The organism is Rufibacter sp. JT20002 (assembly GCF_056491185.1).
Genome location: NZ_JBSZJY010000005.1, coordinates 288,357 through 346,027, shown reverse-complemented (window position 1 = coordinate 346,027; position 57,671 = coordinate 288,357). Strand labels below are relative to the sequence as shown.

The following is a 57,671-nucleotide window of genomic DNA, read 5'->3' as shown; positions in this document are numbered from 1 at the left end:
ACGGTAAGATATTCGCCGTCTTTGGCTTCTGCAAAGCGGTTGCCGCGGTCCATGAGCAGATGCGCGTCATCGGGGTGGTAGAGGGTGTCCAGCAGCTCACGAGGGTGTCCTTTGATGTCTGCCGGGGTGTAGCCCAGAAACGCCAGGAAGTCACGGTTGTTGTAGATGTTTCGGCCCAGGATAAGATCCTCCACGTACAGGAAGTCGGGCATGGCCTCGGCGGTTTTCTTGATGAGCAGTTGGCTTTCCTGCAGCTTTTCATTGGCTATACGCTGCTGCGTCACATTCTCAAAGGTGAGCACGAAACCATCGTTTAGTTTTACGGCCACGCAGTTCAACCAGTGTTCTTGCTTTCTTTCTTTAAAATGGGCAGTAAACGTAGCCGTCTGGCCAGTTTCTACCACGTTTAGAAAAGTAAAGAAGTGCCCGTCTGTTAACATGTTGGGCATAATCTCCGTGAGGCGGCGGTTGCGCAGTTGCTCCAGGGTATAATCCAGGAACAGCTCGGCGGTTCTGTTCATGAGCAGCCACTCAAAATCTAACAGGTTACCTTTACTGTCACGTACGGCTTTGAATACCTGAATGCCATTGAGGGAGGAGTTGATGATAGCCGAGAGCAGCGCCTCTTTGTTGGATAATTCAACGTGGGCTGTCTTACGCTCCGTCACGTCTACAAACGCAATGCGGCACTGGTCAGTGTCATTTTCGCGGCGCAGCAGCATGCCTTCTAGTTGAGCATAGAAAACAGTACCCGTGTTAGAGACTACCTGCAGTTCTGCGGTTTGGGTAGTGCCACCAGAGAGCAGTACTTTTTGGAAGAACCCGTAGTAGGCATCAAGGCTGTTTGAATGCACAAACTGGCTGAACCGCCGGGCCACCAGGTGGTTCAGGGAAGAAGCCAGTAGTTCTATTCCCTTGGCGTTGGCTTCCTCTATGACCCCGTGTTCGTCTAGGGTCACGTACCCAAACGGCGAGTGCTGGTACAGGTCATGGTACTTGGCCCGCGCCGCCTCCAGTTCCTGTGTGGCCAACTGCATCTGGTGGTTCTGCATCTCCAATTCTACCTGATGGATCTGCAGCTCCTGTATGAGCAGGCGCACCTCATGCGGTGACATGTTTTGCACGTCTGCCACACTCACAGGTTTCTGCAGTTTCTCTGCCCGCTGCCGTAGCAGGGAGAAATCATGGGCCATGCCAATAGGCTCTTTCTTCTCGTCACTCATAAGTGAAGTCTCTACAATTTAAGGCAGGTACGTTACTCCTAACTTCTGTTATTTCTCAAATACCTCCATGGCCAGCAAGATCTTGAACGGCTTGTTTTCCGTTTGCTCTACCCTCCGGGTGTTCAGAATCATTCTGCGGTACCCCAATACCGGAAACTCGTGTTCCAGTACCTCATTTCTAATTTCAATGCCCTCTTTCAGTACTTTGTTCATCAGGTTTCTAAGCTGCGGAATGTCCCACTGGCCGTTGCCTAAATGGTAGAGCCATTGGCCCTTCAACTGCTCTGGAATTAACTGAAACGTTTGGGCGAAAGCGTTGCTGGTGCTCTCTACCCGCAGTTGCCCGTCCAGCACCACCAGCGGTTGCTGAATAATGTCAATGATATTGGCAGCGTACAGGCTGGTGGCCGCTACGCTGGCTTCCAGGTTTTTGAAACTGGTGATGTTGGTGAACGTGACTACCGCACCATCAATAAAATTGTCTGCCGTGCGGTAGGGGAGCACCCGCATAGAATACCAGTGCTGCTCATCTTTGGTTTGCAGGTGTACTTCTTTGCTGCGCAGCCGGTCCAGCACTTCCTTAACATCGTCTTGAATGTTCTGGTACTTGAGGTTGGAGGCAATGTGCGTGATGGAACGCCCAATGTCTGCCCTGATGAGGTTGAAGATTTGGGTGGCCTGCGGCGTGAAATTTCTGACGTTTAAGTTGTTGTCCAGGAAGATGGTGGCCACCTCAGTGCTGTCCAACAGGTTTTTCATGTCATTGTTGGAATTGACCAGTTCCTCCGTCTTGGTCTGGTACTGGAGGTTGATGGTCATGAGCTCTTCGTTCAAAGACTGCATCTCCTCTTTGTTGGTCATGGTCTCCTCATTGGTGCTTTGCAGTTCCTCATTGGCGCTCTGCAGCTCTTCATTCGTAGACTTGAGCTCTTCCAGCGAAGAGTTCATTTCTTCAATGGTGGTTTGCAGGCGCTGTTTGGTGTAGAGTAGTTCCTTTTCCAGTTCGGCAATGCGGGCATCTTTCTGCGAGGCTTCCTCTGCTGAGTCTTTGCGCCCTTTGCGGGGCTTGGGCGGCGGCATGTCTTCAAAAGTAAGCATGAGCATACCCCGCACCGGGTCTGGCTCTAGCAAAGGAGTCACCGTCAGTTTTATATACTGGGTGCCGTGGTCGGTCTTTATCTGGATGTTTTCGCCTGCCGTTTGTTCACGGAGCACCGCCGCCCTGTTCACCAGGTTGTTCAGCTCAAAGGTGAGGCCTTCCCGGGCCATGTCAAACACGTTGAGGGTAGCCTGGCCCTGGGCGGGCTCCAGGTACTTGCCGGTGCGGCCGTGTACGTAGAAAATATCTCCCTTGGGGTCTATAATTAACGTGGGTGGGGCAAACTGTTGCAGCATCACACGCTGTACTACCCGGCTCAGGTTGTTTTCCCGCTTCACAGTGGCCTGCGGTTCTGATTGTGGTTTCACGGTTTCAAAGGAGGTATAGGTGAACGGAAATTCTGAGAGGCGCGTCACAGGCACATTGCTTTCATCACGGCGCGAGATTTTCCATTTGGTGTCAAGGGTGGTGAACATATCTGGGTAACCTGACAGCGTTTCTGAGGAGCCCAGAAACAGCAGCCCTTTCGGGTTCAACGCATAATGGAACACCGGGAAAAGTTTCTTCTGCAACTCTGCGGAAAGATAAATGAGCAGGTTACGGCAGGTAAGCAAATCCAGCTTGGTGAAAGGAGCGTCGCGGTTAAGGTTATGCACTGCAAACACCACCTTTTCGCGCAGTTCTTTCTTAACCGTGTACTGGGTTTCTTCTTTGGTGAAAAAGCGTTTCAGGCGCTCCGGCGAAACATCGGCGGTAATGTTTTCCTGGTAGCAGGCGGCGCGGGCCCGTTCTATGGCCACCGGGTCAATGTCAGTGGCGAACACCTGCACTTTCAGGTGCTTGCCCGATTTTTCAATGGCCTCCTGCAACAGAATGGCAATGGAATAGGCTTCTTCACCGGTAGAGCAGCCCGCCACCCACGCGCGTACGTAGTCGCCGTCCTGCTTGTGCTGGAGCAACTGGGGCAGGTATTTTTCTTCCATCAGAGCAAAAGCTTCAGAATCCCTGAAAAACTTGGTCACGCCAATGAGCAGTTCCTTGAAAAGCTGTTCTACTTCCTGCGGGTTTTCTTGCAGGTACTGCACGTACTCAGAAAACTGGGTAATCTGGTGGCTGTTCATGCGCCGCTCAATGCGCCGGAAAATGGTGTTGCGCTTGTACAAAGAGAAGTCATGGCCCGTTTTGTTGCGGATAAGGTCAAAAATCTTCTGCAACATTTGGGTGGACTTGTGCGACTCAATGAGAGTTTTACTCTTAAGAATGGGCATCTGCGCGTAGGCCACCAGTTTGTTAGGCATTTCCTCTACGGGCAGCACATAGTCTACAAACTCGGTTTTGATGGCGTTGCGTGGCATGGCGTCAAAGCGGGCAGTACCGGGGTCCTGCACCATGACCATCCCAAAGTTTTCCATAATCATCTTCACGCCTAAGGTGCCGTCTGCGCCCATGCCCGAAAGGATAGCCCCAATGGCATGTTCACGGCGGTTCACGGCCAGGCTCTGGAAGAAATAGTCAATGGGCATGCGTTGGCCGTTAGGCTGCTCCGGGTCTATCAGCCTGAAGCGGTCTCTTTCCAGGGCAGTTTCTTTGTGGGAGGGCACTACGTACACATGTTCTGGCTCTACTTTAAGCCCGTCTGTGATCTCCAGCACGGGCATGGACGTGTAGCGTTTGATGATTTCGGCCATCATGCCTTTTTGGGAGGGATCCAGGTGGGGGACCACCACGTAGGCCATGCCGGTGCCTGAGGGCAAATGCTGAAAGAACGCTTCAAACCCTTCCAATGAGCCCGCAGAGCCGCCCAACGCCACTATCTGAAAATCGAGGTTGGGTTTGTCGGGCGGAATAATCTCCTTGTGAAACGCCTTTGACGTGATCCGCTGCGTCCCAGAGGGCGTAGGAGCCATTGGGTTCTCTGTTTCTGTTCTCTCCATAAAGTCTTTACGTAAAAGGAAGCACCTGGTCTCCTGCCCGTTAGGGCCTGCACATCATCAACAACGCCTGAGTTGGCTGGCTTAGACCGTTGCTTGGTCTTTCCTTCACTCTACAAGATACGCTAAATAGCCCGTAAACTTTCTAGAATGCGGTTAGCCCGCCAGAGAAACCGCATTAATACGGAACAGCCCTGATAAATACTTTTTATTGTTTTAAAAGAAACTTGCAGGAGGGGGGAGAAAACTAGGTGCTTTCGCCTTTTTGCACGTACAAGCAAGACAAGCTAAACTAAACCCAACCAACATGAATCTTCCGCATCACGATATCATTGTGATTGGTACCTCGGCCGGAGGCATGACCGTTCTCTGTGAGTTGCTGGACCAACTACCCGCCGATTTACCTGCTTCTATTTTTATAGTGCAGCACCTGGCCAGAAACTCCAATTCTGCTGTGCTGGTAGAGCGCCTGAACAAGACTTCTAAACTTACCTGCCAGGTAGCCCAGCATGAGCAAACCATAGAACACGGCAACGTGTACTTTGTGCCGCAAGACCACCACCTGCTGCTGCAGAAAGGGCGCATGCTGGTGACCAAAGGCCCTCGTGAGAACCTGTTCAGACCCGCCATAGACCCCTTGTTCCGGTCGGCGGCGGCCGCGTACGGCCCCCGGGTGATTGGTATTGTACTTACGGGCATGTTGCAGGACGGCACCGTGGGCATGGAAATGATTAAGCGCAGCGGCGGCATCACTATGGTGCAGCGCCCCGAAGAAGCCGAGTACCCCGATATGCCCCAGAGCGTGCTCAATGAGATTGAGGTAGATTACGTAGCCAGTGTGTCTGAGATGGGCCAATTGCTGCAAGAGCTGGTTTTTGTGCCCGCCGCTTCCACTGACCTGGTTCCCGAAGATGTTATTTATGAAGCTTCCATTGCCGAGCGCCTCATGTTGGATTCTGGCGAGATTGAAGACACAGAATTAATGGGCCCTCGTTCTAGTTTTTCATGCCCCAGCTGCGGTGGTGCCCTGTGGGAAGTGAACAAAGGCAACGTGACCCATTTCCGGTGCCACGTGGGACACGCCTTCACCCCAGAAGCGTACCTCAACGCCAACGTAGAATCTATTGAAGAAACCCTCTGGATTGCCTTACGCATGTTGGAAGAACGCCGCACCATGCTCAGCGCCATGGCTGACCAGGACAAGCGCAAAGGCCATAACACCTGGTCAGAAACCCAGGAAGAACGCGCCAACGAACTGAAACAACACATTGCCCGCATTCGGCATCTGCTCATGACCAACGCCAACGCCCGCCACCGCCGTGATGCAGATGAAAAAGAGGTAGGGTGAGGAAGCTGGAAGCTGCTTTGCGCCTCTTTTCCGGAAAAGGTGCTAAAAGCTGCCGTGTCTTCGTCTGTTGGTCCTACTTAAAGAACCCGCAGGAAAGAGTTGCTTGCTATGCGGGGATCGGTACGTCTAATGGATGTAATCAAAAAATATTTTTTTGAGGGTGCATTGATTAACAGATGGTTGCATAAGGGTTGCCTTCCATTGTCACCCTGGCGGAATGATTCAAAGAGCCTGCCATAAATCCTGGGCTACTTTTGTGCGCCTACCTGAAACAATTATGTTAAGTGCTAGGTAAACCTGAAGTACAGGGCAACACAAATAGCTTTCTTTTCCCTTTAAATTTATAATGGAGAATACCTTCGGGATGCCTATCATCCCCGACAATGAAGATGAGCGGCTGGCCAAACTGCGCAGTCTGAATATCCTGGATACCCACCGTGAGGAGGGACCTTTCAAGCACATCGCGAGCATGGCCGCTCGTATGTTCAACGTGCCCATTGCCTTGGTAAACCTGGTGGATGGGGAGTACGTGTACACCAAAAGCAACGCCGGTTTAGATGTGACCCAGCCAGTGCCCCGGGGCACCAGCCTCTGCTCACTGGCGGTGCTCAGGCAAGAAGCCACCGTTTTTGAGAATGCGCTGCAGGAGCCTTGCCTCTTGGCTAACCCCATGGTGACGGGCGGCATGGGCCTGCGGTTCTACGCGGCGGCCCCTCTCACCACCAGCGATGGCTACAACATAGGAGCCCTTTGCCTGGTGGACACCGAACCCCGGGAGTTTACCGAAGCGGATCGCCGGGTACTGGAGAACCTGGCCTCTGTGGTCATGGATAACATAGAGCGGGGCACCACCTAAAAGCAGCCACTAAACCAACGCAGTCATGGACGGAAAACTACTGGCCCAGGAAACCCACATCAGCATCCGGTATGACCTCATCACCGACACCCTCTCCGCCAATTGGAAAGGGGAACAGACCGAGGAAACCGTGCGGGACGGCTGCGAGAACATTCTCCGGTTCATGACCGTGTACCAATGCACCAAACTGCTCAATGACAACACCCACGTGACAGGCATGTGGTCAGATGCGGCTGAGTGGGTAGCCTTGGACTGGGTACCTAGAATGGAAAAGGCAGGATGCCGGTTTCTAGCGCATGTTTACTCCCCAGACATTTACGCCAAGCTTTCCGTAGACAAGGCCATTGATTACGGGATAAAGGGCATCATGGTCACCACCTTCAAGGGAAAAGCCGCTGCTGAGGAATGGCTCTGTGCCATGTAGTTCACTTTCAACTCACCCCTTTACACCAAGGCTAGTCTTCTTTCTTGGCACCGTTTGTGACCAAAGGGGCTTTTAGCCCCTTTTCTTTTATACGCCTTTAACTAGTAAATCCCGCGCTAAACCTGTTTTGGCCCCCTCTTGTTTTGGGAAGAAAACGATTTTAAGGCTGGTTTCCAAAAAATACCGTATTTACTCTATCTAAATGTGCGTATTACTACAACCTGCTAAGGCGGTATTCGTTAACAGGTAGATACATCAGGAAAAGGAGAGAAGGTATGATAGTAGAAGAGAGAATCTTGAAAACCGTATTGAATTTAGTCAAAGGAGACCCGTCGCCGGTTCATTTGCCGGTTTCCCCCGCCAAGATGAGCCAAGCCACCGATTTGCCGTTAGAGCAAGTGGAAGCCTGCTGCAAAGCCCTGGAAAGGCACGGATACCTGACCAGCACCAAGGGAATTACGGAACCGATGTATTACATCACCAAAACCGGCTTACACGAAGCCCAGCACCCTACCCAACCCCTGTATATCTATTCATCCTCCAGTTCACAGGCCCAAAGGAGAGCTTAAGCGTCCTGCAAGGTTTGGAAAAACATTCTGAAACTCCCGTTTGAGGCTTGTTTTAAAGAAAACAGCCCGCAAACAGGAGTTTTGTATTTTCAGGGAAGAAGACCGCACTGAGATTGGTTTGCTTTCTCTAACCTCTTTCCCCGGAAGCTTATTCAATAATCACATGGTCAACATGCACCTGCGGGGCGTTATCTGAGCTTAGGCTGGCCCAAAACATGCCCTGCGTGCTGAAAGTGATGCCAGGATCTCCCTGGGCATCCAACGCGATGACTCCGCCCTGTCCGCCGGCCTTTCCAACTTTGCGGTGAATGACTTCCTCCACTGCCTCTTTCACTGATAACCCCTTGTATTCCATTAACGCAGCAATGTCATGGGCAACGGTGTGCCGCATGAAGAACTCGCCGTGCCCGGTACCCGAAACGGCACAGATGTGGTTGGCAAACGTGCCCGCCCCAATGATGGGTGAATCGCCAACGCGCCCGAACCGTTTGTTCAGCATGCCGCCCGTGGACGTGCCTGCTGCCAGGTTGCCGTTCACATCCAGCGCGACGGCACCTACCGTTCCTAATTTGGTGGAGGAAAGAAGTTGGCCTTGGGTTTCGGCTTCCTTGATTTTACGGATCTGCGCCCGGCGCTCTTCAATCTCAAAGTAGGTTGGGTCTACCCGTTCCAAACCCACGGTAGCCGCGAACGCCTCGGCCCCGGAGCCTACCATCATCACATGCTCCGACTTCTCCATCACCTTGCGTGCCGCCAAGATGGGGTTTTTAATGGTGCGCACGCCTGCCACTGCACCGGCCAGAAACGCCGCGCCGTCCATAATGGAGGCATCCAGTTCAATGGTTTCGTCATTGGAGAACACAGCCCCATGTGCCGCATTGAACAGGGGGGAGTCTTCCAGAATTCTGATACTGGCTTCCACCGCGTCTACTGCGCTGCCATCTGCCTGCAATACCCCATAACCCGCTTGGGCAGCTTCCAGGAGCTTCGCTTCATAAGCAGTCCTTCTTTCCTGGGGCATAGGTTCTGAGTAAACATCGCCGCAACCGCCGTGTACTATAATGGCAGCTTTGTTGGAAGTAGAGGGAGAGGGATGGGTCATTTCTTAGGAGTGGTATGTAGTTTCAGAAGGGCAAGTTACGTCTTTGTAGCAGCTTTTCAGTAGTGAAGCAAGGTAGCAAGGTTCTCCAAGCGTTTCTGCCCTCAAGGTAAAAACCTTCCCACGCATTCCGTCCCCCTTTGAAGGGGGGTAGGGGGATGACAAAGCGGTTGGAAGCTCAAGGCTGCTTCTGCTACCCTGCGGTAGAGGTACGCGGAATGTTAAATCGGGCAACCACAAGGGATTGCCCCTACTATTAATTTGCTGAGTAATCCTTCATTTCCCTAAAAGCAATTTGAGCCTGCTTTTTGAAAAACAGGCTCAAATTGGGGAATGCTTGATGATTTCTCTAAAAGAAGTCTAATCCTCTTTTTCCCATTCGCCATTATCGTCGCGCCAGATGGCCAGGTAGGTAGGGTCGTTGTTTTTCTTGCAGGCCCTGAACATGAGGCTAGTCTCAAAGCTGAATTCCACGTTGCCCTTAGGGTCTATGGCGATGAAGTTGCGGTCGCCCTCAATGCGGTCTTTGTACACCTCCATGGCTTCTTTAGCGGCCTCTTTAAGCGGAAGGCCTTTGTACTTCATAAGGGCGTAAACCTCATGCGCCACGTTGGCCCGCATAATGCCCTCGCCGTCACCGGTGCAGGACACGGCTACCACCTCATTGTTCGCGTAGGTGCCAGACCCGATAATAGGAGAGTCACCCACCCGGCCCGGGTACTGGTTTTCAAGGCCGCCCGTAGAGGTAGCAGCGGCCAGGTTGCCGTGTATGTCCAGGGCCACCGCCCCAACGGTGTCTTTCTGAAGCTCTTCTTTTTCTTTTTTCTTCGCCTTCTTCAGTGACTTGATCTTTTCCTCGGTTTTAAAATAGTCATCCCCTCGCATCTCCAGTTCCAGTTCCCGGGCGAACTTTTCAGCGCCATCACCAGTGAGCAAGACATGGGGAGATTTCTGCATGATGGTTTTGGCTAGGGTAATGGGGTGTTTCACATGCTTCACTCCAGATACTGCCCCGGCCTGCATGGTTTTGCCGTCCATAATGGAGGCATCAAACTCATTGCTTTCGTCTTTGGCAAGGCTTCCGCCCCGTCCGGCGTTGAAAAGTTGGTTGTTTTCCATGCTCCTCACGGCGGCTTCTACGGCGTCAAGGGCACTTCCTCCGGCTTCCAGTACATGCCATCCAGCCATCAGGGCGTTGTCCAACCCCTGTCTGTAAGCCGCCTCTTTCGCCTCGCCTAGCTCTTCCCGGCTTTGGTTTTCAGCGCCGCCATGTATCGCAATCACCCAATTTTTCTCCATAGTAGTGTGTCTTTTCGTCTGTAGTGTCTTTTGGGAACCTCCAGGACTTGGTGCCTGGGCCGCTTAGATGTACGGGCAGGCTATGGTGCGGTTTATTTAATTTATACTGAAAAGAAGGCAGAACTTCTACGGATGCTTTGACGCAGCTCCCTTTTGCGGTACAAGGGCTAAGAGGAAAGAAAAACTCCTATTTCTGCTACGTAGGCCTTCTGAGTTAGATTAAAAGAGGAAGGCTTATACAAAATTCCGTGTTTATGCAATCTAATTGCCGTGTTTTTCCCGGCACTTTTCAGGGGTAAGAAAGCGTATGCTTACTACACACGACTATCTCTTAGGAGCGTGTGCACCGGTTCTGGTGCAGGACGGCCTGGTCCAATCTAGTTAGAAGCCTATGATTTTACATCCCAAGTTCAGAAAAACGTGGTTAAAGCAGAACGGATCTGGCAAAACCTGGACCTGCCGCAAGGATTGGCTTTCCTATTTATTGAACAAAGGAAAAAGGGTAAGTGAGGATTGGGCACTTGGTTCTGTCCCGGGAAAAGGCAAAGCAGTATTCGTTTTTAGGTAAGTTTTATGCAGAATATCATTACAGAGAAAGTAGGCAGTAAAGTTATACTGTTGTTGCAGAAAGATCTGGATGCCTCTGACCAGAGGCTCACGCGCCGGTTGCAGAGCTTACGGCAGCCTGTGCAGGAGCTTAGTGTCTGGGTAGACTGCGCCAGCCTTGAGTGTATCAAAACCTATGGGTTCTGTCATTTTGTAAACCAGTTGCTGGTTCTCAAGAACTATAATGCCACCATTACCCTCATGAACCTGGGTGAGCCGCACCGGCGTTTGTTACAGGTATTGGGGATGGATGCTCTGTTTACGACGGTTCCTTCCCTGGAAGAAGCCTACCATCAAATGCAGGCGTCTTAGCACTACTTGCCCTTTAATGTGAAGGAGGGCCCTCAAACAAACTATTCCTTTAGTCACCCGTGACTTTTACAAACCAAAGCCAGAAGTTGGAGCAAAGAGGCAGCATGAGGCTGGAACAATTTACCGATGTACAAGAGGCGCTGGCCTTTTTAAACCAGCAGGGATTTACCCATTCTTTTACCTGCAGCCCCCAAGGGTGGCAATGTAAGGAAACAAACAACATCTTCTCGCCAGACGCTCTCCGGGTAGAGGCTTGCCAGCGGTTCAGCCAGTGTGGGGGAGTCCAGCAGGTCTCAGTGCTTTACGCGGTCTCTGCGCCAGACGGTACCAAAGGCATCATCCTGGACAACTGCGAAACGTACGGCAACTCCCTCTTTGGCGAGTACCTCGTGCGCATGAAACTCCATACCCTCCAGTCCAATGAAAACCCAACCTAAGGAAGCTGCCGCCTGAGGTGTTCTTTATCTAAACGCTTCCATCTCGGACCAAAGCCGGTTAAACTCCCGGGCGTAGCTGGAAACCACCTGAGGGTCTGACGTAACCAGTACGTTTTCATGGTTGTACAGGGCGGCACTGCGGGTCCAGTTATAGGAGCCGGTGAGCACCTGGCTTTGATCCACAATGGCAAACTTGTGGTGCATGTGGTTAGGCGTTTGGTCTACTTTCACCTTTATGCCCGCCTGCGCTAATTGCCGGATGTCTGAGCCTTTGTCAAACAGTTTCTCGTTATCGGTGAGTAGCTGAATCTTGATCCCTTTTTTATGGGCTGCCAGTATAGCGTTGGTGATGCGGTCATCTGAGATGGTAAACACACAAATCTGCAAGCTGGATCTAGCCGACCCAAGGCTTTGGATGATGGCCTGCAGGCAGGCATCGCCAGGACTGAAATAGGCAGCACTTTTACTTGCTGGGGCACTCTTGAACAAGGATAAAATAGATTTCAACGCTGAAAGGGTGTTAGTGAAAGTGGGGTAAGATACAAACTAACCACATATAGGGATGCAAACCGCTTCCCAAAGCCTAAGTTACACCCGTTTTCACCCTTTTTTCAAAATGTAGCCCTGAAACAGAAAACCCATAGTAATGCTCCCAAAAAGGCAGGCTTACCCTCCTCCATTTTTAAAGCATTGTCTATAGGTATATTTTTCCAAACAAGGACACGCATATCGTCCCCCTTTGAAGGGGGTAGGGGGATGACAACTCATGCTGATTGACTACACATGCTGATCACACGCATTCACGATCTGTGGGGACAATCCCTTGTGGTTGCCCATGCACTTAGCAGAAGTTGGACGGTTCTTCAAGCCAATTGGTCATCCCCCTACCCCCTTCAAAGGGGGACGGAATGCGTGCTACTCTTAGAGTGGAGGTGGGCAACAGCCAAAGACTTATCATTTTCAGAATTCTCTTCCACAATGGACCTTCCAGCAGGTGATTGATTCAAAGAGTTGATTTGAATTATAAGCAGGAGAATCGCTTATTTATTTCTGCAGTGTTGGATTATTTGTATTTAGTCCAAGTGTTAAGGAAAACTTGGAAAAATTATTTTCTACAAAAAGGTTGTATTTGTAGAAAATGCACCCTTACCTTTAGGGCATCTTTATTGGAGATTTATAAAGAAGAGGCGAGAGAGCAGGCTCCAAGACCCTCTAGCAACCTTCGGCCCAGCCGAAAAGGTGCTAACACCTGCCCAATTTTTGGGAACTATAAATGAATGACCATGCAACCACAAATTTTGCAACCTCGCTTGACCCTTAACAGCCATCCTGCCTCCCGGCAGTTCCTGCACATGCAGGCTTGTTGTTGCTGTTAAAGCTGGCGCCACCTCCTTCTTTTCTGGCGTACCCTATTTCACCCTTCGGTGAGGCACGCCTATGTATTCCTGTTTCTTAACACAATTACCCCTATGAACCATTCTTTACCATCTTCTTCCCCGGAAGACCATGCTCCCCTTAGAGCATCCTTTCTGCCTTCTACTGCTGCTCTGGCCCTGAGCACCATGCCCCTCTGCGCCCGAATGTGTTGTTGTTAGACACTGTTTCGTTGCACTAATCCCATAGCAACTTTTCTGTTTTAAAAATCACCGGTGTCGTCCTGATGCCGGATAGGAATTGTCTTGTCTTTATAATTTTATAAAAATGAAAACTCATACAAGTAGTACTCTAAAAAGTCTAGTAAGTCTAGGAGTATTATTGGCAATATTGCTGGCGCATGCCGCGTATGCCCAAGTCCAGACCGTAAGTGGGCAAGTGACCGGCACCAAGGGCAGTGAAGCCCTGGCCGGCGTGAGCGTAGTCCTGAAAGGCACTACCAGCGGCACCTTCACCAACGCCGAGGGGCGTTATTCCATTCCGGCCAGAACCGGCCAGACTCTGGTGTTTTCCAGCATCGGGTACACGTCTGCAGAGGCCGTGGTGAATGGAACCACCGTGAACGTGAGCTTGAAAGAAGACACCAAAAGCCTGGAAGAAATTGTGGTAGTGGGGTACGGAACGCAGTCGCAACGGGCGGTTTCCAGCTCGGTGAGCACCGTGAACGTGGACGACCTCCGCGGATTACCAGTTTCTTCCCCGGACCAACTGATTCAAGGGAAAGCCGCCGGGGTGCAGATTTCCTCAGCCAGCGGTGCGCCGGGTGGCGGTATCAGCGTAAGTGTGCGGGGAGCGACTTCCATTAATGCCAGCAACTCTCCTTTATATGTGATTGATGGCGTGTTCATCAACAACCAATCATTGAGCAACCTGGGGCTGGGCGGACAAACCTTTAACCCGCTCGCTGATTTGAACCCTGCCGATATAGAAAGCATTCAGGTCTTGAAAGATGCCAACGCCACAGCTATTTATGGGTCAAGAGGAGCGAACGGCGTGGTACTCATTACTACTAAGCGTGGTAAGCTGAATGCAGGTTCCAAAATCAGTTTCCAGACCTATTTTGGCTGGGCGAAGGCGCCTAAGCTCTTTGAAACCGTAAATGCCCAGCAGGAAGCCGAACTCATCAACGAGGCGTTCCTGAACGATGGTGGGGCTTTCGCTTCCCGTCCGTTCCGTCCCAAAGTCGAGGGTGGCCGCGGCTTACCCGAGGAACAGACCACGTATTCCCGTATTCCGGATGTGTTCCAGACGGCCAAAACCCAGAGCTATGACTTGTCGGCTTCGGGTGGGTCAGACAAAAGCCGGTACTTCATTGGCGGTAGCTATTTCTCGCAAGAGGGGATTGTGAAACCGGCCCAGTTCGAGCGTTTCAGCGGGCGGTTCAACTTTGACCATAACCTGAGTGAGAAACTGACGGTGGGCATCAGCGCCTCGGGGGCGTACAGCCACCGCAACGTGAGCCGCAACGACAACAGCGCGCAGGGCGTGATCAACTCGTCTTTGTACGTGCAAACGTTTCTGCCCGTGTTCAATGAAGACGGTAGCTATGCCCGCCACAGCATCTTTGACAACCACCTGGCTCTTATTGAGAACCTGAACATCCAAGGGCACAGCAACCGCCTCATTGGGAACCTGTACGCCGAGTACGAGATTCTGCCTGGCTTGTCTTTCAAATCAAGCTGGAGCCTGGACTACAACAGCTACATTGACAAAGTCTACAACAACACCCAAATCAGCGTAGGTCTCCCGGCGGGTAACGGCAGCAACACGCAGTCCAGCCTGGTAACGCTTATCAACGAGCAGGTCTTGACCTACAATAAAGCCTTGGGCGATGACCACCGTTTGAACCTTGTTTTGGGAAATACCCTCCAAAGCACCAAGTACAACTTCCTGACACTTTCGGGCCAGAAGTTCCCGAGCGATAATTTCCAGGAAATCGCCTCTTCTTCCATCCAGACGGGTAGCACTTCTTCGAGCCAGAACGGCTTGGTGTCTTTCTTTGGGAGAGCGAGTTACACGTTCAGAGACAAGTACAGCCTGGATGGTAGCCTGCGCGCCGATGGTTCCTCTAAGTTTGCCGCCGGCAACAAGTGGGGCTACTTCCCATCAGTAGGGGCGGCCTGGATTATCTCTGAGGAGGCCTTCGCGAAAAGCCTGCCGTTTGACCAGATTAAACTGCGCGCCAACATAGGTTTATCCGGAAACCAGAACGGCATCAGTGATTTCCCATCACAGAGCTTGTGGAGAGCGGGTAGAAACTACCAGAACAACCCCGGCATCAGCCCGAGCCAGTTAGGCAATCCAGACCTGACCTGGGAAACCACCCGCCAGTGGAACCTGGGCCTGGACCTGGCTTTCCTGCAGAACCGCATCAAAGTGGAGGCCAACTACTACAGCAAATACACCAAAGACCTGCTCATTCAGGTGCCAGTGCCTTCCAAGTTGGGTTATTCCAGCGTATATGAGAACCTGGGTGAGGTGAGCAACAAAGGCGTGGAACTGAGCATTTCCTCGGTGAACATCCAGAAAGACGATTTCCAGTGGTCCACTGACTTCAACATCGCGAGAAACAAAAACCGCATTGAGAAACTGCCCACGCCTATCACCGCCCACTCCCGCGACTGGGTACGCATGGAACAGGGCAACTCGCTCTTCGCTTTCTGGGTGTATGACCAGCTGTATGTAGACCCGCAGACCGGCGATGCCGTGTACGATGACGTGGACAAAAACGGCACCATCACCACTGCCGACCGCAAAATCATGGGCAACGGCGCGCCGGATTTCTTCGGGAGCTTGAACAACACCGTCCGCTTCAAGCGGTTCGATTTAGGGGCACTTTTGTATTTTCAGTCCGGAAACGACATCATAAACCTGAACCGTTTCTTCCTGGAGCACGGCGGTACCCAGAGCGGCATCACCTTCTTCCCGAACCAGCTGAACAGATGGCAGAAACCCGGCGACATCACCGATGTGCCACGCCTGACCAAAAGAGGCAACAACTACACCCTGCCTAGCAGCCGCTACCTGGAAGACGGTTCCTTCCTGCGCCTGCGCTCCATCACTTTGGGCTACAACGTGCCTACCGAGCTGGTGAACCGCTTCAAAATCTCCAACCTACGCCTGTACGCCCTGGCCACCAACCTCTGGACACTCACTAACTACAGCGGCCTTGACCCCGAGGTGAACGTAGCCGCGAACAACCAGAACGTGCTGGGTATTGACCACGCCGTGGTGCCGCAGCCCAGAAGTTTCCAGATAGGTGCCAATGTTACTTTCTAAAAAACAGCCATGAAAAATATTCTCTCTTCCTATAAAACCTTAGTCTTAGCCGCCGCCGTCCTGTTCTCCAGCTGCGATTTGCTGGAGCCGGACCCAGCTACCGAGGTCTTGTCTTCTACCGCTTTAGTGGATGCCCGTGGCGCGCAGGCCGCCCTGCTGGGCACGTACAGCGAACTGCAAAGCAACAACTACTACGGCCTGGATTATCCGGCTTTGTCTTACCTGTCTTCAGACGAAGCAGAGTCCATCGGGTCCTTTGACTTTTACCGGCAGTTTGACCGTAACGGCATCCAGTCCGAGAACAGCTCTATCCTGAGCACCTGGCGGCAGATTTACCGTGTGATCAACCTGGCTAACAACCTCATCGTCGATGTGCCGGCCATCCAGGACCCCGCCTTAACCGATAACCTTCGGAGAAGCATTCTGGCCGAGGCTCATTTCCTGCGCGGTCTTGCGTACTTTGACATCGCCCGGGCCTGGGGCGGCGCTCAACTGGTTCTCACGCCCACCGAATCGAAACTGGACGGACAAGGCATAGGACGGTCCACCAAAGCCGAAACCTACGCCCAGGTGCTGTCTGATTTAAACCAAGCCGAGCAGCTTTTCACCGAAGTGGAAAAGGGGGCCGTAGGAGCTTCCTACACCACGCCCGCCCGCGCCTCTTTACTGGCCGTTTGGGCCCTGAAAGCCCGCTTCTACCTCTACCAGGAAAACTGGACCGAGGCTGAGAACTACGCCACTAAGGTAATTGACGTGAAAAAAGCCCAGCTGGTGTTCCCGTATGAGCAAACCATCCAGGGCCTGCTCACCCCGGAAAGCATTCTGGAACTGGCCTACACCACCGCCAACGGCAACAGCCACGCCTCTTATTGGTTACCCAGCTCCAGCGGCGGACGCCTGGAATGGATTCCTGGTCAGGCCATCACCAGTGAGTTGCGCAACCCAGTAGTGGGCGGCGCTCGCAGCATCCTCATCGGAACCGCCGGCACTATAGTCTACGGCAAAAAATACTTCCGCAACGGCACCAGCGATGACCCTGCCTTTCTGCTAAGAATCTCCGAGCAGTACCTCATCCGCGCTGAGGCCCGCGTGAAAAAGGCCGCCCCGGATATGGTAGGTGCCCTAGCCGATGTAAACGCTATCCGGGAAAGAGCCCGCATAGAGAAACTGACCTTACTGGATGCTCCCGGGCTGTTGCTGGCTATTGAGCAGGAACGCAAACTGGAACTCGCCTTTGAAGGCCACCGCTGGTTTGACCTCATCCGCACCGGCCGCGCCCAAGCCGTCTTGGGCATCACAGACCCCAACAAGTTCCTGTACCCCATTCCTAATGCAGACATTGTCGCAGACCCTGATTTGGGTACAGAAGACCAGAACCCCGGGTATTGATAGTAATTCTTCCTATGCTTGTGAAAAGGAGTACTGCTCAGCGGTACTCCTTTCTTTTTGTCTGGTGTTTTGGGTCTTGTTTTGAGAAAGAAGGCTTAGAAGGGGATGAGGTTGTTACTTTATTCAATTAGCTGGTATGAGGCTATCGCCTCACTGAAGTTGCAAACTTCAGGTCATTATATGCCCAAGTTGAAAACTTGAACCATGGACAGAGAAATTAAGGTTAGCTCGCATTCCGTCCCCCTTTGAAGGGGGTAGGGGGATGATTTTTCGTGCTTATTATTGCGTTCCTAAACTGTAGGCGCAATCCCTTGTGGTTGTCCTTTGAGTAGGAGAGGACTTTCATCACCACAGTCGCCTCTCTGTAGCTGAAACATAATGGTTCTGCAGACGCCTTGTCATCCCCCTACCCCCTTCAAAGGAGGACGGAATGCGTGTAAAGGAATGCAGATTGCTGTACAATCTTTTGCCATCAAAGCATCAATAAAAAAGCGGCTACCTTTTGGTAGCCGCTTTCATTTTAAATTAGGAACACAAACCAAATTCCTCTTCTGTCATCCTGTAAGGAACTTGTGGGCAAGCTACAAAGGCGTTTAGTAAACGCTATTACCGTTCGCTACCAGGTTTCTTCTAGGATGACAAGGTGAGAGGTTATATGAATCCTAGCCTTGTACTAAGGCTGTCAGAATTTATTCCTCTTCCTCCCCCGCAAGCACGCCACCAACGGTTTTGATGATGTTGCCGAAGAAAAGAGCGTTGAAGAACAGGCGGTTGGTGCCGTACCAGCTACCCCGGAAATTGGGGTTGTCGGCGAAAAGGACTAAGGTGCCTTGGCCTTGGTTCTGCGCCAGCAAGGAAGCAGAATTGGCGATTTTCTTCAGGTTGGCTTTGGACACGTAGCCACTTTGCAGCGGATTAGCGGTGTACTGGGCCACCGTTTCATATGAGTTCTTGCTGGGGGCCAGGAACACGCTGCTATTTCGGTACACGCTCAGTTTGCGGGAGGTATAGCCGAAGGCCAGCGGGTGCGTGATGTCCAGGTCGGTCTCGTAAATAGAGCCGCCTACTGATTTGGCGCCTTCCAGTTCGCGGGCATTGATGTAAGCCTGGCGCGTGGTTTTAGCGGAGGTATCAGCGCTTGAGATAAGGCGAGCATTGGCGATTCCTTGTTTGATGGCCCACTCAGAGGCGGTTTTAAAAGTAATCAAAGTGCCGCCCTCGGTCACCCAGCGCTTCAGTTTGTCCACGGTGTTTTTATCCAGGCTGTTGTAGGAGCCGCTCACCAGCACGATGGTGTTGTAGCGGGCCAAAGACAGGCGCGGGAAAGAACTCAGCTCGGCTTTGGTGATAGGCATCTTCAACTGAGAATCCAGCAGGAACCACACTTCACCAGCCTCCGGACCCATCACGCCATTGCCTACCAGCATCAGCGCCTCAGGTTTGCGGATGGTCTGAATGTTGCTGCTGCCGAGGTCAATGCCTTTGGCGCTGAAGCCGCTGTTCACCGAGGCGATGTTAACCTTGCGGTCTGCGGCCACTTTCTGAATGGCTTTGTACAGCGAGTCAGACGAGATTTTTTGCGAGGCAACGGGGATGGTGATGGCCCCGGGCAGGTAGTCTTTGGCGCCTGCTGTGGTATTGGCTGTGAATGGCTTCAAGGCGGTTTGGGCAGTCACCCCTAGCGATTGCAGTTGGTATAAGGCGCCCGCGGTATTGTAATCGGTCCAGTCCAGGAGGTAGGCGTAGTTGCTTTTAGGGGGTGCAGTAGCGGTGAGAGCGGGGAGGGTGGCTACACGGTTTCCGCGGTTCACAGCTTTGGAAGCGCCCACGTGCGGCAAGCCATAGGCCAGGGCCAGCGTCCAAGTGGAGGCATCGTAGAAAACGCTATCGGGGAGATTAGTGTTCTTTGCGAAGATGGATTCCACCAGGCGGTACTGCGGTTGCTCGGTGGGCACTACATAGGATTTTCCCTTCTCAAAGGCGGTGCCGCCGATGGTCTGGTTGCCAGGCAATTCATACACCTCAATTTTGTGGGCCAGCAGCAGCTCGGTGAAGTTGCGCAGGCGGGTGGCATCGTGCTTCTCGCCATACACGTAGGCTTTCACCGGGTTTTTGCGGCCATCGGCTATGCCGGATTTGTAGAACTCGCGCTGGTGTTTCAGGAAAGTCTCACGGTTCTCTACGGCTCCTTTCACGGTAGCCAGACCCGTGCTCAGGTGGTTCCGGATGCCGAAGGCGAAGGTCAGCACGCCGGTGGAGTTCTCCTGGCGGTTGCCGCGGGAGCTGGCCTGCTCGGTGGTGATGCCCACGCCGCCTTGGAAATCGGGGTAAGTGGAGCCGTAGCCGGGGTAGATGTTGTCGTACTGCTCCTTGGTGAAGTACAGCGACCCGATCTCGTCCAGTGCCGCCGCGTGGTACTTGGCGATGATCACGTTCAGGTTGTCATAGGTGCTGCGGGGTACCAGGTAGTTCTCGGAGCCATAGGGTTTGCTGGGCTCAAAGTAGTAGGTGGAGTTGGTGCCCATCTCGTGGAAGTCAATCACCACGTTAGGCAGCCACTCATGGTAGAACTTCAGGCGGTTTTTGCTTTCTACGTGCGCGATGGGCAGCCAATCGCGGTTCAGGTCAAACCAGTAATGGTTGCCCCGGCCGCCGGGCCACACCTCGTTGTGCTCCCAATCGGCAGGATCGGCTACGGAAGGATCGCTCTGGTGCACGTTGATCCAGTTCGCGTGGCGGTCACGGCCATCAGGGTTGTGGGCGGGGTCCAGCAAAATCACCGCTTCTTTCAAGGCACGCTGCGTCTCGGGGTCCTGGTTAGCGGTGTAGTAATAGGCGGTTAGCAGGGAAGCTTCCAAGCTGGAGGCCTCGTTGCCGTGCACACTGTAGCCCAGGTTCACGAACACCGGCGCGTTGGCTAGGTTGGGAAGCGGCTTGGAGACATCGGCTAGCTGCAGGTGCTCTTTCCGGAGGTCCTCCAAACGGGCGTGGTTCTCAGGAGAGGTGATAATGGCCACCACCTGCGGCCGCAGTTCATAGGTAAACCCGATGGTCTGCACTTTTACTTTGTCAGAGAGCCGGTCCAATTCCTTAAGGTAAGCCACCGATTGCTCGTAACGGCTGTGGCGCTCGCCGATGCCGTAGCCCAGGAACTGCTCGGGCGTAGGTATGGCAGCGTCAAAGTTCTTCGTTTTTGGGAAGTAATAGCTGCTTTGCGCCAGGGCCGGAACGATGGTAAGGACCCAGGCAGTCAGGACCAGAAGGGCCCTGTAAGTCTGTAAGGATGATTTCATGGTGTTTTAAAGGTGATTTTCAAAAAATGGGTTAAAAGCGAAAGGGAGAGAAAAGGCGTTTCCGCAACAGCAAAGGGAAAGGAAGCGATAGAGCGCCGCCAAGGTAGAGGAGAGGCAGGCGTGCAAAGAGTTGTCGCAGGCAAACGCCTGTTTCTTTGCCCTTGCCTGCGCAAGTGCTGTGTACATAAGAAATGAAACAGAAATTGAGTCTTAGAAAATAGAGAAGCGCTGCATTAGCGCAGAAGGATAGAACCCCGGGAGCCCGGAAAATCTAAGGAAGCTAACAGCAACAACAAAAGTGCATACAGGCAGTGAAGTAGCCTGAAGAAGTAGGTGATGAAAGAAGGTTGATGTTGGAAAGATTGCTGCTGCTGATCATGGTCTGAAAACTTATATTTCCCATTTGGCTGGGCAGGAGTTAGCACCTTTTTAACATGGTTAACGGTTGCTAGAGGTTCTCAGAGCCTGCTCTCTCCCCTCTTCGGTATAATTTCAAGGGCTAAGGTAGAAAGCAAGTGGGTATATAGCAAAAGAAATATAGATTATTTAAGGCAGATCACTTGGGCAATGTACACTTTGCGTCTGACAGCTCAGAAAGGAAGTAGCTTCAGGGTTGGCTTTCCTTTGGTATCAAAGCGCCAGAGCTCCGCTCTGGTTAGTATCTCTTCAAACAAATTTTAGGTAATTTCCAGAAAGGAGCTTGTAATCACTCTCGTTCAGTGTGTTTTAAGCCAGGAAATGAAGAAGTGGCGGGTAAATAGATGAATTCTCGATGAAATTAGCCTATTCCTGAAATAAACAGTCAAAATGCGTGAAACGTATAAATCTAAGGAGTAGAACTTCGTTACTTAGCAGAAAGTCTAGTTTTTTGTCTGAATTAGTGGGAGGAAATCACTAATTTTAACCTTACCCGAACATTTTTTGACGCAAATAGTCCCCATATGAAAGCCGTTTTTCTTTCTCTTTTCCTCAGTGTTCTCGTGATGACCTCGGGCATGGCCCAAACTGCTGCTCCTGCAAAAGACCGAACCAGATACAACCTGCAGCAGCAGTTCAGTTCTTTGAAGTTCAGGTCTTCCACCGAGATAAAATACAACCAGCCGCACAAAGTAATAAAGCAGGCCAGTCTGGATGCCTTCTTCCAAAATGTACAGGACACCCTGCGTGCGCGTGAGCAAAGCATTAAGAACGCCGGAAAAGAGACGGCTGTGAAACTGGCGCAAACCCAGAAGGAATTAGCCGATCAAAAACTACAGGTACAGGCCCTGCAAGAGGTAAACGCCCAAAAAGAAAAGCAGATCCAGCAGGGGGCGCATGACGTGGCTAGCCTGTCGGTGCTGGGCATTGACATGGACAAGCAGGTGTACGTGATTATCAGCTTGGTCATTATTTTGGCCTTGGGCGCGGTGGCAGCGGTCTTCGCGTTCATGTACAAAAACAGCAATCGGGTGACCGAAGAGAAAATCAGGGCGTACGATGAACTCACTGAGGAATTCAAAACCCACAAGCAACTGGCCCGCGAAAAAGAAATTAAGCTGAAACGCGAGCAGCAATCAGAAGCCAATAAGGTGGAAGAACTGAAGCAGCAATTGGCTCAGTTCCGGAACTAACCTGCCGGATCCGGGTCGTTTGTTCCTGATCTTCCGGTGAGCGTTTCCGGTGGTATTTTCTGAAAGGCAAGCCCAAACCCATAGCTACCTAAAAAGGCCTCCCTGCTTTCAAAGTAGGGAGGCCTTTTAATTTTGGTTAAGGTGGCGGATCTTGATTTTTAAGCCTCTTTTACGGGAAACGACCTTGAACCAGATTTTCGCCCGTAAGCACTGAATCCCGGCTTTATCTAGTAAATTGTCAGGTCAATTAGGGTTTATAATTTTCTTTACCACCTGATATGGATTTAACCGAACCTAGGGTACCAGAGGCGCCTGCCTCCACGGGGCACCCTAAGCAGCTGTACATGCTATTTTTCACCGAGATGTGGGAACGCTTCTCTTTTTATGGCATGAAGGCCCTCTTGCTGGCCTACATGATCTCTGAACTCAAATTTGATGAACCCAAGGGCTACGCCATTCTGGGATCTTACGCCGCGTTGGTGTACACCATGCCCATGTTTGGCGGCATGATGTCTGACCGCTTTCTGGGCGGGCGAAAGGCGGTGATGTACGGCGGGGTGCTCATGACCATCGGGCATTTAGTTTTGGCCTTGCCGCAGGACTGGAGCTTCTTCTACGGCATGGCCTTCATCATCTGCGGAAACGGTTTCTTTAAACCCAATATCTCCAGCCTGGTGGGCACGTTGTACTCAGACAATGACCCGCGCAAAGACAGTGCTTTTTCCATCTTTTACATGGGCATCAACATTGGCGCGGCCCTGGGCGGACTGCTCTGCGGCTACGTGGGGCAGCAGATAGACTGGCACTATGGTTTCGGGTTGGCCGGTTTGTTTATGATTCTGGGCTTGGTAGTGTTTGCGCTAGGTAAAAAGTCTTTGGGTGACAAAGGGCTTCCGCCTAATCCCGCTCACCTGAAAGCCCCGGTGTTTGCGGGCATCAGCAGAGAGGTGGTAATCTATGGGGCTACGCTGTTGATTATACCAGTGATTGTGGCCCTTTTCCATAACTACGAGGTGATGGACTACATCATGTTCGGGTTAGGCGGACTGGCAGTGGTGTATATTCTGACCTTTGCCTTACGGAACGAGGCCGAAGTCCGCAACAAGTTATTCGCCGCGCTGGTTCTCACTATTTCGTCTTCGTTGTTCTGGGCGTTTTATGAGCAGAATGCCGGGTCGCTCAATCTGTTTGCCATGCGCAACGTGGACATGCACGTGGGTGGGGTAGAACTTCCGGCTTTGGCGGTGAACAATTTCCTTCCACCGGCGTGGGTGATCGCCCTGAGTTTTGTGTTCGCACAGCTTTGGCCTTACTTGAACCGTAAGGGATTAGAGCCTAACACCCCAAGTAAGTTTGGGTTGTCTTTCGTGTTAATGGGCATTGGGTTCTATGTTTTCTACCTGAGCTGCGTTTCCAACGAAGAAACAGGCCTGATTTCTTTGCCGGCTTTCATGGCAGGTTACTTCTTCATCATCTGCGGGGAGCTGTGTATTTCACCTATCGGCCTCTCCATGATTACCAAACTGTCGCCTGCCAAGATTGTGGCCTTGATGATGGGGATCTGGTTTTTCGCCAGCGCCATTGGGGAGTACCTAGCCGGCAAGATTGGGGCCTTGATGAGTGTGCCTGCCGAGGTGGTAGACAACCCAGTGCTTTCGCTTCCTTATTATTCCTCCATCTTAAACCAGATAGGGTTATGGTCAGTTGGAATAGGCGTGGCTTTGCTCTGCCTTGGATTCTTCATCAGAAGATTGATGGGCGAGGTGCGGTAGGCATTTGCCAGCAATAGCCCTATAGAAGAACGGGAGCAGGAGTATTTTCTGCTCCCGTTCTTTTTTCTAACTTACCGAACCTACCACCCAAAACACGAACGAACTATGGAGTTAAACCAAAAACTTTTGCGCCAGTTTGAACAAGAGGCGGCCAACACCCGGAAAATGCTGGAACGCGTGCCCCAGGAGCATTTTGACTGGAAACCACATGCCAAAAGCATGTCGTTGAAACGATTGGCGGGGCATGTGGCCGAGTTGCCGGGGTTGTTCATCGCCACCGTGTTGAAGACTGAGGAGCGCGATTTCAGCAAGGAGAAGTACGCGCCTTTTGACGGAACCACCCACCAGGAGTTAATGGCCCATTTTGAGGAAAACTACCAGAAAGCGGTAAAAGCCCTGAACGATACCAACGTGGTGGAGATAGGCAAAACCTGGACCCTGCGCCACGGCGACCACGTGATCTTCTCCATGCCCAAGCAGGTGGCCATCCGTAACCTGGCCATGAACCACCTCATCCACCACCGCGGGCAATTGAGTGTGTACCTGCGCCTGCTGGATGTTCCGGTGCCCGGCATGTACGGCCCCACCGCCGATGAACAGTTTGCCGGTTGATTTTTAGAATATCAGAAACGAAGGAGTACGGCTGTTTTTGGGGGACTTGCAAGAAAGTAGCCCAAAAACAGCTTTCTGTTTAACCCCATCCGTAACATGAAAAAATTGTTTACCCTGCTGGCACTGGCCTGCGTAACTTCTTCCGGCTTCACCCAAACAAAACCCATGGAAATACCCTTGTACGAAGGCAAAATCCCCAATGAGGTGCCCGGCCCTAACCAGGAGAAAAAGGAAGTGCGTCCCGATAAAGTGGAGATTGTAACTTTGGTGCGGCAGCCTACCTTAACCGTTTTTCTGCCTGCCAAGGAGAAGGCTAACGGAACCGCGGTAATCATTTGCCCGGGCGGCGGTTACGCCAAACTAGCCACCAGCCACGAGGGATCAGACGTGGCCCGCAAGTTTACGGAGCAAGGGGTGGCCGCCTTCGTGGTGAAGTACCGCCTGCCCGACCCCGCCGTCACTTCCCAGCCGGAGATCACCCCGCTGCAGGATGCGCAACAGGCCCTGTATCTGGTGCGCACACGGGCGAAGGAATACAACATTAATCCGCAACGGGTAGGCATTATGGGCTTTTCGGCGGGCGGGCACCTGGCTTCCACGGCCGGCACCCACTTCACCCAATCCCAGATCCTGAACCCCGAGAAACTTTCCCTTCGGCCAGATTTCATGGTGTTGGTTTACCCCGTCATCAGCAGTGATCCTGCCATTTGGCACAAAGGTTCTTTTGAGCTTCTTTTAGGAAAACAGGCCACTAATGAGAAACTGAAGGCCTACTCAAATGACCAGCAGGTGACGGCGCAGACGCCACCTACTTTCCTGGTGCATGCCTCAGATGATGCCGCCGTGCCGCCTCAGAACAGCATAATGTTCTATCAGGCGCTGCTTCAGCATAAAATTCCGGCAGAATTGCACATCTACCAAGCGGGCGGGCATGGATTCGGGCTGAACAACCCCACCGTTAAGGACTATTGGTTTGACCGGTGCATCAATTGGATGGCCAGTAACCAGTTGCTGAAGTTATTAACTAAGTAATTCGGGCCTATTTAAAGGAACGGCAAACTATTTCATTGAACCGGAAAAACTAGGTATATACCGAGGCCGTATACATAAATAGTTTGCTGTTTTTACTTAAGTCTGAATTAATACCTACTAAGAAAGTGTTACCTTTCAAAGATGTTATGGATTTGATTGACGATTTGCGTTGAGATAGCTCTATAGCCTATTTTCAACCTAATTGTCCTTTATGGCCACACCCAAATTCATTGCCCCCTCCACTTCATTTTATGCCGAACTGAAAAGTCGCACCAACGCGTACTTTGAGGAGATAGGAAGTCACCCCACCGGGAACTATAAATTATACATCAAAGCCGCTGTGCTGCTTTCCAGCCTGGTGTTCTTGTACGTTCATCTTGTGTTTTTTACGCCGCCGACCTGGTTGGCCTTAATTGAATGCGTGCTGATTGGTGGCGTAACCGCCGCCATCGGGTTCAACATCATGCACGATGGCGGGCATGGAAGTTTCAGCCGCAAAAAGTGGGTGAACGAGCTCGCCGGGTTAACGCTGAACGTGCTGGGTGCCAATATCCACATGTGGACCACCAAGCACAACATCATCCATCACACCTACACCAACATTGATGGCGTAGACGATGACCTGGATGCCAAACCGTTCCTGCGCCTCTGCGAAAACCAGGAGCACCTGAAAATCCATAAGTACCAGCATTACTACTTCTGGGGCGCCTACGCCATGCTCTACATCTACTGGATTTTCTTCACCGATTACATGAAGTACTTCACCCAGAAAGTGGGAGACATTCCTATCAAAAAAATGTCCCGCAAAGACCACCTTTCTTTCTGGGGATTCAAGGTGATGCACTTTGTTTTGTTTGTGGTGCTGCCTATTTACACCGTTGGGTTCCTGCCTTGGCTGGTGGGGTTCCTGGTGTATGGCATGTTCACCGGTTTGGTGCTGAGCATTGTGTTCCAGTTGGCCCATACTGTAGAGCATGCACATTTCCCCATCCCAACAGAGGCTACCAACCGCATCGAAGACGAGTGGGCCCTGCACCAACTAAAAACCACTGCCAACTTTGCGACCAAAAACAAGATTGTTTCCTGGTTAACGGGCGGCCTGAACTTCCAGATTGAGCACCATTTGTTCCCTAGGATTTCGCACGTACATTACCCGGCCATCAGCAAGATCATCAAAGAGGCCTGTGCCGAGTTTGGCGTGACGTACCATGAGTACCCTAAAACCAGGACCGCGATCCTATCGCATATCTCACATTTGCGGCAATTGGCCCTTCAGCCCGTTTTGGTGGCACGATAAAACATTTCAAAAGCAAAGGTGTTTCTTCTTTAGCTTACTTAATCTCCAGAACCCCGCTTCTATTTTAGGAGGGGGGTTCTCTTTTTAGAGCTAGTTTCTAGAAAATGGGGCTAAAGCAGGGGGCAATTAACCACTCTATAAACTGTGTAATTGAGGCTATCGCCTCACTGAAGTTTCAAACATCAGGTCTTGTTGGGTCCAAGTTGAAAACTTGAATCATAGAAAGTAATCATTAGATAGGAAACTGATTACACATTCCGTCCCCCTTTGAAGGGGGGGTAGGGGGATGACCTACTCGTGCAGAGCAGATTTATAGCCGTTCCTTATCTGCATGCATCAAAAAACGGGCGGTGCCTTAAACCTACAAAATTCAGTTCTGCCGGTATCTCTGCAAAAAAGAATTCCCATAGTTTTGCCTCTCAGAATTCTGCTTTACCTTTCCTCTTTTCCTGAACAGCTATGAACACAAACCTCCGCCGCTTGCTGCAGATCGCAGAAAAAGAAAGAAGAACCATTATCGGGTTGATGTCTGGTACCTCACTGGATGGGCTGGATGTAGCGCTTTGCGAGTTTACCGGGCACGGCACCCAAACCCAGATGGTGCTGCGGGAGTTTGACACCATGCCCTACAGCACCGAGTTCAAGCAGCAGGTAAAGGCTATCTTTTCTAAACGGGAGGTGGATCTGGAGAAGGTTTGCCTGATGAATGCCTACATCGGGAGTTTTCATGCGGAGTTGGTTAATGCCTGTTTGCAAAAATGGGACGTAAAGCCGGAAGAGGTAGATGTGATTGCGAGCCACGGGCAAACTATTTACCATGCCCCAGCCTCACAGCACCAGCTAGAGGGCATGCCCAATGCCACCCTGCAGATTGGCGATGGGGACCACATTGCGGTGAAGACCGGCATTATCACCCTCAGCGATTTCCGGCAGAAGCACATTGCGGCCGGGGGAGAAGGGGCGCCGCTGGCGGTGTACGGCGATTACCTGCTGTTTTCCCAAAAAGGGCAGAACAGGATTATGCTCAACATTGGCGGTATCGCTAATTTCACCTTCCTGCCCGGTGACCTGGATACCTCCCGCATTTTCTCTACGGATGTGGGGCCCGGTAATACCCTCATGGATGCCTATGTGCAACTGAAGTTCCCGGGTAAGTACTACGATGCTGATTCAGAGATTGCCTCCCAAGGGAAGTATGACGCTGCTTTGCTGGCTGCGTTGCTGGACCATCCGTTCTTCGGGCTGGGTTTCCCCAAAACCACTGGGCCCGAGCTGTTTAACCTATCTTATCTGGAAAGTGCCCAGAAAACCTCCAACACGAGCCACTTGTCTCCAGAGGATGTGCTGGCTACATTGAACCGGTTTTCGGCCGCGGTCATTTGCGAGGCTATTACCCGTTCCACAAACGAAGAGACCTTTGAGATTTTCCTGAGCGGCGGGGGCATGCACAATCCATTGCTTCTTCAGAACATCATAGACCAACTCCCTGGGGCGGTCATCCGGAACACCGCTGAGCTTGGGGTGTCACCAGACGCTAAGGAAGCCGTTTTGTTTGCCACCCTAGCCAATGAGTGTTTGGTGGGGGAGAAAATTGATTTCGGGACAGGGAAGCAACGTATACCTTCGGTGCAGATGGGCAAAATTAGCCTGCCTTAATCCGTTAATAATTAACATACTATATAGGGAACAGTATATGATGCTGTTCCATAATTTAGTACCTTGGGTAAGCCCTCGTTCTGGTTGGTTTCCTTGCCCGCAGGCATACCCATGCCTTTCCTTTGTCTCGGGGAAGAATACACAACTTGCTTCCCTGCCATGCAAAGAGCCTGTTTTGCATAGGCTTCTCCTTCCGTAATCTTCTTTTTGTTTCCTTCTAACTCCTTTCTTATGAGCAAACTTTACTCAATGAAACGGGCAAAGACGAAGGCAGCTTACTTGTGCATGCTCCTGCTGGGTGTGCTGGTTCAGTTGCCGGTTGTAGCCCAGAATGCAGGATACACTGTTACGGGCACCGTGACCGATGCCCGCACCAAAGACCCTTTACCCGGAGTGGTGGTGAAGTTCCAGAGCGGCAACAATGCCAACGCCACTGCGACGGATGCCAGCGGCCGGTATAGTTTGGCCACCACCCTGGCGGCGGGTTCTTACCCCTTAACCTTCACGTACATTGGCTACAGTCCGTTGACCCGATCGGTGACTTTAGGAACGGGGGCTACTGTTTCTTTGGATGTTCAGCTAAGCGAAGACATTGTGGGCTTGGACGAGGTAGTGGTAACGGGTACTTCGGTGGCTACCAGCAAAAAACAGCTCGGAAACGCCATCTCCACAGTTTCTGCGGCGGCGCTGGAGAACAGTGTGGCTACCTCCGTGGACCAGGCCTTGGCCGGGAAAGTGGCCGGGGCTCAGATCACCCAGAACTCAGGAAATCCGGCAGGGGGTATTAGCGTGCGCCTGCGCGGAACCAGTACGGTGGTGGGTTCCAGCGACCCGCTGTACATTGTGGACGGGGTGATCATCAACAACAGCTCGCCCGAATTGATTGACTTGGGGGGCTATTCCCAGAACCGGTTGGTAGACATCAACCCCGCTGATATTGACCGTATTGAGATCATCAAAGGGGCGGCGGCGGCAGCCATTTACGGTTCCCGGGCCAGCAACGGGGTCGTGCAGATCTTCACCAAACGCGGGCAGGAAGGCAAATCCAAAGTAGCGGTTTCGTCTCAGTTCAGGGTAAGTGAGTTGCGCAAGAAGCTGGAGTACAATGACTATCCGTTCAGGTTTGTCAATACCACAGCCACTGATTTAACCCAAGAGCCCGTACAGCGCTATGACCTGCAGGACCTCATCTTCCGGACGGCGTATGGCACGGAGAACAACGTGTCGGTTTCGGGAGGATCGGCCAATACGCAGTATTTCCTGAGCGGCAATTACCTCAAAAACCAGGGTATTGTAGACAATACAGAGTTCAATAGGGGCGGCGGTCGTTTACGCATAGACCAGAAGATGACCGATTGGTTGTCGGTTTCGCTGGGGGCCAATTACGTGATCAGTACCAGCCAGGAAATCCCCAACGGCGGTTTGTTGGAAACCTATGGGGCCTTGACCGGCTTTATCTTCAGTAACAACCACATCAATCCGCAGCCGGTGAACGGGGTGTATCCGTCTACGGCTCCCACGGCAGTTCTACGGAGAACCAATCCGCTAGAAGCCATTAACCGCTTTGATTTCCGGCAGCGAACCAACCGCTTTATCGGTGACTTCCAGGTAATGCTGACGCCCATCAATGGCCTGAACATCAACTACACCCTGGGGTATGACAATGCCACTTCCATCGCGACTGGTTTCATTCCGGTAGGGAACACCACGCCTTCCTACAACACCGGATTTTCGCGCCGGGCCGACAGAACCTCGTACCTGGTGAACAATGACCTGAACATTTCCTATAGAACCCGACTAACCGATTGGCTGGAGTCTACCACCGGGGCCGGGGCTACCGCCCAAGTAGAGAAAAACTACACCACCGGCATCTCCGCCACCCAGTTAGGGCCTATTGCGCAAACTATCAACAACGGGGCTACCATTGTCTCCAGTGAGAACCGAAGCGACATCAACATCCTGGGGTTCTTTGCGCAGCAGACCTTTGGCATTGGTGACCGCTTGTTTTTGACTGGGGCGGGACGCTATGACGTTTCTTCTATCTTCGGGAGTGAGAACCGGTGGCAGTTTTACCCCAAGGTGAGCGGTAGTTACCTGATCTCCAACGAACGCTTTTGGCTGCCCCTCAGCAAAATCATTCCAACCCTTAAGTTAAGGGCTTCTTACGGACAGGCGGGTAACCTAACCGCCATTGGGGCCTATGACCGGTACACCAATTACACCCCGGTTTCTTTGCCCGGTTTGCCCGGAGTAATCTCTTCCACCCAGCTAGGCAACGCTGACATCAAACCCGAACGGCAAACCGAGACCGAATACGGCGTGGACATGAGCTTGCTGAACGGGCGTCTGGGTTTTGAGTTCTCTTATTACGAAAAAGATGTAAAAGACCTTTTGCTGTTTGTGGGCCTGGCGCCTTCTACGGGGTTTGTGAACCAGTACGCCAACATAGGTACCTTGAGTAACAAAGGCTTTGAGTTGCTGGTGACGGGAGTTCCCTTCCAGGGGGAGAACTTCAAGTGGACGTCTACCCTCACGTACTCCAGAAACCGGAACGAACTCAACAACATCCCCGGCGGGTTGCTCACCTTTGCCGGTGGTTTTGGCCAGGTAGCCGCGGTGAACGGTTCGCCCATTGGCTCCTTTTACAGCACGTACTTTGCCCGAAACGAGGATGGTTCCCTGCTCTTGACCCCAGCCGGATTACCGCAGCCGGAACGGGTGGGCCGTAACGCGGCGGGCCAGCCTACCGGTGCCACCAGAAGCAAAGTCATTGGAGACCCCAACCCAGACTGGACCGGCTCTTTCATCAACGAAGTAAGCGTGGGCAAAGGCCTTTCGTTCAGGGCACAGCTGGATGCGTCCTACGGCTTTGATGTGTTCAATTTCACCCGTAGGGTAGGGGAGCGCGATTTGTACGGCGGTTTGGCCGGATATGAGGCCGAGTTGCGGGGCGAAGTGCCTAAAGGAACTTCGGCGGCTTTATTCGGGATTTTTGAAAACTACATTGAAGACGGGTCTTTCATCAAGCTAAGGGAGCTGTCCATGTCGTATGACTTTGCCCCGGCTTTTCTGGGGAACCGGAGTGTGCGGCTTACCCTGGCTGGCCGGAACCTGTTCTCTATTGACGACTACAGCGGCTATGACCCTGAGATCAATGCCGCCGGGCAGACGACGGCTGTGCGCGGCTTTGACTTCGTGGAGGTGCCCATCCCCAGAACCTACGCGCTGGGTATCAATGTGTCGTTCTAGTTTTCTCTTTCTCCAAACCTAATTTTCCATGAAAAACATAGCATCATATTTAAAGATAGGGATACTGGCGTGCAGTTTGGTTTTTACCAGCAGCTGTGAACTAGACATCACCAACCCTAATGCCGCCAGTGATGTGGAAGTGCTCAACTCCCGCGATGGCATCATAGCCTATAGCGTTGGCTTGCGGCAGTTTTACTCTACCGCTGGCGTAGAAGCCGCGTACCTGTACCCCGGCGTCACGGGGCGGGAACTGAAGGGTGTGGCTACGTTCACCAACATTCTGGAGTTGGAGGCCGGGGGCTCGGCATTACCTACGTTTAATGGCAATATTCTCAATATCTGGTCCAGAATGCAGCGCACCATGAGCATGAGCGAGCAGATCCTTGAGAATGCGCCCAACATCCCCACCCTGACAGGCGGGACCTTAAGCGGGATACTGGCCCACGCCCATCTCTTCAAAGCCATGGCTTTGGGTACGCTGTACATCTCCTTTGAGCAAGCCAACACCGAGACCAGCAGAACCGAAGGAGTGACTTTCCGGCCCCGGGCCGAAGTGCTGGCCGCCGCTATCTCACACTTAGATGCCGGTATCGCCTTGCTGAACGCCACCCCGGTCTCGCAGGAATTTACCACGTTGGTGTCTGGAACAGCTTTTGACCTGAAGAACACCCTGTATGCCTACAATGCCCGGTTCAACCTGTTTGCCGGTAATTACGCGGCCGCCCTCACCAATGCCAACCTGGTGGACCTGACCAAGCGTTCTGAGTACGTGTACAGCACATTGAGTGTGAACCCAATCTACAATAACCTGTTTATTCTGAACTACTTCAGGCCCCGCGATCGGTTTGGTTTGCCCGCCGAGCTGTTTGAGGCAGGAGATGCCCGCTATGATTTCTACCTGACCACCCCAGATGCCGTGGTGGGCGGAGATCCGGTGAAAACCTTGAAGGGCTTCTTTGCGACCCAGACCTCCAGTATTCCGGTGTATCTTACCGACGAAATCAAGTTAATCAAAGCTGAGGCAATTCTCAGAAGCAACGGAAACCTGACCGAAGCACTGGGCCTGATCAATGAGGTGAGAACCCAAACGGCAGGTGATCCCTTCGGCGTGCATGCCGCGTTGCCTGCCTATAGCGGACCTCTCACCACCGAGGATTTGCTTCTGGAGGTGTACAAGCAACGCTCCGCTGAACTGTACCTGACCGGTCTGAAATGGGAAGACAGCCGTCGGTTTAACCGCCCCGCGCCACCTACTTCTACCACCGAACGCAATCGGAACTTTTACCCCTACCCAGACCAGGAACGGCTGAACAACCCCAACACCCCAGCTGATCCGGCGATCTAAAAACAGAAGAGCGGCCCTAAGGCCGCTCTTCTGTTTTGGGTATGTTTTGAAAAAAATGGTTTGAAAACAGCCTAGAGTTGTTTCTGCTGCAGATACCGCTCAAAGAACTCATAGGTGCGCAGCATCTGGTCTATGCGCTGGCGGTTGTTTCCGGCACGGGTGATCTCGTGGGTAGCACCGGGGTGACGCACGTATTCTACGGGACGGTTCAGGACTTTGAGGCTTTTGTAAAGCATTTCACTTTGGATAACGCCGGTACGGAGGTCGTTCTCGCCGTGGAAAATGATGAGCGGGGTAGTAATGTTCTGTACGTACGTCAGCGGCGACTCGCTTTGGATGAGACCTTTGTGCGCCTCTTCCCAAGGGTAGCCCCCGAAGTAGTTGGGCACCAACCGCCAGGCATTCCCTTCCCCGAAGAAGGTGCTCAGGTCATATACGCCGCGCTGTGAACAGGCTGCTTTGAAGCGTTTGTCATGGCCCAAAATCCAGGAAACCAGGTAGCCGCCGTAAGAACCGCCGGTGATCGCCAGCCTGGAGGTATCAGCCCAACCTTCGGCAACGGTTTTATCCAGGGCGGTAAGCACATCGCTGGCCGGACCCGCGCCCCAGTCTTTGATGTTGGCGCGCATGAATTCTTCGCCGTATCCTCCGGAGCCGCGTGGGTTGGCATACACCACTCCGTATCCTCTGCTAGTGAAGTACTGGTACTCATGCCACATGCTGTTTTCGCCGGTTCCCCACATGGCGGTTGGTCCACCGTGGATTTCCAGCAACAGTGGGTATTTCTGGCCTTCCACGAAGTTGGTGGGCTTCATGACCCAGTACTCAACCGTCTGGCCTTTGCTGTTGGTGAAGGTGTGTTTTTCAGGTTTGCTTAGTTTCTTCTGGCTAACCCATTCGTGGTTCAGGGAAGTGAGCCGGGTTGGCTTTTTGGCATCGGTGGAAGCCGCGTACAGTTCATTTGGGTTGGCTATCTCAGTAACCACGAATGCCAATTGGTTTTTCTTCAGGTCAAAGGCACCCACCCCTTTGGTGATATCGGTGAGCGACTCCACCTTCCTTTTCTTGACATGGGCCCGGTTCAGGAGTACCCCGCCGTTAGAGGGGGAGGTGAAATACACATATTGATCGTTCTCGCTCCAGGTCAGGTTGCTTTTGTTCCGGTCATAGGCAATGGTCACCACCTCAGAGGCCTTGCCGCCTACGGGCAATAACCCCAAGGTCGGGATGCCCACCTGGTTGCTGGGGCTGTACTGGAAAGCAATCCATTTGCCCGAGGGAGAAATGGTGCTGCCCGTATAAGACATGCCTTTTTTACCGATGAGTTGTTTCAAGCCAGTGCCGTCGATGTTCACCAGGTAAATGGCGCTTTCCTGCGACCGGGTGGGGTTCTCGGTTTCATCAGCATCGGCGTCAAAAATGACCTGCTTGCCGTTGGGGGTGAAGTTGGCGTTAGAACTGGAGACAAAGCCTTGGGTCAGGTCTCTAGGGGTGGCGCCAGGTTTGGCATCCATGATGAAAATGTGGGAGAGGTTCAGGTTAGGCGATGTGGTAGACTCCTCCTGGAACCGCAGCTGGTTGATGACCTTGGCTTTGTTGTCTTTCTCGTTTTGGTCCAGGTAGCCCCTGATCTCGGCCAAAGTACCGTCTGGGTTTGGTTTGGCGGTGTTGGTGCGCAGGTTCTCGTTCTGGAAAAAGCCTGGTTTCTCATACGACCATTTAGGCACATCTCTGCTCGGGTTCAGGGTAGAGTCGGTCAGTAACTCATTCAGGGCGATGCCCGAGGTAAAGAGTAGTTGCTGCCCGTTGGGGCTCCAGACCGGGTTGCCGGCGCCGTACTTGAATTTGGTTAACTGCACAGGCTCGCCGCCGGCAAATGAGAGCAGAAATATCTGGGGTTTGCTTTCCACCACGCGTACAAAGGCCAGTTGCTTGCCATCAGGGCTCCAGGCGGGTTGGGTGGCGTTGTTGTTTCCGAAAGTTAACTGGCGGGCGGGTTGGCTTCCGTTGGCAGGCTGCAGGTGCAACTGCGTGTTGTAGCGGAAGTCGTTCTTTTTCTCGGGGTCTGGCTCAATGGTAGTGACGGTGAAGGCCACTTGTTTGCCATCGGGCGAAAGCGCCACTGCGCCTACTTGTTTGATTTTAAGTAAATCGGTGACCTGCACCAGGTCTTTGTTTTGCTGAGCCTGGGAGAGGTAAAAGCAAAGGCAAAAAAGCAAAGAGAGAGAGATCTTTTTCATACGGGCGGTGAGAATGGTATAAGGTGAGAATCATAGGATAACCTGAAACTCCGCACTAAATCTAAGAATTTGGCTTCATGTTTTTAGGGGTGTCTAGGATAACCAACTACTTTAAGCTTCATCTTCAAGAAACCACTTGTTCCAAAAATGCTTTTTAAGGGTGTTTTTTAGAAAACCAGCTTAAATCTGGAAGCAAATTGTTCTGGATATTTCCTTTCTTTTAGAAATACTGCTTGAAGATTCAAGATTTTATCTTTCCTTTGTAACGCAAAGTACTTTATAAGTATTCTAAAATGAATGAGGAGCAACACTCCTCATTCATTTTGACCTTTAACTTTGAAATGCAAAGTGCTATGTAAGTTGTCTAGCTGATCCTGTAAACTTTTTCCATCCCTCAAATAAAACAATCCATGAAAAAAAATGACTGGCTCTTACTTCTTGCTACCGTTGCTTTCAGCTACCTTTTCTATGATCAATATGCAGGCATCAACTATCTGCTGTTTACCCTCTTAATATTGGTTTTATTGATACTCCAGACCAGTCGTGAGATAATGGGGCAGAAAAATTGGAGGCTGGCAGCCCTTGCTAGCGTGGTAACTGCCGTGAACGTGGTGGTGGTGAATTCGGGTCTGTCAGTACTGCTGAATTGCTTTTCCTTACTTCTGCTGGCCGGGTTCAGTCGGGTTCCTCAAGGCTCTATCTTTATAGTAGCCCTTCATTCCTTGTACTCTGTAGCGGTATCCTTCATTAAGACTATGGTGGAAAGAATGGTACCCGAAGGTCAAGCACAGCCTGGAACTGCATCTGCCTTTTCCACTATTGGAAGGCAGCACCTGTACATGTTTGGACTACCATTGTTAGTGTCCTTTGTTTTTCTCCTCATGTACCGCAACGCCAGCGTGGGATTTGATCACTTGGTGAGCTACCTGAACTTCGATTTCATCTCTTGGGGTTGGGTAGGGTTTACCTGCTTGGGAGGCATGCTTTTAGTAGGTTTCCTTAGACCTGTCTTACTCAAGAACCTGGCCCTCCTTGACGAAGCTTCTCCTAACCAGCTACACCGGGTAAGACGAGTAGGGAAAAAGTTGCAACATATTATGGGCCTTAAATATGAATATAAAGCCGCCTTTCTGCTTTTGGTGCTCCTAAACCTTCTGCTGGCCGTGTTTATTCTATCTGATGCGTACTACGTGTTCATCGGAGAACTGCCTGAAGGACAGCAATACTCAGATTTCCTGCACCAGGGAGTATACACGCTCATCTGTACTATCTTAATGGCAATTGGTGTCTTGCTTTACGTTTTCCGGGAGAATCTCAACTTCTATCGCAAAAGTGAATCCTTGAAAAGACTAGCTTACCTCTGGTTGGGGCTCAATCTTCTACTGGTTTTCCTTACCCTCACCAAGAATAGCATTTATATCACAGGCACCGGGCTAACCTACAAAAGGATTGGAGTATTTACCTATCTGCTGCTTACCGGGATTGGGCTTATCATCAGTTATGTTAAGATAAGCCAGGCGAAAACAAGTTGGTACCTGTTCCGGAAGAATGGTTGGGCTGTTTACCTGGTGTTGGTGCTGCTGTCTACGTTTAATTGGGATCGTATGCTCACCAAGTATAACCTGACTTACGCGCAGTCACCCGACTTAGAGTACCTGCTTACCTTATCAAACTCAAACCTTCCCCATCTGTATGCTCAGACGAAGAACCCAACCCATCCCTTCAAACCAAGTCAGGTAAACCGGATTGCCTTCTTTCGGAAGAATTTCCTGGAAGGGATGGAAAACAAAGAATGGCAATCCTGGAACTACAATGATTGGCGGGTGAAAGAGGAACTGCAGGAAACCAGCGCTAAATAGGTTTTAATAGTATAAGATAAAGGGCAGTAAATGGAGGTTTTAACTCACTTTACTGCCCTTTACCTTTTAAGAAAACAACGTTATTCCTGCTCTCTGGCTTGGGAGATGTGCGAAAGCAGGTCTTCGTCTGAGGTGGCTTCGAGCCAATTGCTGGGCAGCTCCAGTCTAACGGTTTGGGCCTGCCCGCTGGGCGTGCACACCACCGTGACGGTGCCCTCATCGCTTTCTGACAGTTCAGCGGCTTTCTCGCCGGCTTTTCCTTGCAGGCCAGCGTAGGCTTGAACGCAGGTCCAGGTCAGGTTATCTTGGTCGGTTACTTCCCGTTGAGTCATGTGAATGTTGTTAAAGGTTGGATGGGATTGTAACGGATTTACGCTGAAAAGGGAGGAACGCGCATATATTTTTGTTTTATCCCTGATTTTCTGAAAGGATGCCCAAAGCTCTTTTTTAGTACAGTTTGGCTTGTTAGCGAAAACTGGCTACTCCTTACACAAAGAATTCTGCAGCACAGTAGTGTCCATATTCTCTGATTTACTTTAACAGGAGTTGAGACTTAAGATAGAACCGCTTTTTTTCTTCTGTCACTTGTTGTAAGTTGAGTCGGCAATTACGTACCTACCCTCAACCCCACATGATACACAGATATTTGCTTTTGATTCTGATGATCGGCTTCGGACTCACCGCTTCTGCCCAACAGCCTCACACGCTTTCCTCGCCGGATGGCAAGATCAAGGTAACCATTAGCTTGCAAGACAAACTCACCTACGGCGTCACCCATGAAAATGACGTGGTGATTGCGCCCTCGGCCATTTCCATGCAGCTAACCAACGGTGAAGTCCTGGGAGGCAAGCCGCAACTTCGGAATGCCAAACAAAACTCCGTAAACCAGACCATCAAAGCGCCGGTGTACAAGCGGGCCGAGATCCAGGACCACTACAATGAACTGGTGCTGAATTTCAAAGGCGATTACGCGGTCATTTTCCGGGCGTACAATGATGGGGTGGCGTATAGGTTTACCACCTCCAAAAAGAAAGACTTCTTTGTCCAGAACGAAGAAGCGGCCTTCAACTTCCCCGCCGACCACACCGCCATTGTGCCGTACGTGAAGCAGGAAAAGAAAACCACCATTGAGGAGCAGTTTTGGAACTCCTTCGAGAATACTTACACGCACGCGCCGCTGTCTAAACTAGACCCTGAAAGACTGGCTTTTCTGCCCCTGGCGGTAGAAGTAACCCCCAAAAAGAAAGTGGTCATTACTGAGGCAGACTTGGAAAGCTACCCGGGCATGTACCTGATCAACCGGAACGGGAAACCTTCTTTAACCGGTTTGTTTGCGCCGTACCCCAAAAAGATTGAGCAAGGCGGACATAACCAACTGCAGCTGCTCGTGCGGGAACGGGAAAACTACATCGCCAAAGCCAAAGGTACCCGTACTTTTCCGTGGCGCGTGATGGTGGTTTCAGCCCAAGATAAGGACCTAGCCGATAGCGATATGGTCTACAAACTAGCCTCGCCCTCTCGGGTAAAGGATGCCTCTTGGGTGAAACCGGGCAAGGTGGCCTGGGACTGGTGGAACGACTGGAACATTGCGGGCGTCGATTTCAAGGCGGGCATTAACAACCCCACCTACAAACATTACATTGATTTCGCGGCGCAGAACAACATTGGTTACGTGATTCTGGACGAAGGCTGGGCCGTGAACCTGAAGGCCGATCTGCTGCAGGTAGTTCCGGAAATCAACCTGAAAGAACTCATTGATTACGCTAAGCAAAAGAACGTAGGCATTATTCTGTGGGCCGGCTATCACGCATTTGACCGCGACATGGAGAACGTGGCCCGTCATTACGCCAATATGGGTGTGAAAGGCTTCAAAGTAGACTTCATGGACCGCGATGACCAACAGGCAGTTGATTTCTACTACCGCGCCGCCCAGGTGGGTGCCAAATACAAACTGCTCATGGACTTCCACGGGGCCTTTAAACCTACCGGATTGCAGCGCACCTACCCTAACGTGGTCAACTTTGAGGGCGTTCATGGTTTGGAGCAGATGAAGTGGTCCGCTCCCGAGGTGGATCAGGTGACCTATGATGTGACCATGCCGTACCTGCGCATGTTGGCTGGACCGATTGACTACACCCAAGGTGCCATGCGCAATGCTACCCGCAGCAACTACCGTCCGGTGAACTCTGAGCCCATGAGCCAGGGAACCCGCGTGCGCCAGTTGGCTATGTACGTGGTGTTTGAAGCCCCCCTGAACATGCTCGCCGATAGCCCTACCAACTACCGGAAAGAAGAAGAAAGCACCAAATTCATCGCCTCGGTACCCGAGGTGTGGGACAACACCGTAGCCTTAGACGGTAAATTGGGCGAGCACATCGCCCTGGCTCGCCGCAAGGGAAATGACTGGTACGTAGGCGCCATGACCAACTGGAACGCCCGTGACCTGGAACTGGATCTTTCTTTCTTGGGTGATGGAAACTACAAAGCCGAGATCTTCCGGGACGGCGTAAACGCTGACCGCAAAGCCTCTGACTACAAACACGAAACCATTGACGTGCCCCAGAACAAAAAGCTGAAGATCTCTATGGCGCCGGGCGGAGGGTACGTTGCTAGAATCTATAAACAGTAAGCGCTTTCCTTCCTCAGATTTTTATATGAAAGGCTACCAGGGCAATCGTCTCGGCAGCCTTTTTTTTGTAGGCGCCCTTCCTTGCAGAGGGTAAGGCACAGATGTAGAACGTTTGCAGTTCCTTTAAAGTAGTTTTTAGGCGATTTCTAAAAAAACGGCTGCAAAACAGAAAACCATGGAATGCTCCAATACCCCTTGTTTGCCCCGGTTTTAGAGCTAATTTTCTGAAAATACCGAGGAAACGGTTTCCTCTTGTTCAGGCATTTCGTTTGAACATTCTTTCACCAGCTGGTTGATTACGCGTTCCATCTGCTGCAGGAACAGGTGAACGTGGTAACCGTCGGCCAGGGCATGGTGCAGGGAAATACTCAAGGGTAGAATCACTTTCTCCGGCTGTACCTCCAGCTGTCCGAAAGCGATTTTGGGGACTCCGGCTTCCTGCGGGTTTACGGAATAGGCGTGCTCTATGCCACTCGATTTAAACCAAGGCAAGGTGGTGAGGTGCAGCAGATCAGGTCCCTGATGCCCAATGAACAGTTGCTTTCCGGCCTGAGCAGCGGTAATCAGTTTTCGGGAGTTGGCGCAGAATTCTTCCAGCGAAGGTTGGTGCGGCAAACTCACAAACGAGATGGAGTGGTCATGGCGCAGAACGGTGGTAGACAGGTCCAGCTCTTCGTAGAGGACCACGCCGTCACCCTCTAACCGCAGCCGGAAGCTTTCAGTAGCTCTGGCGGCTTCCAGGGTGGCGTACAAGTAACCCAAAAACACGGAGAGGTCCTGTTGCTTGCAAAGGCGGTACAACGGGGTAATGTCTACCTGGGTGTGCACGTTGAAAAACGGTTGGGTAAAGGTTCTGAAGAAGCGGAACTGCTCCTCGCGGGCCCAGCCCTCTACCGGGAAGGGACGTTTATTGTATTTCGAAGTCATAGGTTTCAATTCTCTTTTCAATTCTTTGGCGGTCCATCTTCGCGACCAGGGTTCCTTTCATCTGAATAAGGTTTTCTTCCTCTAACTGCCGCAGCAAGCGGTTTAAGTTCCGTTGTGACGTGCCCAACAGTTCAGAAAGCAGCGGTTTGGAGATCTGCAGCTCGTTCAGGCGGGAAAGCTCCCGCAGCACAATCAGCAGGGTATAATACAGCCGGTTGGTGTTCTGGATGGAGGTCTGCAGTGAGGTGTTCAGCATTTTAGAGGCCATGGAACGGTGCATAAGCAGGTTGAACTCCTGTTCCTGGGCCAGCATCAAAAGAAACTGTTCACGGCTGATGTGGAAGAACCGACACGCGGTCAGCGCCTGTACCGTGCAGAAATGCGGCATGTGCATGAGCGCTTCCACATCGCCCTCCACCTCGCCGGGGCCAAACACACCCAGGGTAAACTGTTGCCCGGCAGCCGTAGTTCTGGTCACTTTCACCAATCCGGATGCTAAAATGTAAACTCCCTTGGGCGCGGTGCCTTGCTGCAAAAGAATGTCCTGGGCCCCTAGGCTTACTTCCCTGACCTGGTAACGCTCCAACAGCGCCCCGCTGGTTTGCAGGAATAACGAGATCTTGGTGCGGTACTCGGTATAGAAATGCTCTTCCATGTCACAAACGTACGGCCTTATCAAAAGGCAGCAAAGGACATTTGTCTTGCCGAGTAAATTGATGGATTTTTCTACCTGTTGTCTGCTGAATTTAAGCGTCAGACGTTTGGGTTGTCAATAATTCAGACCAGCGTTTTGAAGCCGTATCTCAATACAAAGCCTTAAAACGGGAGGCCTGTTTTTGAGTTTCTATTCTTTCTCCAGTGTGGCAAGGGTATGGTCTACTTTGTCTAGCAGCGGCTGCAGGTCTTCTCTCAAGGCCTTTTGGTTGTACTTATAAATGAGGTAATTGATGATCGCCACTACTACCAAGTTAATGGACATGTGGGCGAGGTCTCTTCCTAAGCCGTAATAGTACAGTACTTGGCAGAAAGTAAAAGGCAATACATACCAGAACACTACCCGTTGTAACAACTTGACTTGTTCCTGCAAGTAGCGGCGGTACTGGTGCAGGTACTGGTCCAGGGGCATTGAGAAATCGGTGATGCGGTAGCGGGCTCCGCGTCTTAACTGGTAGATAAGCAACAGGCAGCAGGGAATGGTGAGCACCCAGCTAAGTTTTACCAAAGGCTGCGGAAACCAAAAGGCTAAACCCACTGAGATAGGGATAAGGGCGATGGCGCACCAGATCTCGCGCCGATCACGCTTCCGTATTTTCTCCTCTACATACTGTGCTTGCTCGGCTACTTCTTGCATAAGACTTTCTTTCTGGAGGTTTATTTGCGGAGTCGCCTGCGCTTTCTGCCACAAATCCTTGAGATCTTGATCTAGCATAGGGAAGGGCTTAAACAGGTGAACAATCTTTCTCTGATGCGTTTCATTTTCACGGCCACGTGGTTTTCGGTCAAGCCCGTCACGGCGGCAATTTCTTTGTAGGGCAGGTCTTCTAAGTACAGCAGCACAATAGAGCGGTCGCTTTCATTTAATTTCTGAATACAGGCGTGCAAGGCTTGAAGCCGCTCCTCGGTCTCTGGGTTAGCCGGAACCTCGGGCAGATTATAGAATTGAATACTGTCCATGGGGCGGGTATGCCTTTGCTCTTTTTTCATCTTGTGGCGGGCCTGCAAGCAAACGTTCAGGGCGATGCGATACACCCAGGTCCGCACCTGCGCCTCACCTCGAAAAGAAGGAAGGGAGCGCCATATTTGCAGCACCGTTTCCTGGAACAGGTCCTGCGCCTCTTCCTCTTTTTGGGCATACGAGCGGCAAATCCTGAAAATCCGTTCTTTGTCGGTTTCCAGCAGTTGCAGAAAAAGCGTCTCCAAATCAGGTTGCATGGGCAGTGGGTTAGCCGGGTTCAGTAAGTTAGTGGAAGAGGCTGACGCAATATGACAGAAAAGGAAAGAAAAATTATTTTAGCAGAGGAAAGGTGTTTAGAGGCTGGTTTCTTTGAAGCAAGGCAAAAACAAAAAAAAGGCCCGGAATGACCTTTCAGCTTTGGACTTAAGCTAAAAAGCCATTCCGGGCCTCATGTGTTTCAGGGCTGTTTTGAAGAGAACAGCCCTGAAAGCATTAGAAATCTTGATTCTGATAACTCCAGGTTTTGGAGGATGCTCCTTCCCGTATTACTCGGCGTACGGTTTGGCAGAACAGGTGCCATCTCCTAGGTTGAGGGTGCTTTGCTGGCCAGTGGTCATCTCAATCAAGATTTTGCCTTGAACCGGTCTGATGTTGGCCGGGGCAGCGCAGGATCTCTTCAGCAACACAGGGGAAACCAACGTCGCCTCAAATACCCCATGTTGTTTAATGCAGCTGTACTCGGCCTCATACAATTCCACCACATCGTCTGACGGGTCATAGAACGTGTCATGGCCTTCTTTCAGGTGAGACACCCGGTTAAGGGAATACCGGAAGGAACCACCGTTGGCCGGTATTGCCTGGGCGTTGCTGCTGACCATCCGGAGGGCGGAGGTTTTACCCGGCACCTGAATCATCTGGAACGCAAACGCTCCTTCCATCTTGGTGCCGTTCACCTGGTAATTATCCAGGTAGATCACCACTTCCAGGTTTGATTGGTTTCTGGTGTACATGATGATGCTGCCGCTGCGGGTTTTGCCATCTACGCAGGACGCACCCGAGAAAGTGAAGGTAGTTTCCAGTCCTTCTGGGGTATTCTCATTCTGGACGGTAGAGCACGCCAGGAAACTGCTGCCGTTGGGGTGGTTGCCTCTGGCCAGGAGTTCCATCTCGGTGGCCATCTGCTCTATCTGCAGCATGGATTGCCCCCACTCGTTGATGGGTTTGCCGGGCTGAGGTTGGGGTTGCTCGGGGGTGTCTTCTGAACAGGCAAACGAAAAGAACACGAGGGCTATGACGTAGGCCAGGGATTTCACAAGAGCTTTCATACACGTAAATTAATTTAAGTTGCTATTACAGGACCATGACTGCTGCCTTTCTAAAGCATTCGTCTTTTTGAAATTCCTCTAACAGACAGGCACTTGTGAGACTTGCCCCCATCCTTCTTTGGGGTTTTCGGCTGTAAGGGTACTTTTTAGGAATAAAGCCGGAAAAAGCCGCCCCCAACCAGAATGATTTATATGCATCTGGCTAGAAGCGGCTTAATAATGAGGTCTTTGGTTTTTCTGTAAACCCAACGGAAAAGAAAAATCCCGTTTAGGAGCCGTTAACATAAAACAGCCCCTAAACGGGATTTGAATACCGGCCGGGTTTTACTTCAACCGTTCGGCCAGGTCTTTTACGTCCTGGATAAATTGATCTACATAGGTGTCTGGCGTGGCCCAGGAAGTGATGATCCGGATGGCCGAAAATCCTTCCTGCATTTTCTTCCAGACAAAGAACCCATACTTTTTGGAGAGTTCCTGGATGAGGGCATCGGGCAGAATAGGAAAAATCTGGTTTGTCTCAGACTGGGTTAAAAACCCGTAGCCCATAGACTGCAGCTGGGTAGCGATACGCTGGGCTAATTCATTGGCGTGCCCCGACAGCTCAAACATCAGGTTATCGCGCAGCAGCTCGGCAAATTGAATTCCGAACAGCCTTCCTTTAGCCAAGAGCGCACCGCGTTGTTTGATGTAGTATTTGAAGTCTTTCCGGAGGCTTTCATTCCCGATCACGATGGCCTCTCCGATCAGACCGCCGCATTTGGTGGCGCCCAGGTAAAACAAGTCGGTGAGGGAGGCTATGTCGGCTAAAGTGAGATCGTTGCTGCGTGCCGTCAGGGCCATAGGTAACCGGGCGCCGTCCAGGTACAGGAGCAGGTTGTTTGACCGGCAGAAGGCAGAAAGGGCCTCCAGTTCCTGCTTGTGGTAAATGGTACCAATCTCGGTGGAGTTGGAGATATAAACAATGCGGGGCTTGACGGTATGGTACTCGGGAAACTTGTTGATGATAGGTTGAATGTCCTCGGGGCGCAGCTTACCGTCTAGGGTGGCCACGGTCTCTATCTTGTGGCCCGTGGCTTCAATGGCCCCCGCCTCGTGGTTGTTGATATGCCCGGTTTCGGCGGCGATCACCGATTCATACGATTTCAGGAAAGCGCTCAGCACAATCAGGTTAGCCAACGTGCCCCCGGCCACCAGATGTACGTCCAGATCAGGGCGCTGACATAGATTCTGGATGGCAGCCACCGATTCTTTCGTGAACTCATCGTTTCCGTACCCCGCCTGCTGCGACAGGTTAGATTCTGTTAACCTCTGAAGGATGTTGGGGTGGCAGCCTTCGCTGTAATCATTGGTGAAGCTGTAAAGCATGACGGCGTTTTTAGATACACTATACTAACCCCAAAGATACGGCTGAAAATCAACAAGCCGCAGGTGAACAGCACGTAAGTCCTGCGGTCCTTTCCTGTTTTAAGGCGGTTCTGTTTATTTCACTCCTAAAGCAGGGTGACCGGGGACTGGTAGGCTGCTTGATGACATGTAAGGCAATGTTTTGCTTCGCCCTCAGACAGGCCTGAATTTCTTTTCCATTCACCCCAATTCTGTAAAATCCGTTTTAGGGAGCATAACCATTCTCAACGCAATAACCATGAACTACAAATTATTAGCCGATACCGGGGTGCTAGTCTCGGAACTATGCCTGGGGGCTATGACCTTTGGCGGGGGCGAGAACTCCGGTATCTGGTCCCAGATTGGCAAGCTGCAGCAAGACGAAGTAAAAGACCTGCTCAGGACTGCCGCTGATGCCGGCATTAACTTCATTGACACCGCCAACGTGTATTCCTTCGGGCAGTCTGAGTTGCTGCTGGGAGAAGGGCTTCGGCAAGTGGGCCTTAACCGGAACGACTTGTTTATCGCCACCAAGGTGCGCGGCAAGATGGGTGAGGGGGTGAACCAACAAGGCTTGTCGCGTTACCACGTGTTCTAGTCAGTAGACGAGAGTTTGCAACGCCTGCAGATGGACCACATTGACCTGCTGTATGTGCACGGCGTAGACGAGGCAATGTCTGTGGAGCAGATTGTGCAAACCCTGCACGATGTGGTCATGACGGGTAAGGTACGCTATGTGGGCGTGTGTAACTGGCCCGCCTGGATGGTCATGAAAGCAATTGCCATTGCCCGGCAGCACGGCTGGCACCAGTTTAAAGCCATGCAGTACTTCTACACGCCCGCTAACCGCGACTCTGAGCGTGATCTACTACCTTTGGCGCTGGACCAGAACCTGGCCTTTATGCCCTGGAGCCCGTTGGCCGGTGGATTTCTGTCCGGTAAGTTCACCCGCGACAAAACCAACACCGGCGGAGACTCGCGCCGCGATACCTTCGACTTCCCCATCATAGACAAGGAGAAGGCCTATGACATCATTGATGTTCTGATCCAGATTGGTGAGCGGCATGGCGTTTCGGCAGCGGAGGTGACCTTGGCTTGGGTGCGGCAGCAACCGGGCGTGACCAGCACCATCATTGGGGCTAAGAAACCGGAGCAGTTGACTTCCAACATCCACTCCACCACTGTTCACCTCACCCAGGAGGAGATCCAGCAGATCAATGCCGCCAGCCAACATGAGACCGGGTACCCCAACTGGATGGTAGAACGCCAGGGGATGGGGCGTTTTCCCCAAGCCAAATAAGCTGACCACCTTTCGTTTAGGCAGATTAGTTTATAAGCCACTTCGGGGCAGTTTTCTATAAAATTGCCCCGAAGCGGCTTTGTGGTAAGTACACTATCAGTATTTAAAATTCAACCTTTCAGCCAAGCCAAAGCGGTTTTCACATCTCTGAACTCCTGGTATTGCATGGCAAACGTGAAGGTGTGGGTGAGTTCCTGGGTGAGATGCTGGGTGCGTCTTTCTTTCTCCGGATTCCCGGAGGCGACCCGGGCCATCTTTTGGACGCGGGTGGTCTGTAAATCCTGGCTGAATTGGTAGGAAACCTGTTTGTGTTCCTGCTCAGAAACCTCCAGTTTGTTGTGGCTGGCATCAACCAACAGTTTCTTGATGTCATAATGCTTCAGCGTGTCAATGACTTTCTTGAGCGAGTGGTGGATTTCCGGCAAGGTGAACCCTGTCAAGTCAGGCCACTCCATGGAGAGGATATCAGTGGTTACATCATAATGTAACTCAACCAAGCTATCTTTGAGGAGCACCATGCTGTATCTGGGATTTGGGGCTACATTCTTGCCTGAAGGTGACTACCAAGCGGGGCAGGGTTGCTACCCAGGGCACCATGATAATTACCTATTTTACTATTCCCATGATTACGATTTATTATAACAACCGTTGTAGCAAAAGCCGCCAGACGCTGGATTTACTTAAGACCCAAAGGCAAGAGGTACAGGTGGTTTCTTATCTGACGGACACTCCCTCGGTAGAAGAACTGCGCGCGCTTCTAAACAAACTGAAGATGGGCCCTGAAGATATCATCCGGAAAGGGGAGAAGCTGTACAAAGAGGTGTACGCCACTCAACACCTGACCACCGAGGAATGGCTACAGGTACTTTCCCAGAACCCGGTACTCATTGAAAGGCCCATTGTAGTGAACGGAGACAAAGCCGTGATTGGCCGTCCGCCCGAAAACGTGCTCTCTATTCTCTAAGACCCGGCGCCACGGCGGGGGCTTCATCAGGCACCGGAACCAGGTTCTGGGCGGGAACTTCGGTATTTAACTGTAGGTCATGCCTTGAAAGGGATCTAACCGCCAAGAAAACGCTGACTGCCGTTAACACCGCCCCCATCAGGAAAGGAGCCCCCGGGAAATAAACCGGGGCTGCCTGGCTGGTGAAATAGGCAAACAGGTACGTCATAAGTGGAGGACCTACAATAGAGGTAGCACTTACCAGGCTGGTTAAGCCTCCCTGCAGTTCTCCTTGCTCGTTGGCGGGTACCTGCGTTGAGATGATGCCCTGTAAGGCCGGCCCCGCAATGCCTCCTAAGCAATACGGCACCAGAAAAGCAAACATCATCCAGGATTTGGTGGCAAACGCAAACAGCAGAAATCCCAAAGCATACAGCGCCAACCCATAGTACACCGATCGTTTTGGCCCCAGCGCCGGGTTGATGTACCTTATAAGGCCGCCCTGCACAATGGCCACCATCAACCCCACAAAGCCTAAGGAGTAGCCCACCCAGGCCTCGTTCCACTTAAACTTCTCCATGGTGTAATAAGACCAGGTGCTTTGCGTAGAGTGCGCCGCGATGTACACGAAAATAAGGGAGCCCACCAAGCCGGCAATCACCGGGTACCGCTTCAACTGCAGTAAAGAACCTACCGGGTTGGCCCGTTTCAGGTTAAACGGACGTCTATTCTCTGGAGCCAATGATTCTGGTAAAACGAAAAACCCGTACAGCCAATTAAGCAGCGTAAGGGCGGCAGCGGCGTAGAAGGGTACCCGTGCCCCAAACTGCCCCAACACTCCGCCAATGACCGGGCCAATGATAAACCCCACCCCGAAGGCGGCCCCTACCATACCAAAGTTCTGGGCCCTTTTCTCAGGGGTGCTGATGTCGGCTATGTAGGCCGTGGCAGTGGTCATGCTGGCTCCGGTAATCCCCGCTATGATTCTCCCTACAAAGAGCCAGGCGATGTTAGGTGCCAAAGCCAGCAGGATGTAGTCAATCCCGAATCCGAAGAGCGAGAACAGCAAAACCGGCCGGCGCCCAAACCGGTCAGACAAATTGCCGAGAACCGGTGAAAACAGGAACTGGGTCATGGAGAAGGCGAACATAAGCCAGCCCCCATACAAAGAAGCATCGCTTAAGCTCCCGTTGATCAATTCACTGATCAGTTTAGGAAGCACCGGAATGATAATCCCAAACCCGATGACATCAATTAGCAGGGTGACGAAGATGAACCCTAACGCAGCTTTCCGTTGACCTTTCATAGCAAAACAATGATCCCCAATATTGGCTATAAAGTTTGGAATAAGGGAAATGAAAGGCAAAAATAACCTAAGTAATCAGTGCAATAGTTACTTAGCATAGTACAGGGGGTAAAAATTGATCGAGGAAAACGGAAGTTTAAACCGGTAATTGCCTGCTCTCATCTAAAATGTTTTACAAGAAGGAGTTAAAGGCACATATTTGTTTGAACAAAGAAAAACAACATTAAATATTAGAATATGAAAAACAAATTACTCACCTTAGCCTTCTCTTTCATGTTCCTGAGTGCATCCCAAGCGGATACACCTCCTACCGTTACGTCGGTAGCCCGTGAAATCGTTAATGCCTTGCAAATGAATGAGGCTCATTATGTGAAAATCATGAACCTGGAACTCGCCAGAAGAGCAGAAGCGAGTGTCGCCGGGGCAGATGTTGCTTCCATTAACAAAAAATACTCCGCCGCTTTGCTGGAGTTATTGAATGAAGAGCAGCAAAAAGTGTATATGGCTTTCGCGAAAGAGCACCCTAATATGCAGTTGGCCCAATTGTAAGAGCCCAACCCTAGCAAACAATACCAGACCTGCTCCTCAAGAGCAGGTTTTGTTTTTTAGGCTGGTTTAGGGTAGGCGCTAGTTCTGCAGAAGCCATTTAAGGGCTAATGGTTCATTTGAAAATGATTCCAGGTCAAAAGGGGTGAGAAGTTCCTGTTTAAGGGAACTGGTGACCTTGGCCGATCTTACCTCGTGGGCTGGGGTAGGAGTACCAACGCGGGCAATCTTCTGGAGCCGGGTTTTCTTAAGGTCGGTGAAGAATTTAGCCACCATCTGCTGGTAAGTAGTGTCATCCAGGTCGTGCAGCAGGGTGTTACTGCTATTTAGGAGCAGCTTTTTCACGTCATAGCTCTGAATATAGCCGGCAATGGTGTCTAATGACCGTTGCAATTCAGAGACCCCTATGTGGTGGGTATTGGGTAAAGTGACCTGCAGCACATCGGAGGCCGGATTATAGTCTAACCGGATTAGACCATTTTGATAAAGAATCATGGAAGGCGTTTGGACAACAAAGAAATGGAATCTACTTCAAAGTTTAACCATTTAGCCCAACTCAAATAATTCCTTCCGTAGCTTGTGAAGCAAAGCGCTTTTAGATTTGTAGCCTTTTTATCTAAATGGCCTAAAAAGAAGAAATCCCCACTCTACCGAACAGGCCGAGTTGGGGATTTAGTTGGAGTAGAAAACTTACAAGGACCGTAACCAGTTTTTTATTTCGTGTTCGGTTTTCCCTAGCTTTTGCTGAAGTCTTCCAAGCCATTTATCTTCCTGACCTTCCTCGTACGTTAAATCGTCATCGGTGAGGTCTCCGTAAGCCATTTTCATTTTTCCTTTCATCTCGTTCCAGGTACCTCTGGTTCTATATTCACCTTCGTGGGTGTTTAATCCGTCGTTCGTGCTCATGTATGTATATGGTTAGATATAGGAATGTACTTATATACGCAGAAGACGAACGCAGGGTTGGTTCCAGCCAGGACCCACCACGTGACAAGCTGACCTTTATAAAGATATAAAAATTAATCAAAGAAAGAAACGGGATGGAAGCAAGGTTTTAAGGAAAAACTAGCTTTTTAACCCTTTTAGGAAATCTTTTAATGAAACGGGGTCTTTGAAGTCGGTGAGGGCATAGTCCAGGTGCTGTATCTCTTCGCGCAATCCTTTTTTAGCGCTTCTGAACTTGGCCTCCATTTGCTTTGGAGTGCCGCCAAACTCATTATACAGCTGCGCATCGGGGCCCATGTAGTAGTTGCTCTGCTCATCTTCCATCTCCTGGATCTGCTCCTGCAGCAGGTGTACGTAGTAGGTGAGTTGGTCTTGTGGTACCTGGGTTAACAACTGCTCCTGCTCATGCATAAACTCCATCTGCAGGCGTAGCAACTCAAAGAAGTCGTCCTGGTGGTAAGCAATAGTCACTTTTTTCATGGCCTCTTCTTTCCAGAGCCGGGCGGTGGCATCCCTTTCCCGATCAGGGTGCAGGAGCTTGGCCAAGGTGGTATACAGGCGCCGGCTGGCTTTGCTGATGTTCTGGAGCTGGGCTTTCAGTTTTGCTTCTTTGGCCTGCTGGGCCTTTGACTTTTGCCGATGTGCCCGTTGGGCATCCCGTTTTTCCTGCTCTTCCTGCATCTGCTGTTCCAGTTTGGCCTGGAATGCCTGCAAGTCGGCTAGATCTTCCAGGTTCACATCCAGGCCCAGCACGTTTTTGAGCAGATTTTGGGTTTCTGCCTTTGTTTCGTTGAGGTTGTTTTCAGGGGAGGTTACCGGATGCCTGTAGCGGTGCAGCAGTGGGCTTAATTCCTCAGCGCCATAATGGTCCACCAAGGCCGAGGCTTGTTCTGTTATGAAAGCGGCAAGTTTTTCCTTCTCCAGCCGCGGAAAGTCTTCCTGGTGGTAGGCTTCATCCAGGAGGTGCACCAAAGCCACTCGGCGCTTCACCATCTCTTGGATCAAGGGCTGAATTTCTTTCTGTACCCGTGCCCGCGCTATCTCGGTGATTCTTGCCCGTTCCGCCAGCTGCGATTTTAAATTGTTAATGGTTTGGATGCTGTCGTTGAATTGTTGCTGCAGTTGGGAAAGAGAGGCTTTTTCCTGTGGGGTGAATTGGGGGAGGTGTTCAGAGGTTGACATGAGGGTGGAAGTGGTGATGCGGTGAAACGGGGTTTACTTAGCGGTTTGCGCGGGTAGGGTGCACGTGTAATTTGCTTGGGCTGGCGTGGCACCGCAGGTTCTATTGTTGCATAAGCTGTATTGTTGCATAGTTTCTTTTGGTGCGCTCAAGGCCGCGGGGCCTCGTCTTCCTGCCTCGCGCCTTTGTTTTAGCCTTGGCCGGTTGGCCTGCCTGCGGCACCAGGTCTAAAACAAAGGCGCTCTGCCGAAAGACTGGAAAAGGGTTCTTCCAACTTGAAGTTGCATAGGAGAATGGTTGTTTTGAAAGCTAGACTTCTCCTTTTGAAGGTGATGTTGTCATTTGCCTAACTATGCCTTCTAAGTAGTTGGAGAAGATAAATCAAGGCATGTCTTAACTCACCTCTTTTTCTCTGCAAATACATGCGGTTACTAGTAAGGGCACCCACAAGAGGTGCCCCTACAATGTTCTTCCAAAACCTGCCAAAATCTAATAAGACCGCCAGTGCCCTGCTGTTTTTAAGACTCAGTTAACCTACGCTTTTACTGGGATCTGTTTCAGGGTCTCTAGCAGGAAACGCCAGTACTTCTGGACAGAGCTGATCTGGACTTTCTCGTCGGGGGAGTGGGCGCCGGTGATGTTGGGGCCGAAAGAGATCATTTCCATGTGGGGGTAATGCGTGCCCAGGATACCGCACTCTAAGCCGGCGTGGCAGGCGTTCACGTGGGGTTGTTCCTGGAACATCTGCTGGTAGAGGTTGGTCATGGTCTTCACGATGGTAGCCTCTGGGTTTGGGGTCCAGCCGGGGTAAGAGCCTTTCTGAGTGACGCTGGCACCCGCCAGTTCAAAGGTGCTCTGGATCGCTTGGGCCAAGTCTGCTTTCTCTGTGTCCACCGAGGAACGGGTAAGGCACTGGATGGAGTAAGAGCCGTCTTTCACCAGCACGCGCGCCAGGTTGTTGGAGGTTTGCACCAATCCTTGGATGGCCGGGCTCATGCGGTGAATGCCGTTGGGGCAGGCGTACAAAGCCCGCAGCAACTGGTTCTGGAAATCATATGAAATCGCGAAGGAAGGCAGGTCAATGGGCTCGGCCTGTAACTGAATGTTAGCATCGGTCAGGTCGTACTCACTTTGCAGGATTTCGGCCTGTTTTAAGATAAACTGCTCAAAAACTTCGGCTTTGGCTTCAGGCACCGCTACCTCGGCGAATGACTCGCGAGGAATAGCATTGCGCAAGCTTCCTCCGTCAATGCTGTACACACGGGCGTTGAATTTGGAAGCGGCCTGGTATAGAACACGGTTCATTAGTTTATTGGCGTTTCCGCGGCCCAGGTGGATGTCCATGCCCGAGTGCCCGCCGGTGAGGCCGGTAATACTTATGCGATAGCCCGCAAAGTCAAACGGGATGTGCTCCTCGTTGTAAGAACCGGTAGCGGTCACATCCACGCCGCCGGCGCAGCCAATGGTGAGCTCGCGGTCATCCTCAGTGTCCAGGTTCAGGAGAATGGTGCCGGTAAGCAAGCCGCCTTTGAGGCCCATAGCGCCGGTCATACCCGTTTCTTCGTCAATGGTGAACAAACACTCTAATGGCGGGTGAGCGATGTCACGCGAGGTAAGCAAAGCCATGAGGGTAGCTACGCCAATGCCGTTATCAGCGCCCAGCGTGGTGCCTTTGGCTTTGACCCAATCGCCATCCACGTACATCTGGATGCCCTGGCTTTCGAAATCAAAGTCGGTATCGGCGTTTTTCTGGTGCACCATGTCCAGGTGGCTTTGCAGCACCACGGTTTGGCGGTCTTCCATGCCCGGCGAGGCGGGTTTCCGGATGATGACATTGCCCACCTCGTCGGTGATGGTGTCAAAACCCTGGCTGTTCCCAAAGTCCTGGATGAACTTGATTACGCGTTCTTCTTTCTTTGACGGACGGGGCACGGCGTTTAATGCCGCGAAGTGTTGCCACAGGGCCTGAGGTTCTAAGGATTCTATCTGAGTGCTCATATAATCGTTTGCATTTGCCCGGATGGAAGCAGGAAAGCCTCGGTCTGGAGCGGGTAGGGTTGTCTTCCTAAAGTAAAGGTAATAAACAGTACGGATACCTGCCGGGCAAAGGTGCCTTAATTCGGGTCATCGTTTAGGAGATGGTTTCAAAAAAGTAAGCCCTAAACGGATAGGTCCCATCCCGATTATTCAGGTTTGAATCTGTGCCGAACGGAACAAGTTGGCCTTGAAAGAGTAAAACCCGGATAGAATTCGTGTGAAATTTAACTTGAAGTTTAATGGCAAAACAAATGAAGGCTGCTTTCTATGAAGCATTTGGCGGCCCTGAGAATATAAAAATTGGTGAATTGGAAATACCCCAACTGCAGGAGGGTGAGGTGTTGGTGCGCGTGAAGGCCGCCGGGGTAAACCCGGTAGACAATGCGGTGATGGCTGGTTGGTTAAGCAGCAAAATTCCGGTTCATTTTCCGGCCATTCCCGGGTGGGATGTGGCGGGTGTGGTGGAAGACCGTGGTTTCAGCGCCCGCCGGTTCAACATGGGCGACGAGGTGTACGCCTATGCCCGCCGGCCTATGGTGCAGCACGGAACTTTCGCTGAGTACATGGTCATCCCCGAGAGTTACCTGGCGCATCGGCCTAAGAACCTGAGTTTTGAAGAAACCGCCGGTATCCCGTTGGTGGGCCTGACGGCGTATCAGTCCATGTTTGATGCCGGACACTTACAGGCTGGCCAGACCGTGCTCATCCTAGGCGCCTCTGGCGGAATCGGGAACCTGGGTATTCAATTAGCCAAGTGGAAAGGCGCCACCGTCATTGGAGTCGCCAGCCAGAAAAACCACGCGTTCATGCAAGAGCTGGGTGCTGACCATACCGTGGATTATAACGGCACTCACGTGGGGGAGGCGGTGAAGCAGCTGGTCCCCGAAGGGGTAGACCTCATCTTTGATGCCGCCAGCGGCGATACCCTGCAGCAAAGCTTAGTTGCCCTGAAACCCGGCGGCAAGCTGGTCTCCATCCTGAATACCGGCGAAGACCTGGATAAAAGCATTGATTTCCAATACGTCTTTGTGGAACCCAACTCCACTCAGTTGGAACACTTGCGGGAATTGGCCGAGGGCGGACTCCTGAAAGTACACGTCAGTGAGAGGTATTCCTTAGACCAGGCCGCGGAAGCTTTGCAACAGATTGCCAGCCACCATACCACCGGTAAAATGGTAGTGGTGCCGTAATACCCAAAAGTGTAGGGGAAATCCCTTGTGGTTGCACTTTTTGAGCAAGGTAGTACAATGCAGAAGGGCAACCACAAGGGATTGCCCCTACCTCAGCTATTATTTATAAACCTTTTATGGCGCGGAAGTAACTTCCGCGCCATAAAAAACCAGCATAGAGCTTAATAAGGTATAAGGCTTATTTTTCCAAAATGGGCCATTAACAGGAAACATCAATTATTCACCAATCTATACTGCTCCGGATTGTAGCGCTCTCCCACGTGCGGGTATTGGTTCAGGAGGTCTTCCAAACCTTTAAGGTCATGGGTCGTGAGTTGGACGTCTACGGCGGCGGCGTTTTCCTCCAGGTACTTTCTTCGTTTGGTACCGGGGATAGGGATGATGGTCTCACTTTGCGCCAACACCCAGGCAAGAGCCAGTTGGGCAGGCGTGCAGTCTTTTCCGGCGGCAAACTCAGCAAAGGCTTGGGCTAGTTTCTGATTGTTGTCCCAGTTGTCCTGGTTCTGAAAACGGGGCAATGATTTGCGCATGTCGCCTTCGGGCAGACTCTCCAGACTCACAGTATTGGTCACCAATCCTCGGACCAAGGGGCTGAACGGAACAAAGGCAATGTCCAGTTCCTGGCAAAGCGGGAGAACTTCCTGCTCCACATCGCGGGTAAGCAGCGAGTACTCAGACTGAACCGCAGCAATAGGATGGACCGCATGCGCCTTCCGGATGGAGGCCGCCGAGGCTTCTGACAAACCCAGGTACCGCACCTTTCCTTCCTGCACTAGTTGGGCCATGGCGCCTACCATTTCTTCTACGGGTACGTTGGGGTCTACCCGGTGGGCGTAGTACAAATCAATCACATCTACCTTCAGGCGTCGCAGGCTGCCCTCAACAGCGGTGCGCATATAGGCCGGAGATCCGTCAAAATCCATTTTCCCGTCGGCGGTTTGCTTGAATCCAAACTTGGTCGCAATGAAAATCTTGTCGCGGTTGGACACCAGCACCTGTGAGATCAGTTCTTCGTTGTGGTGCGGGCCGTAGACATCGGCGGTGTCCCAGAAGTTGATGCCTAACTCCAGCGCCCGGTGCAGGGTGGCAATAGATTCGGCATCGTCGCGGGTGCCGTACGCCTGGCTCATGCCCATACAACCCAAACCAATGGCCGATAGCCTTTCTCCGGTATTTCCTAAGCCTCTGTATATCATGTCAAGGTGTAGTTTTTAGGTTAAAATTGAAAGTCTTGTGTACGCCTTTGTAGCGGATTAGGCCAACCGAAATCTGAGGTTAAGAAGAAGGTCTGTCTAGGTTCTGAGTAGGGTTACCGGTTTTGAAAGGCCATTCGTGGTTCAATTTGGCTTTGATGAAGTACACTACCGTGCCTAGTGAGATGACCACCAGCCCCGAGATGACCATGGTCGTACCTGTTGATATCAGAATACCCGCCCACATGAGCAAGGCAATGATTACCGGCAGCGGGAACAACGGCATTTTGTAAGGGAAGTCCTCTCTGGGCCGGTTCTTCCGGAGCAGCAACAAGCCCACCCCCTGACCGATGAACTGAATCAGAATCCGCATGGCCAAGATAGCACTGATGACATCGCTCAACCGGAACAGCATGCTGAACACAAAGGCCACGCCGCCCAAAAACAGCAAAGAATAATGCGGGAAATGCTTGGTAGGGTGCACCTTGGCGAAGACCTTGAAGAAAGCGCCATCTGCCGCGGCCGCGTACGGAATACGAGTGTAGCCCAGGGTGGCCGAAAACACCGAGGCGAAGGCTACCCACAGGATCAGCACTGTGACAATAGAGGCGGCCGTGTTGCCCGCCAGGCGCTGAATGAACAGGCTTACCACAAATTCGCTGTCTTTGGCCTCTTGCCACGGCACCACGCTCACCACACTGATGTTCATGAGCAGGTACAAGGCCGCAATGCCCGCAATAGAGTAAAACATGCTTCGCGGGATGTTTTTCGTGGGGTTCTTGATTTCGGCCCCTAAATGGCAGATGTTATAGTAGCCCAGGTAACTGTACACCGTTTTCACGCTCGCAAAGCCAATGGCGGCCACAAACCCGTAGTTCACGGTAAGGCCTTCGTTCATCTCCCGCAGCGGCTGCAGGAAGTTTCCGTTGGCCAGTCCGCCGCCAATGATCCAGGCCATGGTAAGCAGGACGCCCACCCACAGCAGTACGCTGATTTTGCCAATAGACTCAATCTTGCGGTACAGCAGCACCACAATGAGAATGACCACCCCGCCGCTAACCAGTTTAGAGGTGATGTCTGTCAACGGCACCAAATACGAGAAGTAAGACGCAAACCCGATGGCCGCCGAGGCGATCACCAATGGCGCCTGAATCATGGTTTGCCACACAAACAAGAAACTCATGAACCGGCCCGCGCCTTTTTCGCCGTAGGCTTCCTTCAGGAAGTTATAGCTGCCGCCTGCCCTGGGGAACGCCGCGCCCAACTCGCTCCAGATCATGGCATCCACAATGGACAGGACTGCCCCTGCAATCCAGGCATACAGAAAGTAAGGACCGTTCATCATCCCAATAACCATGGGTAGGGTGATGAACGGACCAATGCCCACCATGTCAATCATGTTAATGGCCGTGGCTTGCGCCAGCCCCAGGCGACGTTCTAAGTGAGGTGCAGACATGTAGAAGTAGAATCAGATAAGAAGCATTCAGGTGCCTAAAGATGCACATTTTACGCGCCGCCCGCATGGTTGGTCTGGTTTCTGGAAGGAAAGCAACTGCCATTTATAGGCTGGTTTCTGGAAAATAGCCTTGAATCCTTGCAAACCCTTGCCAATCCTAAAAATGGTCATGCCGCAAGTTTGAGCGCAGCGGTAACTTGTGGCTCTTTTGACCGCCAGTTTGTAACTGGCGAATTCCTAAACGCGGAGGAGAAAAGCCAGTTGTAAACTGGCAAGACGCCATCCACAAGTTATCGCCGCGCTTAGACTTGAAGGATAAATAGAAGATTGAAAAGGGTAGAAGCGATTCTGTTTTTAAGCCTGGTT

The 57,671-nt window shown here is 51.7% G+C and carries 43 protein-coding genes, 1 pseudogene and 2 riboswitches (1 of these 46 only partly in view); of the genes and pseudogenes, 22 read left to right on the top strand and 22 right to left on the bottom strand.

Going from position 1 to position 57,671, the window contains the following annotated elements:
• On the bottom strand, positions 1-1,223 hold the start of the coding sequence (locus tag ACW9SV_RS20885; protein WP_479558718.1) for a PAS domain-containing sensor histidine kinase. The gene continues 1,873 nt to the left of window position 1, outside the view; only the first 1,223 of its 3,096 coding nucleotides appear in the window; the start codon lies at positions 1,221-1,223; the stop codon falls past the left edge of the window.
• A gap of 48 nt (positions 1,224-1,271) precedes the next feature.
• A complete protein-coding gene (locus ACW9SV_RS20880; protein ID WP_479558717.1) occupies positions 1,272-4,256 on the bottom strand; it encodes a CheR family methyltransferase in 2,985 nt (994 codons plus the stop codon).
• 304 nt (positions 4,257-4,560) lie between these two features.
• On the opposite strand from ACW9SV_RS20880, the gene ACW9SV_RS20875 reads away from it, so the two are divergent.
• The 4 genes from ACW9SV_RS20875 (at position 4,561) to ACW9SV_RS20860 (ending at position 7,450) form a co-directional block, all read left to right on the top strand.
• Positions 4,561-5,601 carry a chemotaxis protein CheB gene (locus ACW9SV_RS20875; protein WP_479558716.1) on the top strand — a complete coding sequence of 347 codons (1,041 nt, stop codon included), beginning with the start codon at positions 4,561-4,563 and terminating at the stop codon, positions 5,599-5,601.
• A gap of 346 nt (positions 5,602-5,947) precedes the next feature.
• Entirely contained in the window at positions 5,948-6,457 is a 510-nt protein-coding gene (locus ACW9SV_RS20870; protein ID WP_479558715.1) for a GAF domain-containing protein, read from the top strand.
• 25 nt (positions 6,458-6,482) lie between these two features.
• A complete protein-coding gene (locus ACW9SV_RS20865) occupies positions 6,483-6,881 on the top strand; it encodes a hypothetical protein (protein ID WP_479558714.1) in 399 nt (132 codons plus the stop codon).
• 275 nt (positions 6,882-7,156) lie between these two features.
• Positions 7,157-7,450: a hypothetical protein gene (locus tag ACW9SV_RS20860; RefSeq protein WP_479558713.1), complete on the top strand. Its 294-nt coding sequence runs from the start codon at positions 7,157-7,159 to the stop codon at positions 7,448-7,450.
• Between the two features lie 148 nt (positions 7,451-7,598).
• Here the strand turns inward: ACW9SV_RS20860 and ACW9SV_RS20855 are convergent, their stop codons facing one another.
• The gene (locus ACW9SV_RS20855) at positions 7,599-8,552 is read right to left on the bottom strand and encodes an isoaspartyl peptidase/L-asparaginase family protein (RefSeq protein ID WP_479558712.1); all 954 of its coding nucleotides are present in this window, start codon (positions 8,550-8,552) and stop codon (positions 7,599-7,601) included.
• A gap of 357 nt (positions 8,553-8,909) precedes the next feature.
• Complete coding sequence (locus tag ACW9SV_RS20850; protein ID WP_479558711.1) at positions 8,910-9,848, bottom strand: isoaspartyl peptidase/L-asparaginase family protein; 939 nt, start codon at positions 9,846-9,848, stop codon at positions 8,910-8,912.
• 573 nt (positions 9,849-10,421) lie between these two features.
• Here ACW9SV_RS20850 and ACW9SV_RS20845 point away from each other — a divergent pair.
• Both ACW9SV_RS20845 and ACW9SV_RS20840 read left to right on the top strand, forming a co-directional pair.
• Entirely contained in the window at positions 10,422-10,766 is a 345-nt protein-coding gene (locus ACW9SV_RS20845) for an STAS domain-containing protein (RefSeq protein WP_479558710.1), read from the top strand.
• Between the two features lie 104 nt (positions 10,767-10,870).
• Positions 10,871-11,203: a hypothetical protein gene (locus tag ACW9SV_RS20840; protein ID WP_479558709.1), complete on the top strand. Its 333-nt coding sequence runs from the start codon at positions 10,871-10,873 to the stop codon at positions 11,201-11,203.
• 24 nt (positions 11,204-11,227) lie between these two features.
• On the opposite strand, the gene ACW9SV_RS20835 is transcribed toward ACW9SV_RS20840, so the two are convergent.
• A complete protein-coding gene (locus ACW9SV_RS20835; protein WP_479558708.1) occupies positions 11,228-11,710 on the bottom strand; it encodes a phospholipase D-like domain-containing protein in 483 nt (160 codons plus the stop codon).
• Between the two features lie 664 nt (positions 11,711-12,374).
• Positions 12,375-12,479: riboswitch (SAM riboswitch) on the top strand.
• Positions 12,480-12,958: 479 nt separating this feature from the next.
• On the opposite strand from ACW9SV_RS20835, the gene ACW9SV_RS20830 reads away from it, so the two are divergent.
• On the top strand, positions 12,959-15,916 hold the full coding sequence (locus ACW9SV_RS20830; protein ID WP_479558707.1) for a SusC/RagA family TonB-linked outer membrane protein: 2,958 nt from the start codon (positions 12,959-12,961) through the stop codon (positions 15,914-15,916).
• Positions 15,917-15,925: 9 nt separating this feature from the next.
• Positions 15,926-17,305 (top strand): RagB/SusD family nutrient uptake outer membrane protein, encoded by a 1,380-nt coding sequence (locus ACW9SV_RS20825; RefSeq protein ID WP_479558706.1) that lies wholly within the window; start codon positions 15,926-15,928, stop codon positions 17,303-17,305.
• A gap of 689 nt (positions 17,306-17,994) precedes the next feature.
• Here the strand turns inward: ACW9SV_RS20825 and ACW9SV_RS20820 are convergent.
• A complete protein-coding gene (locus ACW9SV_RS20820; protein WP_479558705.1) occupies positions 17,995-20,598 on the bottom strand; it encodes a M14 family metallopeptidase in 2,604 nt (867 codons plus the stop codon).
• A 387-nt stretch (positions 20,599-20,985) separates the two neighbouring features.
• Positions 20,986-21,091, bottom strand: a riboswitch (SAM riboswitch).
• Positions 21,092-21,539: 448 nt separating this feature from the next.
• Here ACW9SV_RS20820 and ACW9SV_RS20815 point away from each other — a divergent pair.
• The 8 genes from ACW9SV_RS20815 to ACW9SV_RS20780 all read left to right on the top strand — a co-directional run bounded on the left by ACW9SV_RS20815 (position 21,540) and on the right by ACW9SV_RS20780 (position 33,171).
• Positions 21,540-22,208: a hypothetical protein gene (locus tag ACW9SV_RS20815; RefSeq protein ID WP_479558704.1), complete on the top strand. Its 669-nt coding sequence runs from the start codon at positions 21,540-21,542 to the stop codon at positions 22,206-22,208.
• 278 nt (positions 22,209-22,486) lie between these two features.
• Entirely contained in the window at positions 22,487-23,980 is a 1,494-nt protein-coding gene (locus ACW9SV_RS20810; protein WP_479558703.1) for a peptide MFS transporter, read from the top strand.
• 105 nt (positions 23,981-24,085) lie between these two features.
• A complete protein-coding gene (locus ACW9SV_RS20805; RefSeq protein WP_479558702.1) occupies positions 24,086-24,592 on the top strand; it encodes a DinB family protein in 507 nt (168 codons plus the stop codon).
• A 96-nt stretch (positions 24,593-24,688) separates the two neighbouring features.
• Entirely contained in the window at positions 24,689-25,624 is a 936-nt protein-coding gene (locus ACW9SV_RS20800; protein ID WP_479558701.1) for an alpha/beta hydrolase, read from the top strand.
• Between the two features lie 211 nt (positions 25,625-25,835).
• Entirely contained in the window at positions 25,836-26,921 is a 1,086-nt protein-coding gene (locus ACW9SV_RS20795; protein ID WP_479558700.1) for a fatty acid desaturase family protein, read from the top strand.
• A gap of 459 nt (positions 26,922-27,380) precedes the next feature.
• Positions 27,381-28,577: an anhydro-N-acetylmuramic acid kinase gene (locus ACW9SV_RS20790; RefSeq protein WP_479558699.1), complete on the top strand. Its 1,197-nt coding sequence runs from the start codon at positions 27,381-27,383 to the stop codon at positions 28,575-28,577.
• Positions 28,578-28,808: 231 nt separating this feature from the next.
• Positions 28,809-31,826, top strand: a complete 3,018-nt coding sequence (locus ACW9SV_RS20785; RefSeq protein ID WP_479558698.1) for a SusC/RagA family TonB-linked outer membrane protein — start codon at positions 28,809-28,811, stop codon at positions 31,824-31,826.
• A 28-nt stretch (positions 31,827-31,854) separates the two neighbouring features.
• The gene (locus ACW9SV_RS20780) at positions 31,855-33,171 is read left to right on the top strand and encodes a RagB/SusD family nutrient uptake outer membrane protein (protein WP_479558697.1); all 1,317 of its coding nucleotides are present in this window, start codon (positions 31,855-31,857) and stop codon (positions 33,169-33,171) included.
• Positions 33,172-33,242: 71 nt separating this feature from the next.
• On the opposite strand, the gene ACW9SV_RS20775 is transcribed toward ACW9SV_RS20780, so the two are convergent.
• Positions 33,243-35,411 (bottom strand): S9 family peptidase, encoded by a 2,169-nt coding sequence (locus ACW9SV_RS20775; RefSeq protein ID WP_479558696.1) that lies wholly within the window; start codon positions 35,409-35,411, stop codon positions 33,243-33,245.
• 410 nt (positions 35,412-35,821) lie between these two features.
• Here ACW9SV_RS20775 and ACW9SV_RS20770 point away from each other — a divergent pair, with 410 nt between their 5' ends.
• The gene (locus ACW9SV_RS20770) at positions 35,822-37,270 is read left to right on the top strand and encodes a DUF4153 domain-containing protein (RefSeq protein WP_479558695.1); all 1,449 of its coding nucleotides are present in this window, start codon (positions 35,822-35,824) and stop codon (positions 37,268-37,270) included.
• Positions 37,271-37,350: 80 nt separating this feature from the next.
• Here ACW9SV_RS20770 and ACW9SV_RS20765 read toward each other — a convergent pair whose 3' ends face one another.
• Entirely contained in the window at positions 37,351-37,602 is a 252-nt protein-coding gene (locus ACW9SV_RS20765) for a hypothetical protein (protein WP_479558694.1), read from the bottom strand.
• A 299-nt stretch (positions 37,603-37,901) separates the two neighbouring features.
• Between ACW9SV_RS20765 and ACW9SV_RS20760 the strand changes: the two genes are divergently transcribed.
• Positions 37,902-39,899 (top strand): glycoside hydrolase family 97 protein, encoded by a 1,998-nt coding sequence (locus ACW9SV_RS20760; RefSeq protein WP_479558693.1) that lies wholly within the window; start codon positions 37,902-37,904, stop codon positions 39,897-39,899.
• Positions 39,900-40,115: 216 nt separating this feature from the next.
• On the opposite strand, the gene ACW9SV_RS20755 is transcribed toward ACW9SV_RS20760, so the two are convergent.
• The 6 genes from ACW9SV_RS20755 to ACW9SV_RS20730 all read right to left on the bottom strand — a co-directional run bounded on the left by ACW9SV_RS20755 (position 40,116) and on the right by ACW9SV_RS20730 (position 45,191).
• Positions 40,116-40,826, bottom strand: a complete 711-nt coding sequence (locus tag ACW9SV_RS20755) for a CatA-like O-acetyltransferase (RefSeq protein ID WP_479558692.1) — start codon at positions 40,824-40,826, stop codon at positions 40,116-40,118.
• Complete coding sequence (locus tag ACW9SV_RS20750; RefSeq protein ID WP_479558691.1) at positions 40,807-41,481, bottom strand: Crp/Fnr family transcriptional regulator; 675 nt, start codon at positions 41,479-41,481, stop codon at positions 40,807-40,809. The genes ACW9SV_RS20755 and ACW9SV_RS20750 overlap by 20 nt, the downstream gene beginning before the upstream one ends.
• 189 nt (positions 41,482-41,670) lie before the next feature.
• Entirely contained in the window at positions 41,671-42,255 is a 585-nt protein-coding gene (locus ACW9SV_RS20745; protein ID WP_479558690.1) for a hypothetical protein, read from the bottom strand.
• Positions 42,249-42,758, bottom strand: a complete 510-nt coding sequence (locus ACW9SV_RS20740; RefSeq protein WP_479558689.1) for an RNA polymerase sigma factor — start codon at positions 42,756-42,758, stop codon at positions 42,249-42,251. Before ACW9SV_RS20740 ends, ACW9SV_RS20745 begins: the two co-directional genes overlap by 7 nt.
• 288 nt (positions 42,759-43,046) lie before the next feature.
• Complete coding sequence (locus ACW9SV_RS20735; RefSeq protein WP_479558688.1) at positions 43,047-43,826, bottom strand: hypothetical protein; 780 nt, start codon at positions 43,824-43,826, stop codon at positions 43,047-43,049.
• A gap of 324 nt (positions 43,827-44,150) precedes the next feature.
• Entirely contained in the window at positions 44,151-45,191 is a 1,041-nt protein-coding gene (locus ACW9SV_RS20730; RefSeq protein WP_479558687.1) for a threonine aldolase family protein, read from the bottom strand.
• Positions 45,192-45,468: 277 nt separating this feature from the next.
• Here ACW9SV_RS20730 and ACW9SV_RS20725 point away from each other — a divergent pair.
• Positions 45,469-46,509 (top strand): annotated as a pseudogene (locus ACW9SV_RS20725) (aldo/keto reductase).
• Positions 46,510-46,619: 110 nt separating this feature from the next.
• Here ACW9SV_RS20725 and ACW9SV_RS20720 read toward each other — a convergent pair.
• On the bottom strand, positions 46,620-47,027 hold the full coding sequence (locus ACW9SV_RS20720) for a hypothetical protein (protein ID WP_479558686.1): 408 nt from the start codon (positions 47,025-47,027) through the stop codon (positions 46,620-46,622).
• Positions 47,028-47,131: 104 nt separating this feature from the next.
• Between ACW9SV_RS20720 and arsC the strand changes: the two genes are divergently transcribed.
• Positions 47,132-47,473, top strand: coding sequence for an arsenate reductase (glutaredoxin) (gene arsC, locus ACW9SV_RS20715; RefSeq protein WP_479558685.1), 342 nt, complete (start codon positions 47,132-47,134; stop codon positions 47,471-47,473).
• Here arsC and ACW9SV_RS20710 read toward each other — a convergent pair.
• Complete coding sequence (locus ACW9SV_RS20710) at positions 47,463-48,758, bottom strand: TCR/Tet family MFS transporter (protein ID WP_479558684.1); 1,296 nt, start codon at positions 48,756-48,758, stop codon at positions 47,463-47,465. The genes arsC and ACW9SV_RS20710 overlap by 11 nt on opposite strands.
• 237 nt (positions 48,759-48,995) lie before the next feature.
• Here ACW9SV_RS20710 and ACW9SV_RS20705 point away from each other — a divergent pair, with 237 nt between their 5' ends.
• The gene (locus ACW9SV_RS20705; protein ID WP_479558683.1) at positions 48,996-49,307 is read left to right on the top strand and encodes a hypothetical protein; all 312 of its coding nucleotides are present in this window, start codon (positions 48,996-48,998) and stop codon (positions 49,305-49,307) included.
• A 78-nt stretch (positions 49,308-49,385) separates the two neighbouring features.
• On the opposite strand, the gene ACW9SV_RS20700 is transcribed toward ACW9SV_RS20705, so the two are convergent.
• The 4 genes from ACW9SV_RS20700 to ACW9SV_RS20685 form a co-directional block, all read right to left on the bottom strand.
• The gene (locus tag ACW9SV_RS20700; protein WP_479558682.1) at positions 49,386-49,799 is read right to left on the bottom strand and encodes a hypothetical protein; all 414 of its coding nucleotides are present in this window, start codon (positions 49,797-49,799) and stop codon (positions 49,386-49,388) included.
• A gap of 195 nt (positions 49,800-49,994) precedes the next feature.
• The gene (locus ACW9SV_RS20695) at positions 49,995-50,210 is read right to left on the bottom strand and encodes a CsbD family protein (RefSeq protein ID WP_479558681.1); all 216 of its coding nucleotides are present in this window, start codon (positions 50,208-50,210) and stop codon (positions 49,995-49,997) included.
• A gap of 159 nt (positions 50,211-50,369) precedes the next feature.
• Positions 50,370-51,431 carry a J domain-containing protein gene (locus ACW9SV_RS20690; protein ID WP_479558680.1) on the bottom strand — a complete coding sequence of 354 codons (1,062 nt, stop codon included), beginning with the start codon at positions 51,429-51,431 and terminating at the stop codon, positions 50,370-50,372.
• 532 nt (positions 51,432-51,963) lie between these two features.
• Positions 51,964-53,427 (bottom strand): aminoacyl-histidine dipeptidase, encoded by a 1,464-nt coding sequence (locus tag ACW9SV_RS20685; protein ID WP_479558679.1) that lies wholly within the window; start codon positions 53,425-53,427, stop codon positions 51,964-51,966.
• Between the two features lie 278 nt (positions 53,428-53,705).
• Here ACW9SV_RS20685 and ACW9SV_RS20680 point away from each other — a divergent pair, with 278 nt between their 5' ends.
• Positions 53,706-54,656 carry an NADP-dependent oxidoreductase gene (locus ACW9SV_RS20680; RefSeq protein ID WP_479558678.1) on the top strand — a complete coding sequence of 317 codons (951 nt, stop codon included), beginning with the start codon at positions 53,706-53,708 and terminating at the stop codon, positions 54,654-54,656.
• A gap of 212 nt (positions 54,657-54,868) precedes the next feature.
• On the opposite strand, the gene ACW9SV_RS20675 is transcribed toward ACW9SV_RS20680, so the two are convergent.
• Entirely contained in the window at positions 54,869-55,852 is a 984-nt protein-coding gene (locus ACW9SV_RS20675; protein WP_479558677.1) for an aldo/keto reductase, read from the bottom strand.
• A 79-nt stretch (positions 55,853-55,931) separates the two neighbouring features.
• Positions 55,932-57,305, bottom strand: coding sequence for an APC family permease (locus tag ACW9SV_RS20670; RefSeq protein WP_479558676.1), 1,374 nt, complete (start codon positions 57,303-57,305; stop codon positions 55,932-55,934).
• Positions 57,306-57,671: the final 366 nt, after the last annotated feature.

Bases quoted from the DNA above. Each gene is read 5' to 3' on its own strand.
- ACW9SV_RS20880 (WP_479558717.1), bottom strand. From the start codon at position 4,256: ATGGAGAGAACAGAAACAGAGAACCCAATGGCTCCTACGCCCTCTGGG.
- ACW9SV_RS20875 (WP_479558716.1), top strand. From the start codon at position 4,561: ATGAATCTTCCGCATCACGATATCATTGTGATTGGTACCTCGGCCGGA.
- ACW9SV_RS20870 (WP_479558715.1), top strand. From the start codon at position 5,948: ATGGAGAATACCTTCGGGATGCCTATCATCCCCGACAATGAAGATGAG.
- ACW9SV_RS20865 (WP_479558714.1), top strand. From the start codon at position 6,483: ATGGACGGAAAACTACTGGCCCAGGAAACCCACATCAGCATCCGGTAT.
- ACW9SV_RS20860 (WP_479558713.1), top strand. From the start codon at position 7,157: ATGATAGTAGAAGAGAGAATCTTGAAAACCGTATTGAATTTAGTCAAA.
- ACW9SV_RS20855 (WP_479558712.1), bottom strand. From the start codon at position 8,552: ATGACCCATCCCTCTCCCTCTACTTCCAACAAAGCTGCCATTATAGTA.
- ACW9SV_RS20850 (WP_479558711.1), bottom strand. From the start codon at position 9,848: ATGGAGAAAAATTGGGTGATTGCGATACATGGCGGCGCTGAAAACCAA.
- ACW9SV_RS20845 (WP_479558710.1), top strand. From the start codon at position 10,422: ATGCAGAATATCATTACAGAGAAAGTAGGCAGTAAAGTTATACTGTTG.
- ACW9SV_RS20840 (WP_479558709.1), top strand. From the start codon at position 10,871: ATGAGGCTGGAACAATTTACCGATGTACAAGAGGCGCTGGCCTTTTTA.
- ACW9SV_RS20825 (WP_479558706.1), top strand. From the start codon at position 15,926: ATGAAAAATATTCTCTCTTCCTATAAAACCTTAGTCTTAGCCGCCGCC.
- ACW9SV_RS20820 (WP_479558705.1), bottom strand. From the start codon at position 20,598: ATGAAATCATCCTTACAGACTTACAGGGCCCTTCTGGTCCTGACTGCC.
- ACW9SV_RS20815 (WP_479558704.1), top strand. From the start codon at position 21,540: ATGAAAGCCGTTTTTCTTTCTCTTTTCCTCAGTGTTCTCGTGATGACC.
- ACW9SV_RS20810 (WP_479558703.1), top strand. From the start codon at position 22,487: ATGGATTTAACCGAACCTAGGGTACCAGAGGCGCCTGCCTCCACGGGG.
- ACW9SV_RS20805 (WP_479558702.1), top strand. From the start codon at position 24,086: ATGGAGTTAAACCAAAAACTTTTGCGCCAGTTTGAACAAGAGGCGGCC.
- ACW9SV_RS20800 (WP_479558701.1), top strand. From the start codon at position 24,689: ATGAAAAAATTGTTTACCCTGCTGGCACTGGCCTGCGTAACTTCTTCC.
- ACW9SV_RS20795 (WP_479558700.1), top strand. From the start codon at position 25,836: ATGGCCACACCCAAATTCATTGCCCCCTCCACTTCATTTTATGCCGAA.
- ACW9SV_RS20790 (WP_479558699.1), top strand. From the start codon at position 27,381: ATGAACACAAACCTCCGCCGCTTGCTGCAGATCGCAGAAAAAGAAAGA.
- ACW9SV_RS20785 (WP_479558698.1), top strand. From the start codon at position 28,809: ATGAGCAAACTTTACTCAATGAAACGGGCAAAGACGAAGGCAGCTTAC.
- ACW9SV_RS20780 (WP_479558697.1), top strand. From the start codon at position 31,855: ATGAAAAACATAGCATCATATTTAAAGATAGGGATACTGGCGTGCAGT.
- ACW9SV_RS20775 (WP_479558696.1), bottom strand. From the start codon at position 35,411: ATGAAAAAGATCTCTCTCTCTTTGCTTTTTTGCCTTTGCTTTTACCTC.
- ACW9SV_RS20770 (WP_479558695.1), top strand. From the start codon at position 35,822: ATGAAAAAAAATGACTGGCTCTTACTTCTTGCTACCGTTGCTTTCAGC.
- ACW9SV_RS20765 (WP_479558694.1), bottom strand. From the start codon at position 37,602: ATGACTCAACGGGAAGTAACCGACCAAGATAACCTGACCTGGACCTGC.
- ACW9SV_RS20760 (WP_479558693.1), top strand. From the start codon at position 37,902: ATGATACACAGATATTTGCTTTTGATTCTGATGATCGGCTTCGGACTC.
- ACW9SV_RS20755 (WP_479558692.1), bottom strand. From the start codon at position 40,826: ATGACTTCGAAATACAATAAACGTCCCTTCCCGGTAGAGGGCTGGGCC.
- ACW9SV_RS20750 (WP_479558691.1), bottom strand. From the start codon at position 41,481: ATGGAAGAGCATTTCTATACCGAGTACCGCACCAAGATCTCGTTATTC.
- ACW9SV_RS20745 (WP_479558690.1), bottom strand. From the start codon at position 42,255: ATGCTAGATCAAGATCTCAAGGATTTGTGGCAGAAAGCGCAGGCGACT.
- ACW9SV_RS20740 (WP_479558689.1), bottom strand. From the start codon at position 42,758: ATGCAACCTGATTTGGAGACGCTTTTTCTGCAACTGCTGGAAACCGAC.
- ACW9SV_RS20735 (WP_479558688.1), bottom strand. From the start codon at position 43,826: ATGAAAGCTCTTGTGAAATCCCTGGCCTACGTCATAGCCCTCGTGTTC.
- ACW9SV_RS20730 (WP_479558687.1), bottom strand. From the start codon at position 45,191: ATGCTTTACAGCTTCACCAATGATTACAGCGAAGGCTGCCACCCCAAC.
- ACW9SV_RS20720 (WP_479558686.1), bottom strand. From the start codon at position 47,027: ATGGTGCTCCTCAAAGATAGCTTGGTTGAGTTACATTATGATGTAACC.
- arsC (WP_479558685.1), top strand. From the start codon at position 47,132: ATGATTACGATTTATTATAACAACCGTTGTAGCAAAAGCCGCCAGACG.
- ACW9SV_RS20710 (WP_479558684.1), bottom strand. From the start codon at position 48,758: ATGAAAGGTCAACGGAAAGCTGCGTTAGGGTTCATCTTCGTCACCCTG.
- ACW9SV_RS20705 (WP_479558683.1), top strand. From the start codon at position 48,996: ATGAAAAACAAATTACTCACCTTAGCCTTCTCTTTCATGTTCCTGAGT.
- ACW9SV_RS20700 (WP_479558682.1), bottom strand. From the start codon at position 49,799: ATGATTCTTTATCAAAATGGTCTAATCCGGTTAGACTATAATCCGGCC.
- ACW9SV_RS20695 (WP_479558681.1), bottom strand. From the start codon at position 50,210: ATGAGCACGAACGACGGATTAAACACCCACGAAGGTGAATATAGAACC.
- ACW9SV_RS20690 (WP_479558680.1), bottom strand. From the start codon at position 51,431: ATGTCAACCTCTGAACACCTCCCCCAATTCACCCCACAGGAAAAAGCC.
- ACW9SV_RS20685 (WP_479558679.1), bottom strand. From the start codon at position 53,427: ATGAGCACTCAGATAGAATCCTTAGAACCTCAGGCCCTGTGGCAACAC.
- ACW9SV_RS20680 (WP_479558678.1), top strand. From the start codon at position 53,706: ATGGCAAAACAAATGAAGGCTGCTTTCTATGAAGCATTTGGCGGCCCT.
- ACW9SV_RS20675 (WP_479558677.1), bottom strand. From the start codon at position 55,852: ATGATATACAGAGGCTTAGGAAATACCGGAGAAAGGCTATCGGCCATT.
- ACW9SV_RS20670 (WP_479558676.1), bottom strand. From the start codon at position 57,305: ATGTCTGCACCTCACTTAGAACGTCGCCTGGGGCTGGCGCAAGCCACG.